Source organism: Candidatus Baltobacteraceae bacterium, assembly GCA_035502855.1.
GTDB lineage: Bacteria > Vulcanimicrobiota > Vulcanimicrobiia > Vulcanimicrobiales > Vulcanimicrobiaceae > Aquilonibacter.
In genome coordinates this window covers 230083-278243 of the sequence record DATJTX010000016.1, presented here as the reverse complement: position 1 = coordinate 278243, position 48161 = coordinate 230083, and the positions used below count along the sequence as shown (strand labels likewise).

48 protein-coding genes are annotated in these 48161 nt (G+C 58.8%); 16 read left to right on the top strand and 32 right to left on the bottom strand.

Going from position 1 to position 48161, the window contains the following annotated elements; all coding sequences use genetic code 11:
• The first annotated feature begins 178 nt into the window (after positions 1-178).
• Positions 179-877: a hypothetical protein gene (locus tag VMF11_04560; protein ID HTU69574.1), complete on the top strand. Its 699-nt coding sequence runs from the start codon at positions 179-181 to the stop codon at positions 875-877.
• 39 nt (positions 878-916) lie between these two features.
• On the opposite strand, the gene VMF11_04555 is transcribed toward VMF11_04560, so the two are convergent.
• Genes VMF11_04555 through VMF11_04535 form a run of 5 tightly spaced genes read right to left on the bottom strand, consistent with a single transcriptional unit; the run spans position 917 to position 5650 of the window.
• Positions 917-1888 (bottom strand): ABC transporter permease, encoded by a 972-nt coding sequence (locus VMF11_04555; GenBank protein ID HTU69573.1) that lies wholly within the window; start codon positions 1886-1888, stop codon positions 917-919.
• Positions 1885-3390, bottom strand: a complete 1506-nt coding sequence (locus tag VMF11_04550; GenBank protein ID HTU69572.1) for a sugar ABC transporter ATP-binding protein — start codon at positions 3388-3390, stop codon at positions 1885-1887. The genes VMF11_04555 and VMF11_04550 overlap by 4 nt, the downstream gene beginning before the upstream one ends.
• Complete coding sequence (locus VMF11_04545) at positions 3387-4313, bottom strand: substrate-binding domain-containing protein (protein ID HTU69571.1); 927 nt, start codon at positions 4311-4313, stop codon at positions 3387-3389. The genes VMF11_04550 and VMF11_04545 overlap by 4 nt, the downstream gene beginning before the upstream one ends.
• Positions 4314-4321: 8 nt before the next feature.
• A complete protein-coding gene (locus VMF11_04540) occupies positions 4322-4957 on the bottom strand; it encodes a hypothetical protein (GenBank protein HTU69570.1) in 636 nt (211 codons plus the stop codon).
• Between the two features lie 54 nt (positions 4958-5011).
• On the bottom strand, positions 5012-5650 hold the full coding sequence (locus tag VMF11_04535; GenBank protein ID HTU69569.1) for a hypothetical protein: 639 nt from the start codon (positions 5648-5650) through the stop codon (positions 5012-5014).
• 34 nt (positions 5651-5684) lie between these two features.
• Here VMF11_04535 and VMF11_04530 point away from each other — a divergent pair, with 34 nt between their 5' ends.
• The gene (locus VMF11_04530) at positions 5685-5999 is read left to right on the top strand and encodes a DUF427 domain-containing protein (protein HTU69568.1); all 315 of its coding nucleotides are present in this window, start codon (positions 5685-5687) and stop codon (positions 5997-5999) included.
• A gap of 6 nt (positions 6000-6005) precedes the next feature.
• Here VMF11_04530 and VMF11_04525 read toward each other — a convergent pair whose 3' ends face one another.
• Positions 6006-6500, bottom strand: coding sequence for a MarR family winged helix-turn-helix transcriptional regulator (locus VMF11_04525; protein HTU69567.1), 495 nt, complete (start codon positions 6498-6500; stop codon positions 6006-6008).
• A gap of 81 nt (positions 6501-6581) precedes the next feature.
• On the opposite strand from VMF11_04525, the gene VMF11_04520 reads away from it, so the two are divergent.
• Positions 6582-7190 carry a malonic semialdehyde reductase gene (locus tag VMF11_04520; GenBank protein HTU69566.1) on the top strand — a complete coding sequence of 203 codons (609 nt, stop codon included), beginning with the start codon at positions 6582-6584 and terminating at the stop codon, positions 7188-7190.
• 15 nt (positions 7191-7205) lie between these two features.
• Here the strand turns inward: VMF11_04520 and VMF11_04515 are convergent, their stop codons facing one another.
• Positions 7206-7475: a hypothetical protein gene (locus VMF11_04515; protein HTU69565.1), complete on the bottom strand. Its 270-nt coding sequence runs from the start codon at positions 7473-7475 to the stop codon at positions 7206-7208.
• A 73-nt stretch (positions 7476-7548) separates the two neighbouring features.
• Between VMF11_04515 and VMF11_04510 the strand changes: the two genes are divergently transcribed.
• On the top strand, positions 7549-8436 hold the full coding sequence (locus tag VMF11_04510; protein HTU69564.1) for a magnesium chelatase domain-containing protein: 888 nt from the start codon (positions 7549-7551) through the stop codon (positions 8434-8436).
• A 153-nt stretch (positions 8437-8589) separates the two neighbouring features.
• Here the strand turns inward: VMF11_04510 and VMF11_04505 are convergent, their stop codons facing one another.
• The 3 genes from VMF11_04505 to VMF11_04495 all read right to left on the bottom strand — a co-directional run bounded on the left by VMF11_04505 (position 8590) and on the right by VMF11_04495 (position 11309).
• A complete protein-coding gene (locus VMF11_04505) occupies positions 8590-9186 on the bottom strand; it encodes a hypothetical protein (protein HTU69563.1) in 597 nt (198 codons plus the stop codon).
• 60 nt (positions 9187-9246) lie between these two features.
• On the bottom strand, positions 9247-10065 hold the full coding sequence (locus VMF11_04500; GenBank protein HTU69562.1) for a hypothetical protein: 819 nt from the start codon (positions 10063-10065) through the stop codon (positions 9247-9249).
• Between the two features lie 509 nt (positions 10066-10574).
• Positions 10575-11309 (bottom strand): phage Gp37/Gp68 family protein, encoded by a 735-nt coding sequence (locus tag VMF11_04495; GenBank protein ID HTU69561.1) that lies wholly within the window; start codon positions 11307-11309, stop codon positions 10575-10577.
• Between the two features lie 148 nt (positions 11310-11457).
• Here VMF11_04495 and tcmP point away from each other — a divergent pair, with 148 nt between their 5' ends.
• The gene (tcmP, locus tag VMF11_04490; protein HTU69560.1) at positions 11458-12324 is read left to right on the top strand and encodes a three-Cys-motif partner protein TcmP; all 867 of its coding nucleotides are present in this window, start codon (positions 11458-11460) and stop codon (positions 12322-12324) included.
• 38 nt (positions 12325-12362) lie between these two features.
• Here tcmP and VMF11_04485 read toward each other — a convergent pair whose 3' ends face one another.
• From VMF11_04485 to VMF11_04475, 3 genes are all read right to left on the bottom strand, one after another.
• Positions 12363-15584, bottom strand: a complete 3222-nt coding sequence (locus VMF11_04485; protein ID HTU69559.1) for a helicase-related protein — start codon at positions 15582-15584, stop codon at positions 12363-12365.
• 3 nt (positions 15585-15587) lie between these two features.
• Entirely contained in the window at positions 15588-19646 is a 4059-nt protein-coding gene (locus VMF11_04480; protein ID HTU69558.1) for a hypothetical protein, read from the bottom strand.
• 150 nt (positions 19647-19796) lie between these two features.
• On the bottom strand, positions 19797-20267 hold the full coding sequence (locus tag VMF11_04475; protein HTU69557.1) for a hypothetical protein: 471 nt from the start codon (positions 20265-20267) through the stop codon (positions 19797-19799).
• Positions 20268-20391: 124 nt separating this feature from the next.
• On the opposite strand from VMF11_04475, the gene VMF11_04470 reads away from it, so the two are divergent.
• A complete protein-coding gene (locus VMF11_04470) occupies positions 20392-21402 on the top strand; it encodes a restriction endonuclease (protein ID HTU69556.1) in 1011 nt (336 codons plus the stop codon).
• 1382 nt (positions 21403-22784) lie between these two features.
• Here VMF11_04470 and VMF11_04465 read toward each other — a convergent pair.
• From VMF11_04465 to VMF11_04450, 4 genes are all read right to left on the bottom strand, one after another.
• A complete protein-coding gene (locus VMF11_04465) occupies positions 22785-23120 on the bottom strand; it encodes a hypothetical protein (GenBank protein HTU69555.1) in 336 nt (111 codons plus the stop codon).
• Between the two features lie 872 nt (positions 23121-23992).
• A complete protein-coding gene (locus VMF11_04460; protein HTU69554.1) occupies positions 23993-24865 on the bottom strand; it encodes a TniB family NTP-binding protein in 873 nt (290 codons plus the stop codon).
• A 3-nt stretch (positions 24866-24868) separates the two neighbouring features.
• Positions 24869-26731, bottom strand: a complete 1863-nt coding sequence (locus VMF11_04455) for a Mu transposase C-terminal domain-containing protein (GenBank protein HTU69553.1) — start codon at positions 26729-26731, stop codon at positions 24869-24871.
• Positions 26715-27290, bottom strand: a complete 576-nt coding sequence (locus VMF11_04450; GenBank protein HTU69552.1) for a TnsA endonuclease N-terminal domain-containing protein — start codon at positions 27288-27290, stop codon at positions 26715-26717. The genes VMF11_04455 and VMF11_04450 overlap by 17 nt, the downstream gene beginning before the upstream one ends.
• 764 nt (positions 27291-28054) lie before the next feature.
• Here VMF11_04450 and VMF11_04445 point away from each other — a divergent pair.
• A complete protein-coding gene (locus VMF11_04445; GenBank protein ID HTU69551.1) occupies positions 28055-28753 on the top strand; it encodes a hypothetical protein in 699 nt (232 codons plus the stop codon).
• A 4-nt stretch (positions 28754-28757) separates the two neighbouring features.
• Positions 28758-29255, top strand: coding sequence for a hypothetical protein (locus tag VMF11_04440; protein HTU69550.1), 498 nt, complete (start codon positions 28758-28760; stop codon positions 29253-29255).
• 59 nt (positions 29256-29314) lie between these two features.
• Here the strand turns inward: VMF11_04440 and VMF11_04435 are convergent, their stop codons facing one another.
• A complete protein-coding gene (locus VMF11_04435) occupies positions 29315-29884 on the bottom strand; it encodes an RES family NAD+ phosphorylase (GenBank protein HTU69549.1) in 570 nt (189 codons plus the stop codon).
• Complete coding sequence (locus tag VMF11_04430) at positions 29881-30381, bottom strand: hypothetical protein (GenBank protein HTU69548.1); 501 nt, start codon at positions 30379-30381, stop codon at positions 29881-29883. Before VMF11_04430 ends, VMF11_04435 begins: the two co-directional genes overlap by 4 nt.
• Positions 30382-30735: 354 nt before the next feature.
• Between VMF11_04430 and VMF11_04425 the strand changes: the two genes are divergently transcribed.
• Positions 30736-31023, top strand: coding sequence for a hypothetical protein (locus VMF11_04425; GenBank protein ID HTU69547.1), 288 nt, complete (start codon positions 30736-30738; stop codon positions 31021-31023).
• Positions 31024-31064: 41 nt separating this feature from the next.
• A complete protein-coding gene (locus VMF11_04420) occupies positions 31065-31946 on the top strand; it encodes a hypothetical protein (GenBank protein HTU69546.1) in 882 nt (293 codons plus the stop codon).
• On the opposite strand, the gene VMF11_04415 is transcribed toward VMF11_04420, so the two are convergent.
• The 3 genes from VMF11_04415 to VMF11_04405 all read right to left on the bottom strand — a co-directional run bounded on the left by VMF11_04415 (position 31943) and on the right by VMF11_04405 (position 36327).
• Positions 31943-32548: a hypothetical protein gene (locus VMF11_04415; GenBank protein HTU69545.1), complete on the bottom strand. Its 606-nt coding sequence runs from the start codon at positions 32546-32548 to the stop codon at positions 31943-31945. The genes VMF11_04420 and VMF11_04415 overlap by 4 nt on opposite strands.
• A gap of 583 nt (positions 32549-33131) precedes the next feature.
• On the bottom strand, positions 33132-33986 hold the full coding sequence (locus VMF11_04410) for a hypothetical protein (protein HTU69544.1): 855 nt from the start codon (positions 33984-33986) through the stop codon (positions 33132-33134).
• Between the two features lie 307 nt (positions 33987-34293).
• A complete protein-coding gene (locus VMF11_04405; GenBank protein HTU69543.1) occupies positions 34294-36327 on the bottom strand; it encodes a DEAD/DEAH box helicase family protein in 2034 nt (677 codons plus the stop codon).
• Between the two features lie 225 nt (positions 36328-36552).
• Here VMF11_04405 and VMF11_04400 point away from each other — a divergent pair, with 225 nt between their 5' ends.
• Positions 36553-37113, top strand: coding sequence for a hypothetical protein (locus VMF11_04400; GenBank protein ID HTU69542.1), 561 nt, complete (start codon positions 36553-36555; stop codon positions 37111-37113).
• A gap of 72 nt (positions 37114-37185) precedes the next feature.
• Here VMF11_04400 and VMF11_04395 read toward each other — a convergent pair whose 3' ends face one another.
• Positions 37186-37404 carry a hypothetical protein gene (locus tag VMF11_04395; protein HTU69541.1) on the bottom strand — a complete coding sequence of 73 codons (219 nt, stop codon included), beginning with the start codon at positions 37402-37404 and terminating at the stop codon, positions 37186-37188.
• A 225-nt stretch (positions 37405-37629) separates the two neighbouring features.
• Between VMF11_04395 and VMF11_04390 the strand changes: the two genes are divergently transcribed.
• A complete protein-coding gene (locus tag VMF11_04390) occupies positions 37630-38322 on the top strand; it encodes an ATP-binding protein (protein HTU69540.1) in 693 nt (230 codons plus the stop codon).
• Positions 38323-38893: 571 nt separating this feature from the next.
• Positions 38894-39274, top strand: coding sequence for a hypothetical protein (locus tag VMF11_04385; GenBank protein HTU69539.1), 381 nt, complete (start codon positions 38894-38896; stop codon positions 39272-39274).
• Here VMF11_04385 and VMF11_04380 read toward each other — a convergent pair whose 3' ends face one another.
• Genes VMF11_04380 through VMF11_04370 form a run of 3 tightly spaced genes read right to left on the bottom strand, consistent with a single transcriptional unit; the run spans position 39275 to position 42912 of the window.
• Positions 39275-41347, bottom strand: a complete 2073-nt coding sequence (locus VMF11_04380; GenBank protein ID HTU69538.1) for a hypothetical protein — start codon at positions 41345-41347, stop codon at positions 39275-39277.
• Between the two features lie 48 nt (positions 41348-41395).
• Positions 41396-41629, bottom strand: a complete 234-nt coding sequence (locus tag VMF11_04375; protein ID HTU69537.1) for a hypothetical protein — start codon at positions 41627-41629, stop codon at positions 41396-41398.
• A 50-nt stretch (positions 41630-41679) separates the two neighbouring features.
• Positions 41680-42912: an MFS transporter gene (locus VMF11_04370; GenBank protein ID HTU69536.1), complete on the bottom strand. Its 1233-nt coding sequence runs from the start codon at positions 42910-42912 to the stop codon at positions 41680-41682.
• Between the two features lie 33 nt (positions 42913-42945).
• On the opposite strand from VMF11_04370, the gene VMF11_04365 reads away from it, so the two are divergent.
• Positions 42946-43302 (top strand): cyclic nucleotide-binding domain-containing protein, encoded by a 357-nt coding sequence (locus VMF11_04365; GenBank protein HTU69535.1) that lies wholly within the window; start codon positions 42946-42948, stop codon positions 43300-43302.
• A gap of 16 nt (positions 43303-43318) precedes the next feature.
• Here the strand turns inward: VMF11_04365 and hemQ are convergent, their stop codons facing one another.
• Genes hemQ through nrdR form a run of 4 tightly spaced genes read right to left on the bottom strand, consistent with a single transcriptional unit; the run spans position 43319 to position 46067 of the window.
• Positions 43319-44167: a hydrogen peroxide-dependent heme synthase gene (gene hemQ, locus VMF11_04360; protein HTU69534.1), complete on the bottom strand. Its 849-nt coding sequence runs from the start codon at positions 44165-44167 to the stop codon at positions 43319-43321.
• A 9-nt stretch (positions 44168-44176) separates the two neighbouring features.
• Positions 44177-45154, bottom strand: coding sequence for a ketopantoate reductase C-terminal domain-containing protein (locus VMF11_04355; protein ID HTU69533.1), 978 nt, complete (start codon positions 45152-45154; stop codon positions 44177-44179).
• Positions 45151-45609 carry a dUTP diphosphatase gene (gene dut, locus VMF11_04350; GenBank protein HTU69532.1) on the bottom strand — a complete coding sequence of 153 codons (459 nt, stop codon included), beginning with the start codon at positions 45607-45609 and terminating at the stop codon, positions 45151-45153. Before dut ends, VMF11_04355 begins: the two co-directional genes overlap by 4 nt.
• A gap of 8 nt (positions 45610-45617) precedes the next feature.
• A complete protein-coding gene (gene nrdR / locus VMF11_04345) occupies positions 45618-46067 on the bottom strand; it encodes a transcriptional regulator NrdR (protein HTU69531.1) in 450 nt (149 codons plus the stop codon).
• Between the two features lie 163 nt (positions 46068-46230).
• Between nrdR and VMF11_04340 the strand changes: the two genes are divergently transcribed.
• A complete protein-coding gene (locus tag VMF11_04340; GenBank protein HTU69530.1) occupies positions 46231-46377 on the top strand; it encodes a hypothetical protein in 147 nt (48 codons plus the stop codon).
• On the opposite strand, the gene VMF11_04335 is transcribed toward VMF11_04340, so the two are convergent.
• Positions 46374-46658 (bottom strand): hypothetical protein, encoded by a 285-nt coding sequence (locus VMF11_04335; protein HTU69529.1) that lies wholly within the window; start codon positions 46656-46658, stop codon positions 46374-46376. The two genes, VMF11_04340 and VMF11_04335, sit on opposite strands and share 4 nt — an antisense overlap.
• Here VMF11_04335 and VMF11_04330 point away from each other — a divergent pair, their 5' ends adjacent.
• Positions 46659-47168, top strand: coding sequence for a hypothetical protein (locus tag VMF11_04330; protein HTU69528.1), 510 nt, complete (start codon positions 46659-46661; stop codon positions 47166-47168).
• Positions 47169-47184: 16 nt separating this feature from the next.
• Here VMF11_04330 and VMF11_04325 read toward each other — a convergent pair whose 3' ends face one another.
• A complete protein-coding gene (locus VMF11_04325) occupies positions 47185-48117 on the bottom strand; it encodes an IS1595 family transposase (protein ID HTU69527.1) in 933 nt (310 codons plus the stop codon).
• Between the last annotated feature and the right edge of the window lie 44 nt (positions 48118-48161).

Genomic DNA, 48161 nt, shown 5'->3' with positions numbered 1-48161 from the left:
GCCATACTAGGCTTGGTCATCGTGGTTTCCTTTCGTGTCGATTGTTTTCTGCAAAAACAACCTTCGCCGAAAGCCACGGTGGCCGCTCTCATTTATGCGGCCAGGATAGTCCTCTCATACACCACGGCCTGGGACACGATCAGCTTTTGGCTCAAGCTCGAGCGGGATCGACGCGGGGTTGCAATACAACAGCGACTCCAGCATTCAACCGTTCCTCGCCACGAACTACACTTCCAACCCGCAATGGAGTGTCGAGGGTGAACACTACTCATGCGGCAGTATGTTCATGATCGAATACGGAGCCGAACCGACTCCGAGCCAGTTGATGTTCATGGGCGTTGGGATCTCCTCGCTCGATCCAACCGGCTCGACGCCGCCACCTAACGACGTTGCGGAAGATGCCGTTGATCTCTTTTTCGATAGGCCGTCGGACTTCTACGACTCCGGGACGGACTCGAGCGGACTACCGACGGTCTGCGCGCTGTGTGTGACAAAGGGAGTGAGCAGCATCGCTCAAAAGGGAGGGGACGACCCCGTTGACCTTTCGTGCTTTGGTGGATGCCAGGGTTACGGAGACGAGAGCATCCACTGGGGTCCGGTTGCCATGGGAGAATTCACCTCATGCACAGACAATCCGCAAACCTTCGTCGGGTGTCAAATGACAATCGCCACAAACAACTCTTGGTATGGCGGCACACAGGATTATGACGCCGGCAACGGCACCGCGGTCAGCTATTCACCAGGCGCGACCTCCTCATTTGCTGGTTTCTACCTAGTCGATCCGCGGACGCCGCAACCGACGCCAACTCGGACGCCGCCAACCCTACAGTGCACGAAACCACCATGCCCGCAGGTTCTTGGGACTCCTTTGCATTAACGCAGATCCCGAAGCTCCGGAGGTTGAAACGCCCAAGCTCTAGTTTCTCGCTAAATAGCGCTTGCGCAATTCGTCCAGCACCACGGCGAGCAGGATCACGACACCCAACACGACTTTTTGCAGGTACGAGTCGACGTGGGTCAGGTTCATGACGTTGTACAGCAGCCCGATCAAGAGCGCGCCGAAGAACGTGCCCAGGATCGAACCTTGACCGCCCATCAGGCTCGTGCCGCCGACCACCACCGCCGCGATAGCTTCGAGCAATTCGTCGTGCGTGCCGGTGTCGGGCGAACCCGAAGAGAAGCGCGCCATGTACATGAAGCCGACGATCGCCGCGCACATCCCGCTGATCACGTATACCAACGTCTTCACGCGTCCGGTCGCGACCCCGGCCAGGCGCGCGGCCTCTTCGTTGCCGCCGATCGCGAACACGTAACGTCCGAAACGCGTGCCCATCAGCAGCACGGAGGCGATCGCGACGACGACGACCATCCAGATCACCTGAACCGGCAGTCCGAAGACGGCGCCGGTTCCGATGTTCGAGAAGATTGCGTTGTTGACCGCGACCGGCTGTCCGCCCGAGAAGATGTACGAAAGCCCGAGCGTGACTTCGAGCATCGCGAAGGTGGTGATGAACGGCGGCAGATTGAGCTTGACGACGGGAAGCGCGTTTACCCAGCCCGCCAAGGCCCCGACGGCGAGACCGGCGAGCAGCGTGACCACGACCAGGCCCACCCCGGTGAAGCCGACGTGGTTGGCGACCTGCGCCATCACCACGCCGGACACCGCAACCAGCGAACCGATCGAGAGATCGATGCCCGCCGTGATGATGACAAACGTTTGGCCGACGCCGAGGATACAGTTGTACGAGATCTGCTCGAGCACGGTGAAGATATTCTGGCGCGTCAAGAACTCGCCGTGGGCAAGCCCATTGACGATCGCCATCGCGATCGCGACGATCACGACCAGCACCGCGTTGCGCAGCCAGACGTTCTTGAGGACCGCGTTCACGCGGCGGCTCCCGCCGCCGCGGCGATGACCGCGTCAGGCGTAACGGCCTCGCGGGAGAACTCGGCGACGATACGCCCCCCGCGTATGACCAGAATCCGGTGCGACATACCGAGCACTTCGGGTAGTTCGCTCGAGACCATGACGATCGCGGCTCCGCCCTCGAGCAGCGTTTTCATCAAGCCGTAGATCTCGGCTTTGGCGCCGATGTCGATGCCGCGGGTCGGCTCGTCGAAAAGAAAGACGCGCGCTTTGCCGAGCAACCACTTCGCCAGCACGACCTTCTGCTGGGTGCCGCCGGAAAGATTGCGTACGAGCTGCTCGGGACTCGGCGTGCGCACGCGCAACTCGTCGATCATTCGGCGGGCGCTCTCCTCCTCGCGCCGGCGCGAGATCAGATGATCGCGGTTCACGAACTGCGCCAAATGGGCGAGCGTCATGTTTTCGCGCACGGTCATGCCGAGAACGAGCCCCTGTCTTTTGCGATCTTCGGTGATGAACGCGATCCCCGCCGCGATCCCGTCGTGCGGCGCGTGGATGCGGATCTGGGTTCCGTCGATCGCGATGACGCCGCTCTCGGGAACGTCGGCACCGGCGATCGCGCGCACGATCTCGGTGCGGCCCGCGCCGATCAAACCGGCTAGCCCGACGATCTCTCCCGCGCGGACCGCAAAGCTCACGCCATTCACCGCCGGCGCGCGCACCAGATCGCGCACGTCGAGGACGACGCTCGTATCCGCGGCGACGGGATCGAGGGCGGGGAAATGCGCATCGAGCGGCCGCCCCACCATTGCTCGGATCACGTCCCCGGGGGGAAACTGCGCGGCCGGCCGCGTTTCGACCACCGCGCCGTCGCGCAGGACGGTGATCCGGTCCGCGACGCGCGGCAGCTCCTCCATGCGGTGTGAAATGTAGATGATGCCCGCGCCGCCCGCTTTCAGCTGTGCGATCAGCGCAAAGAGCGCATCGATCTCGCGCTCGGTCAGCGCGGCCGTGGGTTCGTCCATGACGATGATGCGCGCATGCTTGGAGAGCGCCTTGACGATCTCGATGAGCTGCTGCTGCGCGACCGACAGGTGCGCTGCGGTGCGGTCGAGCGGGAGTTGGATGCCCAGCTCCTCGAGCACGGCCCGCGCACGCTCGCGCGCGCCGCGCTCGTCGAGAAACGCACCACGAACGGGTTCGTTTCCGAGTACGATGTTTTGCAAGGCCGTGAGCTGGGGAACCAAATTGAATTCCTGGTAGATCATGCCGATACCGCGCGATTCCGCATCACGCGGCGAGGCGATCGAGACGTCGGTTCCGTCGATGCTGATCGTGCCGGAGTCGGCCCGTAGTGCACCGGCGAGAATCTTCATCAGCGTCGACTTCCCGGCGCCGTTTTCACCGACCAGAGCCAGCACCTCGCCCGGATAGAGCGAAAGCGAAACATCCCAGAGCGCGCGAACGCCGGGAAAGGATTTCCCGATGCCGTGCATTTCCAGCAGCGGAGCGGTTGCGTTCAACGCGTGTAGGTACCGACCGCCACGTGTACGACCTTCGGCGGGGTCTTGCCGGCGAAGTAATCGTGAATCGTATCGATCGTGAGTTGGCCGATCTTCTGCGGATACTGCACCGCGTCGCCGTACATCGACCCGGCCTTGATCGCGGCACGCGCTTCCGGCGTTGCGTCGTAGCCGACGACGGCGATCTTTCCGGTCAGGCCGGCGGCCTTGATCGCGCTCACCGCGCCCAGCGCGGAGTCGTCGTTGATGCCGAAGACACCCTTCACGTTCGGATTCGATTGCAGGATGTCGCCCATCGAGCTGTCGGCTTTGGCGCGTTCACCGCCGGCGTCGACGTCGGCGACGATGCTCACGCCCGGGCAATACTGCGCGAGTCCGGCACGGAAGCCTTTTACGCGATCTTGCACGCTGGTGACTTCCGGCTCATCCAAGATCGCGACCGCACCGCTCTTTCCCACCGCTTGACAGATCAACTTCGCGGCCTGCATGCCGCCCTGCACGTTGTCGCTGGCCACGTGCGCCACCACGGTCCCGATCTTACTCGTGCTGGCGATATCGGCGGTAAAGACCGGAATGCCGGCTTTGTTTGCCTCGGCAATCGCGCTGCCGATTGCGGTCGAATCGTAGGGCGTGAGCACGATCGCATCGACCTTGCTCGAGATGAAATCCTCGACCTGACTCTGCTGCGTCGCATTGTCGCGATTGGCATCCACCACGTGCAGGGTGTAGCCGTATTTTTTCGCCTCGCTGCGCATGCCGCTTTCCATCTCTTGATAGAACTGCGCTTCGCGGTTTTGAATCGACACGCCGATCGTTTTGCCCCCGGGGGCACTCGACGCGCTCGATTGCGCTGAATTGTTGCTGCAAGCGGCGAGGGCCGCAACCGAGAGTACGGTCGCAAGCAGACGAATCGATTTCAACATGCTCTCCTTCAGGTCGTGTATTGCGGCTGTTGCGCAGGCGGGCATTTGTTCACCGCGCTGGGCTGGTCCTCGCGCGCGGTATCGACAAACCAGCAATCGCCGAGCACCGAACAGTAACACAACCGGACCGTAACTCGAGCGCGCGCTTTACCGATCAGGGCATACGTGTGTGCATTCACCCAATGCGGCTGGGTTTCAATAAACGGGACGAGCTCGTGTGCCATGATCACGCGCTGTTGCACCGTCGAGGCGAGCACGCCATAGCGGCCTTTGGGCATGCCGCAGCAGGCTGCCATCAGCTCGGAGAGGGTGCCGTAATAGTGTCCGTTGTATGCGAGTGCAAACGAACGCACGATCGCCGGGCCCACGCCCTCGTTACGCAACTCGAATGAAAGGCGTCTGCCGCCATTCTCGGTCGCATCACTCGTATCGTACTGAACGTATGGCCAGACGCTGGCTTGGAGAAGCTGGTGCTGCGTGCTTTCCGAGCGCAAGGCGACCCAGAGCGATGCGAAAGAAATGACGATCGCGCAGGCGGCGATCACAAAATCCAGCGCGAGCAACCCCGTGCGATGCGGGCGATCCGGCGTCTCGGGCATCAAACGCGGGTTTTGCGGAAACGAACGCGGGCCCTCGTTGTCCACAATCGGCGACCTTAGCCTTGTGCAATCTGTGGAGAAGGCTCTCGATTTGCTTAGCTAGACAAGCGTAAACGTGACCGTGCGGTCGGCCTCGCGGTGGTTGGTCCAGAACCGGCTTCCATCCCAGGCCAGGCCGCGGGCGCGGAAGGGAACGCGAGCCAAGTCTTCGGCCGCCGCCGTTCGCAGATCGAGGCGGGTGATGAAGTAGTCCTCGGTTTCCTCGTCGTCGGTCCCCAGAAGGATCGCAACGTCGTCGATCACGGCGACGCCGCAGATCTCGTGCGGCGTCGTCCAGCGCTGCGCGACCGTGCCGTTGTCGTTGAGCAGCAGCAGGCGCTTGTTGTACCACTGGCCGAGGAGCACGCGCCCGCCATAGAGGGCCAGGTGCGATCCGGCATCGTCCGGCGCCTCGATGACGAGTTCGTCAAAACCCTCGCCCAAGATGTAGCGGCGCACGCGGCGGTTATCGTCCTCTTCGCCGCAGGTCATCACCAGCGACCCTCCGCCGTAGTTCATGCCCCACGGCATGCCCGGCGGTTCGATCTCGTCGTACTTCCGCCACACGTACCGGCTCATCACGTCGATTCGCCGCGTCGCGCGCGATGCGACCCACGCGTCCGGACCGTGGACGGCGATCGAATGCGGCTCGGGCGACGGCGAAACGAGACGGTCGGTTTCAACGATCGGCTTGAGCATGGGCGCACGAGTTCGCGCCGAACTGCGGTCTTTCATGCGCGTACGAATTTACGAGCGCCGGACGGGTGCGTTGCTGGCCGATGCGGCCGACGCCCAAGTCGCCAAAGTCGAGGGGAACTGGTACGTCGACGCCGCCGCGGTCAACAAGAATCTGCAGCTCTCCTCGCACGACTACACCTGCCCGTACAAAGGCAAGTGCTATTACGCCGACTACGTCGACGGTGCGACGCGCGTGTTCGACGTCGCGTGGGTCTACGGCGATCCGAAACCGGGTTGGGAACACATCAAAGGCAAGTACGGCTTTTACGCCGGCGAGATGCGCAACACGCGCGACGACGTCACGCCCTGACGGGCGTCAGAGACACGATCCGGCGCGATCGAGGTACGCGTTCAGCGGACCCGAGAGGAGCGCGATCAGCGTTGCCTTGACGTTCGCGGCTTTATCATGCGCGATACCGCCGAGAATGCGCCGCTCGTTCGCGCGCACCACCTCCGCCGCTTCGCTGAGCATGGTTTGACCGTTGGCGGTGATCCCGACGATGCGCGCGCGGCGGTCGTCCGGGTCGGGCGTGCGCCGGACGAAATCCCGGCGTTCGAGGTCGTCGATCGCGGCAACCAGCGTCGTTTTATCGAGCCCAACGCTTTGCGCGATCTCGAGCTGAGATTTCGCTGCCCCGGCTTCGACCATGGCCAGCACCGCGAACGTGCGCAGGCTCAAGCCGAGGGGAGCGAGCGCCTCGTTGTGCGCGTTCGTGAAGGCGTGGGCGAGCCGGGCAACCGGCCAGCCGATCCCTTCGCGCAGGACGGCCGGGACCTTCGAACAAGCGCCGGCTTCGTGAATCGTCTGCATACCGGACAATTCTATCACAGACAAGATGATCTTGTTTAGGACTATCTTGACAAGGACGTTCCGATAGCCTACCATCGTCGTATGACGGCTACTATTAATAAGCAGACCCGCGCCCTGGATGCCCGGGCGCTCGACGTTCTCTTCCATGACGCTCGCTCGGCCAACCGCTTCGGGGCCGAACCCGTCCCCGCCGAACTCCTCGAAGCTATCGTGAACTCGGCCGAATTCGGTCCGACCGCGATGAACGCGCTGCCGCTGCGCATCGTCTTCGTGACCTCGCAGGAGGGGAAGGAGCGGCTGCGACCATTGCTCTCTGCGGGCAACGTCGAGAAGATGCTCTCCGCGCCGGTGACCGCGATTCTCGCGCGCGACTTAGAGTTCCACGAACATCTTCCGCGGCTCTTCCCACATGCGCCGCAAGCGTACTTCGATGCAGCGCGGAACAGCGCCGACGAGATGTCGCTGCAAAACGCGACCCTGCAAGCCGGCTACTTTATTATCGCCGCGCGCGCGTACGGACTGGACGCCGGACCGATGGGCGGGTTCGATCATGACGGCGTCGACCGCGAATTTTTCCCCGACGGCACGCGGAAATCGATGCTGCTCGTGACGCTGGGTTACGGCGACGACAGCAAACTCTTCCCGCGCAATCCGCGCCTCGATTTTACCGAGATCGCCTCGTTCGTCTAACGGATGAGTGCGGTATTACGGCGGACAGCTCACGCTCACGCCGGTGCCGGTGTGACCGCCGTCACTCATCGGCGTCATTCGCGTCTTGATCGTCACGCCGCTGGCGATATTCTTCTCTTTGTCCAGGCAGACCAAGGTCGCCGACAAATTGGAACCGGCTTCGACGCCGTAGATACCGCCGGCGACGCGAAGGTGCGCATCCGCGAAGGCGCCGACGGTCGCTGCGCCGGCCGCAACAACGGCCAAAAGCGCAACGAAAATGAACTTCGTGCGAAAGTACTTCATGTTCGGCCCTTACTCGTGCGGCTCCGCGACTCCTGGGAGCGCCGGCACTAGTCGTTTCGGCGCGGCGACGCAGATGAACGGGCATATGCTCTCGCTCGCGTTCTGCGCCGGCATGCTCGGCATCGAAGGTTATGTCGTCCGGATCGAGGCCGATAGTTCGCCGGGTTCGCCGGCGTTCACGATCATCGGCCTGCCCGATCGTGCGCTGGGCGAAGCGCGCGACCGCGTGCGCGCGGCGATCTTCAATTCGGGTTTTGCCTATCCGGCAGGACGGCTGCTGGTCAATCTCTCGCCCGCCGACGTGCGCAAAGAAGGACCGGCGTTCGATCTGGCAATCGCGCTCGCACTGCTCGCCATCGACGAACAGATCGACCGGCTGGCGCTCCAAAATTTCATCGCGCTCGGCGAACTCGCACTCGACGGTACACTGCGTCCGGTCAGCGGCATTTTACCGATGGTCATCGGCGCGCGCAATGCCGGCTTTCGCCGGTTGATCGTGCCGCAGCGCAACGCCGACGAAGCCGCGCTCGTCGACGGGATCGAGCTGTACGCGGCCGACACGCTCCAAAGTGCGGTCGCAATCATCCTCGGCAACGGCGCGCAGTGGCGACGGCATACGCAAGCACCCACGCTCGAACCCGCCGATGAACTCGTTCACGGTGACCTCACCGACGTCCGCGGTCAACTCGCGGCGAAGAGAGCGCTCGAGATCGCCGCTGCCGGCGGACACAATCTGCTCTTCGTCGGACCGCCGGGATGCGGTAAGACGATGCTCGCGCGCCGGTTGCCGTCGATTCTGCCGCCGATGACGCTCGGTGAAGCACTCGACGTCACAAAAATTTACAGCGTCGCCGGTCTGCTCACCAATCGTGCGGGCGTCGTGAATGCGCGCCCGTTTCGTTTTCCTCACCACACCATCAGCCAGGCTGCGCTGGTCGGCGGCGGTGTAGGAACCAATTAATGTTGAGAAAACGCAGCTTATGTTGAGAAATCCACTTAGCGCCGAGAAACTGCGCGGGCTGCAACCATTCCCCGGTTACAAGGAAGTCGGGTAAGGATTTTGAGCGCCGTCCGTCAGAGATCGCAAGAAACCCGCCTGGAACGGGAAAAGCGCCTAGGGCGCGGGAGTATCCTCAAAGAGCCCTTGCGAGAGCTCGGCCGGCCGAAACGCCTTATTCGACTTAAGCCTTTCACGCAGTGGCGTTTGTGTCTGGGCAGGCGCGTTACGGATGTACTCCGCGGCGCGGCGATAGGCGGCTTCATCGGACCCCCGGAGCTCTTCTAGGTACCGCACCGCGTCGTCGCAAGAGAATGGGGCTCGTCTTATCTCATTCCAGTTCGTCTCGAGCGCTGTCCAAATAACGGCATCAAGCTGGGCGGTCTCCTGCAGCCATTCGCAAATCGCGCTGCCATGCAGAGACGGAACCGCCGACCCATCGCCGAGACTCGCGTGGGCAATGCGATCGAGACGTGTGCCCTCGCGTCGACGAAGGTTCTCTCGCGCCTCTGCCACACTGTCGCAGGCACTCAATACCCAGTAAGTCCTGACCTGAGTAGGGCTCGGATGAAGGACGAGCGTAAGGCGGCCGTCCGAGGATATTCGCGCAAACTCGATTTCAAGCGTCGGCCCGCTAGGACGCCAGCGTTCTTTCATCGCCAAGGCGCCTGGACACCAGATCAATGAACCCCAACCGAGGACGGCAATCTTCATGATAAAATCCTCTCCACAATTTTGAGGCGAGCGTTTCGGCTAAAGATCTATTGGCGGTTGCTAATCCTGAAGACTCCGCAGATACAGCGCAAATATGTGAGCTGAAAACTTCGGGCTCCAGCGCATCGTCAAGCGCTGGCTCTTCATAATCGGCTCAAGCAGAGTTAGAAGGGGAACGAGGTGCAGCGGACACTGCGCTCGAGCTTGGCGCAGGCAGTCCTCGATGTGGCCCGACCGTGTGATTTGGTAGACCTCTCGTGCGCGCAGCAAGGACTCTTCAGAAGCACCTCGCAGCGCAGCAACAAGCGTCGAATTTCCAGATCCGTCATCGAGAGCGCCTGAGAGCGAACGCATGATGCTCTCGCCTTCCGATTGTACGACCGGCATTAGCGCTGCGAACAGCGGTCCAATCTCTGACCTTTCAAGCTCGGCGCTGAATTGTTGAGCAAGGTCGAGATCAACAGCACGCCCCTGTTTCGTTGAGTCGACCAATTCCTCAAGAAACGGTTGGAGCGTTTCGCTGCTTGTTTTTGCGATGGCTGCCAGGGTTTCGGACAAGTTCGGAACGTCGGGCGTAATCTCGGAAAGGGCTTTGGGCCGAATCATCAGTGCCGCAAACACTTCCATTGCGTCGACAGATCCGTCGTCCGCTTCTTCTGTTGATCGAACTCGACGATCGTATTTTTTCCCGAACGGCTCCGTCCAACGTCCAGTCGGCGCAATGTCCCGCTTAGCGGTATCTATGACGGGCTGTAACTCGTTGATCAGTGCTTGTCGAGCATCTTCTATCGGTATGTTTCGTCCGCGAAGCCAGAGATCAAGAATCCAGCCGCTCTTGTGCTTCACTCCCATGAGCTTGAGAGTGATGACGTGCAACAAGTCGCGATAATCAGCGGGACGAAAGCGTCTGGCGACTCCCCGGCCGCATTTCTTTGGTCCTGCCGCTTTGGGACCGCCTATGATCCCTTTCTTGATTAAGTCCCCGACGAAGGCGACGCTTATCGCATTCGGAGGCCAAGGCACAGACGGAATCCACCAGCGTTTGCGAGCGACGCGTAAATGATCCTCGATGGATTCTCGCAGCGGAGGCACATATGACGCCATCTCTGCCTACTCACTAGCCCGGATTTTTCTGTAATGGTGCACTTGCCGCTTCCACCAAATTCTCCTAAGGCCCCTATAGGGGCAGCTCTACAGCAAGAGAGAGAATCATGAATAATCGAAACATCAGGCGCTGGATAAATCTCGTTCTGGCTATCATCGGCGTGGTAATCGCGATCAACGGGTTTAGAGATTAGTCGCCAACGGGTCGAGGGCCAAAACCCTCGACCCGTCTTCCCACCTTCATTCGGCGCGGCGGCAATTAACGTCCGATCGCGATCGCTCAACTATACCGACACTGCTCGGATGCGATTCTCGGGCATCTCGTCCCAGGTCTTGCCGTCAAGAAGCCGGCCGGTCCCGGCCTTGTGCCACTGCTTGAAGAAGAACGCTATTTTCTGCTTCTTACACCGATCCCGAACTTCTCGTACCCAGGTTTCCTCCATTGGTCGGTAGCGCGGGCCGGATTCGCCACCGACTATGACCCATGACATTTCGTCTAAAGCGACGCGATCAATAGGACCGAGCATCGGTTCGACGGAGAGGAAACGTACCTGAGCGTTGACTTCGCGAAGCATATCGGCTCGCCAGGCGTAATCGTTGTTCTCGATGCTGACGCCGAGCCAGATGTGCATGGGAATCGCACGTTTCCCGTATCGCTTTCTCGCATATCGGCGAAGGCGTTCTGGACGTTTTGTGAGCACCTGATAAACGTGGTGATCAACGAGTTCCATCCGGTCGAAGACCTGATCGATGTACTCGTCTGGAACGAACCGATGAAACAAGTCGCTCATCGAGTTAACGAAGATGAACCGTGATTTTTTCCAACTACGCGGCCGATCCAGCATGTTCGGGCGCAGGGTCAGGTCGAAGCCGTTTGCGTAATAATGGCCTGGAACGTCGCGGAACCGCTCGGCGAATTTCAAAGCGTAGCAGTTATCGCACCCGGGAGATACGCGCTCGCAGCCGGACACGGGATTCCAGGTCGCCTGGGTCCATTCGATAGTGCTGGTCGTTGCCATGAGTCCACCCTCTCAGACGTAACCCGAACAGATGTTTGTTGGGGCGGATGGCTTACCTTCTCAGGCGGCAGCCCGTGTGCTAGAGTTCGCGGTACATAGGGCCGATCCGCGTATTCGCAGGTCGGCTTGGAAAGTGGGTTTTTTTCGGGTGGACGAGAGCGAAATCAATGAGTCGCTACTCGATGAAGTTGGCGCATGGACGATTTTGAAACACGATATCGTACAGTACTACGCGACGACCTATTCATCGATTTTGGAGAATCATCGCAAGAAAAAACCTAACTTCAATCTGACCTACTACTACATTGACGGCTTCGCGAACGCCGGCTACGTTAAAGAGAAGGCGACGGGAGAAATTCTCGAAGGCAGCGCCCTTCGCGTGCTAAATCAGGTGCAGCCGCCGTTCGCGAAATACTTCTTCGTGGAGCTGGCTAATAAGCGCTTTGCGGCATTGAAGAAGGCCTGCGGCGCCCGTGCGAACGTAATGCTCTATAACGGCGATGCCAACCAGGTCTTACCCAAGCAAGTCTTCCCGGAGGTACAGTTCAAGCGCTTCGAGCGAGCGTTTTGTCTGCTGGACCCATACAACGAGGCCACGCTCTCGTGGGACACCGTTCGGGCCGCTGCCACAACTGGAACGATAGACGTACTTATTCATTTCCCGATCTACTCCATGAACATCAACGTACTGCGCAAGGCCGGCGACTATAGTGAAGAGCAGCGCGCGAGGTTGAGATTCTACTGGGGTGACGATTCTTGGGAAGATGCCGCTTATCGTAACGATACGACGCTGTTCGGCTGGAAGACGAAGCGTACAAATGAAGAGATCGTCGCTGCGTACTGCAAGCGGCTGGTCGACGTCGGAGGTTTCCTCGGCGCTTCGAAACCGATTCCCATGAAGAATGGCAAAGGAAATGTCGTCTACTATCTTGTCTTCGCTTCAAGCAACGACACCGGGGTTAGGGCGGTAAGGAGCGTGGCAAATCACTTCATCAAGCAACTGAAAGCCGCATAGACATTTGATAGTCACCATTGGGAGCATGCGTCGTTGCGCTAATCGTTGCTCGCTTGCGTCGCACCCGCCGCGGCGTAGTCTTTGCGAAGAACGATCTGGTAGCAGATGAGCTTAATGTCTTTATCCCGAATGTCCGGCGTCTCCTCATACGGCTGCGGCTTTAAGCCACGCGTTCCAATAAAGGCGATAATCTCGTCTACTTTACGTTGATCATCGAAGGTCTCGTCTTTGAGAATTACGCGAAGGGCTCTCTCTACGTCCTTCGGCCAAATACTTGCCAAGATTTCCGCGGCATCGGGAGCAAATTTGTGTGGCGATCGTTGCAGTAGATCGATGGCGTCGCGCTGAGCCTTCGGAAGCGACACCTGGCGTTTTGCCGGGTCTCGCTGATCCTGAAACATTTGATGGACGCTCTCTCGCACTCTATTCCAGGCCTCGTATACCTTCGAACGAATTTCGGCTGGATACGTGCGCTCCGCTTTGAACGAGCAGCGCGCCGTCTTCAACGCCTCGAGTAGGTCAGTGTCGACGATATTCAAGTCGGCCAGAGGAACGGTGCGGAAGAGGTTCTTGCGACCGGCTCTTATCAGGAAGACGATGGAAGGCGTGCACCCTTCGTTGTGACCGGAACCTATGCCCCAAGGGAGATTCTCTAGACTCCCTCCGGCCTCGCTGAGCAATGCAGCACGAAGTTCCTGGCGGAACTGTTCTCCAGAGTACGCATCGTCTCTATCGAGGTCGGCGAGAGCTTCTTCGTCGCCGGCAGCGATATCTCGAAGCTGTTTCGACTTCTCGGCGGCTACCTGATCGGGATCGGTGAATATCTTTTCGCGACCGTACATACCGGGGATAACCGTTCCCTCGACACCGACGCCAGCATTCGCATGGGCGATCTTGCGCGCCAAACGTTCCTCAAGACGCAGGAACGCATCAAGCTGGGCGTCGGGCATGAAGCAGTGCATGTCAACGATGTCATGGGGGGAACCGATGCGGTCGACGCGCCCGTTGCGCTGAGCGACGCGCATGGGGTTCCACGGCAGATCGAAATTGACGACCCGTCCGCACTGCTGAAGGTTTTGGCCCTCGGCGAGGACATCTGTGGTGACGAGGAGATCGTAGAGATCCTCGGCTTCACTGCCGTCGACGCTCATGCTTTTGGGTGCGAAGCCGAGGGCGATAGCACCACGCTCGTCGACGTCCGTCTCCTGGTTCCCAAGGACGTAGGCGGCACGCTCGACAAGCGCCGCAATTTCCGGCTCATCCGGCGCGATCGCCTCCAAGCGATCCTTGATGTAGCGGACGGTATCGACGTATGACGTAAAGACGAGCGTCTTGCGCTTATCGCCATTCGCCTGCTTCGCCGCGCCGCGTAGGATTTCGACGAGGTTCGCGAGCTTCGGGTCGTCACTTGGACTTATTACGGAGACTTTTGCCAACAGATCGCGGAGCGTTTTGACGTCAGATCGGAGATCCTTCGTTAACGTTTCCCCATCGAAATTTCCGATTTCGCCGACTTCACCGTCATCCAGAAGGCTCTCGAGTTCATCTGCATCCTGCATCTCCTCGACGGTCAACGCGCTGAGGGGAACAATGCCAGAGGTCTCGATAAGGCTGAGACACTGTTCGTGCGCAGCAATCATCTTTTCAAGTGTCTTCATGAAAGCGTAGACCGAGGATTCGAAGCGTTTGAGCATCTGCGATCTGAGGAGACCGGAGAGGAACTCCTGACGCGCCACTTCGGAATCCGGCTCCAACGCGTAAGAGCTTGAACGATACCGGGCCATGGTGAGGCGATGCTCGATCGCATCGGTTACTTCTTCGAAGAGTCCCGGCACGACGGCGTCGATATCATATTTCTCAGCATGGGCGACAACACGCGGAAAAACGATAATCTTGTCGCCAATTTTTGCGTTGGGGAAGTGGGTCTTGATGAACTGACGTGTTCGACGCACCGAGATAGCATCGAGGACGGCAAACATATGGCCAGGATCGATATCGTCCGGGTCAGCATTCGTAACCTGTTTTACGTGGTCGCGCAGATTTGGGATGCCGACGCCCGAAAAGGCGTTGTCCGTCTTAGCGAAAAGCATGACCTCGTGATAGAGATCCCACAAGCTATTATTCACTGGTGTAGCGGTGAGCATCAGAAGCTTTGCTTCGGGAGACTTCGCAAGGAAGGATAGCATCGCCGCATATGCGCCGGTATCCGGGTTTCGCAGAGCGTGGGCTTCGTCTGCGATGATGAGCCGATATTGTTGAGGCGGGAGAGCGAATTTGGACGTTGGGCCGCCGGTAAGGTGCGCGTCTAGCGCGAGTTCGGCATAACTAATGACCTCGCCCGGAAGGTTCTGCTTGACGAGAAAGCCATTCCACATTTTGCGCAATGCCGCTGGGCACACCACGAGGATGCGCAGGCCACGCTCGATAGCGAAGGTTCTGATGACATCGCCGGCAATCAGCGTCTTGCCGAGACCAACGCCGTCCGCGAGTATTACGCCGCCCCATTCGTCGAGGATGCGGACTGCGCGCTGACTGCCGATCTGCTGGAATTCCGCTAGCTCTAGAGAGCCAAACCTTAGGCGAACCTCGTCTTCTTCGAGTTCTGGACTGTACTGCGCGTAGAGCATTCGCAGGTAAATTGTGTGCGGATCGTATTCCTCCAGTCGCTTGTTGAAGACGTACGCCAGATCGTACCGCTCGGAATCATTCCAAAGAGCTTCAAACCAATCAGAGACCTTCTTGACTCTATCGGGGTCGTATTGCCCAAGGTCGAGTTCAAGATTGTAGTTGAGGCCAGCGCGCGTGAAGTTTGCACTGCCAGCGATGACGCCTTCTTCCGTTCCGAAGATGTATGCCTTGCCGTGGAGGAAGCGCTTGCGGAAAATACGTACTTCCGTCGTCGTTTTCTGGAGAAACGCCTTGAGTCGCTCAATTTCGCTGGTGGTTGCCTCTCCGAAAGGCTCCTCGTCACGAGCAGCCTCAATGGCTTCTTCTACGCGCGCAACCGCGCGCTTCGGGTTGTCCCGATCGACTTCGAGTTTGTCTGGGACGGTTTCGGCCTCCGGTTCCGCTCCAATCAGGATTCGCACGGCGGGGACCCGTTCAAGCACATCGGCGATACTAAGGAATCCGCCGAGATTAAAATACCCCGTGGCGATGTCCAAGCGTTGCTCGTACCGTTGATGCGCGGCCGCGCCTTCAATCGCCTGAGCGACGCTAATAGCCTGATTGTCCGCAAATGTCTCGCGTGATCCGCCCACGTACTATTTATACTCCTTGGAAATCTCTACGAAGTTACGGCGGATGGCCTCGCGTCTTTCATTGGAAACCGCTTCGACCGAAAAATCCGCGAAGATCGTGTTAAGATCGTCGCCCGTCAAGTCGTAGAGAGATGCGACGAGTGCGTCCATCTCCGAGAGCAACGCGTCTCTCGTAGACGCACCTGGGTCGGTCACTTTAATTCCGCACGCCCTTGCGAAGTCGGCGAAACGATCATCACACGCAGAGAGTGTCGCGGCAATGGTCATCACCCGTTTCGCTCTTGCGTCTGAAAGGCCGAGCCGCGGCACGGGAAGCGCGTTGAGGATGAAAAAGTTGAGGCTTCGCTCCACTCGGCGGCGCGCCGTCCAATCGAATGCCAGAGAACACATGATACCTAGACGCAGCGCGATTTCGGGATAGCCTCCGCCGTGGCAAAGCAGCACGGGCGCCTTGTTCGTGGCGAAACGTTTCGGTGGAACCAAGCACGCAATAATTGTACGGTTGTTGAGACGATTGGTGATGTCCCTGAAAAGAATGTGGCAGTTGTTCGGCGGAAGTGTGCTTGGATCGTCTAGTACCGCCTGTGGGAAGCTTTTCCATACATCGGAGTTCAGACGCTTCTCTTGAAGGTTAGCAAGTCCGATCTTGGAGTCGATCGTGAACGGAGGCGAGCCTTGCTCAGGAGTCCACAAGTCGAAGTTGTCGCCCTTGTACACCGGCCAACCTCGCCCATCTTCCTTCAGTAGACCGCTTTTTCGGTCGTTGGTGGCATGGAATTCTGTCCAGGGCCTAAACGTGGCTCCGTCGATCGGTGCGCGAAACGACTGGCCGTTCGAAATCATCTTCTTAAAGAGCGCGGCAAATGCCGCGTTCGGGAGAAGCGGCAGTTCTAGCCCTTTCGAAATGGATCGCAGCTCATCTATTGTCCAGGTGACGCGGTTGCGGTCCATCTTGTCCCACTCGGTCAGGTTGGCCACGGGTCCACTAGTACTGACGAGCTCGTCCCCTTTCCGTCTTGCAAGGGCGATCACGTTGTACTGCGGATGCACGTCGGCAAAGAGCCATCTGCCAGCGTTGACCGCAAAATCGACGATGACCTCATGCGCTGCAAACGCGGCGACTCGGTAAGGCGCAGTACCGTCCGTGGTGACCAAAGAGTGGGGGTAGACCATGCCTATCGCGCCATCATTCCGAACAACCTTGAGCGCGCGTTCTGCGAAAGACCTGTAGACATCCGTGTCTCCGCTTTGGGTTAGCTGGTAGTTCGATGCGAGCACTTTGCGAAGATCTTCGTTACGTTGAACCTCAAGGTCGTACGCTTCAGCGACGTCAGGCCGACGCTTTGTGAAAGCCTTGATTAGCTTCGCGCGCTCGGATTGCGAATTAATGTCCTTTATTCCCGGCAGATACGGAGCGAAGAACCCGAGCTGTTCCGTAGTAACTTCCTCCCACGGTGGGTTACCAAGAATGACATCAAATCCAGGATTCTTGCGGAGAAATACTTCTGGAAACGCAAGTTGCCAATGAAATGCACCGAGTCCCCTCGCAACCTTCTGAGCGGCAATGATCTGTTTCTTCGCGGGCCCTTTCAGCGCCCCAGTTAGGACTTGCTCTAGGCCATACGCCTCTTCGAGCATAGCTTTACCCTGCTCACGAATTGCCTTCGTCTCTGCGTCTGGATCAACGGCGAAAACACGGCAGGAATACGCGTCGAAGGTCGCCTCTAGCCCAGCCGTCGCATCTTCCATTTTTTCCTGAGCCGCTTCTGATTTCTTAACCTCTTCGATAGAAAGATCGCTGATCGTTGCTAAGCGTTTCGAATGTTCAAGGGCATCGTCTAACGCTGTCTTGACAGCGCTGTCAAAAAGTTTTCCCTGAAGTTTCCCCTCAATTTCCTGACCGACGATGCCAACGAGAGCGTTGCCGTGCCGAAGGTTATGTCCAAGATACGAAAGCGGAAGACCGGGGACGAAGGCGTGAAGCCAGAGGCCAAGTTGCGCCAGTTCCACGGCCATTGGGTTGAGGTCGACGCCGTAGATACACGAGCGCATGACGTTTCTCCGCAAAAGGACAAAATCGCCGATGCCCTCGCCGAGGCCATCGATGCCATATTGCTTGCCGATAGCTGTCACTTGTGCCCGTGCCTTTTCAATCGGCTTCGCGGAGATTCGCGGGTTGTCTTTGAGGAAGCGAGTGAGTCGGTCCGCGATGGTGTCAAGCGCATCGACAAGGAAGTGGCCGGAACCCATGGCCGGATCTACAGCACGGAAATCCAGCATCGCATCCCACTGTTGTTCCACAGGCAGTTTCGCGACTTGAATCAGGTGTTCTTCGAGCGTCGGGACGAGCGAGTTGTTGATAAGACGGCGCACGACAAACGAGGGGGTGTAATACGACCCAGATGTCTTACGTCCGCCCTTTGGCGACGTGAGGTATGGCTCGCCTTCGAGGACATCGGGCTCGTCCTTTTTCTTAGCCGGCACGTACATATCGTCGCTATCGAGGACGAGGTCTTGTTCGGCGATGTGAACGCTGAACGAGAGCAGACCTTCGTAAAGTGTTCCGAGATGCCGGATACCAAGATCACCGAAATCAATTTTCCCGCTGCTACCGTCTTCTGAATCGAAGGCAAGCTTCACGAGTAGCGGCGCGAGCGCCGCGTTTGGGATTTTTACCGAATGGAGAAACGCAGCATCTTTATGGTTGGGAAGATCTGGTTCGAAGAGTCCGCCATTGTATGCCGGCACGTTCCATTCGATGTTGCCTTGGCGTATCGCATCAAAGACGCGGAAGAGGTCGTCCCAAATCGTCGTTGCCTTCGGATCGAACGGTTTGCCTTCGCCCTGCATCGCTTCCATGCGAAGTAGCGTTTCCGTCAGCGATACGCGCCGATACTCAGGGTTACCCAACGGAAGTAAATTTCGGTCTTCGGCATAGAGCACAAAGAGTAGGCGATACAAAAGACGCAGCGTCGCGTTGAAGAGAATCTCCGCATCCGCTGGCTTGCGGCCACGCGCTTCGAACAGCGCGAGAACGAGGTCACCGACGACCTCTTCGTAGATACGCTCTTGAAAGCGATCGCGCAAGCCGACGGCGTAGCGTTCTGAAGCCTCAGCAATCTGATCGATGAGCCCGTCGATCCTATTTGAGTCCGCCGAGAACAAAAGGGGCAGCAATGCACTCCACTCGCTGCCGAGGATGTCGAGGTCTAACTCTATGTAGGTGCCGGCCGTCGCAAGGTCGGTGAGGCCCTGCCTTGTTTTAGTGAAGTAAAGGCGGAGCAGCCCGCCGGAAACGACGACGGCGCGATCCGCGCCTCTGTTCCGAGCATCGATAAGCGCGTGCGTCGACGGAGCATCACCGGGCCCGGCAGCAGAACGGTCGAGCGGCGTATTCTCGGGTAGTACGAGCGCATGAACGCGAGTCTTGCCGTCCTGAAGTACCTCGAATGCTGATGGCTGGTCTGTCGGGAGATAGCCTAACGCGCGTAGTAGTTTCCCGCCGCGTTCGCCCCGGATCTTGGCGCTGGCATTGTCGAGTTCAATCCATTGCTGCTGGTGGTCGCGACGAAAGCCGTCGAGGACGTAGTGCGTTGAGAGAAGGTTCCGATTGCGAAAGCCGGCAACACCGCCGCTACCTTGAGCCCGCTCGAGCAATGCAACGACGGAGAGCACTGCATCGCGGCTTGGTGAGGTGAGGGCTCGGCTGATGACTGCGCGAGCGGCGGCCGGGTCCATCTGAACGATTGCTACGGTCGCAGGTTCGCCCGTGGGCTCGGTCATCAGGACGTAATTCGGACCCTGCCAAAAGACGATGAGCGGAACGCTGCGCCGACCGCGGCGTTTGCTCCATGCTGCGCGAACGGCCTGTACGGTCGGTTCTGCTTCGCTGACGAGTTCGCAAACCTCGAAGCGTAGGTTACCAGGCTGGCCTTGCCAGAGTCCCCGAAGGATCTCTTTGGGCCCGACCTTTTCTTCGATTCTCGGATCGGGAGGGCCGAGAGCATCGGAGATGGGGACAACGACGATTTTGGGCGGGGCTACCGGTCCTCGTCCGTTCACGGCCTTGGGTATCTCCAAAAAGATAAGCTATCTGGCCGCCTCGTCAAAAGTGGCCGTTCCTGAATCGGTTTTTCGCGGATCAGTCCAGGTGTCATTCGAGCCAAAAGACCCATCGTCAGACGGAACGATAGAGCGCGGAGTTGAGGTGCACTAGTCCTCCTCGTCGTCTTCGGCTGGAGTCGGCAGATCGAGTTCAGAAAGAAGTTTCTCTTCCGAAAGCTTCTTGCGCTCGGCAACAGGGATGAGAGACTTAGCGGTAACGGAGGCGGCACCGTCGAGAGCCGCAGCCCACATTGCTCCGAACCCGCCGCGATTCAGTTCGACCAGAATGACGCCGACGTCCATGGCAGCAAGTTGCACTTCGAAGACGAAGGCGCTACGGAGCTTCTTTCGCTCGGCGAGCTTGCGCATCGTGGACTCGCCGAACCGAATCCGCGTTTTTTGGCTGCGCTTCAGCAGCAAAGCGATGAAAAGCGCCGTGTGGCGGGCAGAGCGATACAGGCGAACCCTCCAATTTAATCCCAAAACAGGATTTCTTATCAACCAAATATAATCCCGAATCGGGATTTCGTCAAGGCTGCCGTTCACCACTAAAAACTGCACCTGGCCGCCCTTCACCATCCAGGTTCGTTACCCCAGCGCGTATGATTTCGTCACCGAAGGCACTCCGTGAGTCAACGACAGGTTCAACAAGAAGAGTGGATCGTTCAAGAGAAAAACCTGACGGCTGAACCGAGGAGGTCGCATGTCTGTTTGGCTCGTCCGCGCCGGCCGCTATGGCGAACGCGAGGATTTCGCTCTAGAGAAAAATGTCTCGACTATCGGTTGGTCGGCGATGCCAGATCTGGCCCCGATGAGCAGCCGCGGTGAGGTCCGGACGGAGTTGGAACTGCGCTATTCTGCAGAATCCGCTGGCACGATCTCCAATTGGACCGGTCAACTGTGGCGTTTCGCCAAGGAGATTGCAGAAGGCGACGTCATCGCTATGCCGCTCAAGAACCGCCCATTCGTGCAGTTCGGAACAGTCACCGGACCATACAAGTACGAGCCGAAATTTCCGGAAGATGCGCACCATTCGCACACCGTGAAATGGGTTCGCGAAGTGGCGCGCGCATCGATTGATCAAGATTTGCTCTTTTCACTCGGTTCGACGATGACCGTTGCTAAGATCGAGCGCAACGACGCCGAGCGCCGATTCCGCCAAATGATGGAGGGCTCGCCCGCGCCTTCCCCTTCGCCGCGATCAGCCGACGAAGCGCCGCAGTCGTTCGAGCGCACGGACGTCGAGGAAATCGGCTTGGATGCGATTCGCACCCACATCAAAACGAAATTCGCGGGCCACCGTCTTGCTCGCCTCGTCGAAGGTGTGCTCATCGCTCAAGGCTACGCGACGAAGCTGTCTCCGCCGGGAAGCGACGGCGGCGTCGACGTGCTCGCCGGTCGCGGACCGTTAGGAACCGACTCTCCGCGCTTGTGTGTTCAGGTGAAGTCGGGCGACACGCCGGTAGACGTGAAGATACTGCGCGAACTCAAAGGCACGGTGGATAACTTCAAGGCGGACATCGGTCTGTTGGTGTCATTCGCTGGCTTCCGGTCGTCCATTCCGCTCGAAGCGAATCACGACCATTTCAAGATTCGGCTTTGGAATGACGTGGACTTGATGAAGGCAATTACGGAGAACTATGATCGTCTTCCGGAAGATCTGAAAGCGGATTTGCCGCTGAGACGCGTTTGGACGCTGGCGGTGGAAGAATAAGGCGGAGGGCAATCACTATTCGCTAACGCGACGGCGCGATAACCCTCATGCCCGCGATTGTCTCACTTGTTCCTTGTGGCAGGATAGGGGCAAATCTATGCGGCGCGCGACGCCTCAAGCGCCGCCCAACGGTGAGCGAGGACTTGCGTAAGGCGCACTAGAGAACTCTTCTCCATAACGAGGTTGCGCAGATCCCTGTACTTTGCAGTAGCTCTCTTGCGCAATAGGAACCTTCGCACGATTTGCACCGCGCTAGAATCTTTACCACTTTGGACGTAGCGCATCATTGCCTTGATCTCTTCCACTGATGGATCGTACCGTGGCCTTGCAGAGTAAATGCCAAACTCCCGGGCGCACCAGTATGGAACGTCCTGCAGTGTAAGATATCGGTGTAGTAGCCCCTCTGCAGGCATGCGCGCCGCGCGACAGTATCGCACAAACTCGCGCGGCCAATCCCTAAGCAGTGGGACAAGAAGGCGCAGTAATCCCGCCCTATGGGTGTTCTTTAAGAATTCAAAGCGCTCGCCCACACGCCAGCCCATCTCGTCGTTCGGCAAGCCATTCGCGTTGCGAATAACTTCTCGTAAACTTGCGCCGTGATTTCCCGAAGCAAGAACCCGAAGCAAGTGTCGGACACCCATAAAAAACAGTAGCGAGTGAACCTGACAACGGCCGAGATCGGCGTAGCCACGCGCCAGCGCTCTCTCCACCATCATCTGTGCCTCAGCTAGGGGCGCATCAACGCTTGAATGGTCGCTGCCCGCAGCATAGGCGCACCCGCACGACGCGCACCATAAAGGGAGGGTCGACCCTACGCGAACTTCGCTCGTCCCTGCTCGAAGGTACGTTATCGGGGCGCCACATCCCGTGCACTCATCCACGAGATAGCGCTTGTGCTTCGTGCATAGCACGTTCAGCGCAAGACGCCAACTTCTTCGGTAGAACGGTTCGGGCACGATGCATTCCGGGCAGTATTGTAGGCGACATCCGTCGGCCTTTCTAAACAGCCGGAGAGGCAAGATATAGGACGGCAAGGTTCCTAGAAATGCTCTAGATTCGAATAACACTCCCTCGTAAGATGCCAACGTCAAGCTTTCGATTTCTTCCCGATGAACGCCGGTTCGAGCAGATAGAGCAGCATTGAGCTGCTGGGACGGACTGCAATCGTAATCCGTCATCCACCCCGACGCTTCCGAAATGGACGCAATGAACAGCGTGGGTGTCATTCCATTTGCATATGAGACTCGCGCGATCCAGGACGTCAGAAGTTCGTCAGGTTTGGGACCCGGGTGGCAAGGGAGCAACCGATGCACGCTTCCTCCTTATACTTCGCGCGAGTGGGATATACGCCGTGCTGTCAGCAACGCAGCACACACGATCGTTTACGTTGCATCGTCCTCTAAAAGCGAAGGATTGAGATCCAACATGTGGTGCAATCTGCGCTTGCGAAATACGTCGGTCTTCCCGAGAATTTTAGACACGCTAGTCTTCGTCACGACGAGCTCACGTTTACGCATGTATTGAATAGCTGCGCCGATTTCCGCAATCGTCGGGCTGTAGGCACCTGAACCAAAGCATTCATCAACGACGCTAGCAAGCCAATAAGGAACGTAGTCGAGGCCCTTGAGGATGTCGCTGGCTGCGAGGCCGGCCGTCTGGCAGCATCTGACGAAGGCACGCGGCCAGTCGGCTAGCAATTCACCAACTGATGCCATCAAGACCACCCTGTTCTCAACAGGGAGTCTTTCGATGGCATTAATTCTCCCACTGAACACTGGCGTGAAGGCATCGATGCTGCGCCACGTGGAAACCGTGTTTCGGAGGAGAGTGCAGAGTCGCCCGGTCGCTAGAATTTGTAGCAGCTGTCTAAGCCCGGCGAAAAATAGAGTCGACCGGATCGAGGTGGTTCCAACCGTAACGCACCCGAGATCCACTGCAGTTAGGCAACGCTGCTGTGTTTCCAGCGCGGCGCTCGTTAACGCCAAATCAAATGACGCCCCAACACAGGTCCTTAAATCCGTGTGACAACGATAACACTTCGTCAGACTCGCGTCAGCGATGCTCGCCTCGCGGTCACCAAGATCGCCTCGGTGGAAATTCACTGGAGCACCGCAGGGGCATCTATCCAGAAGTGGCCTCATATGGACGGGGCATACGATCGCCCAAGCGAGGCGCCAGGGCTTTTTGTAGTATGGCACTTTTTCCACGAGACAATCCGGGCAGAATTGAATCCCGCAACGGACACGGGTCCTGTGGTATATCCCGAGGGGAAGAATCCAAGGCGTGATTCCAGTCGGGTTATGACGCTCAAACACTATTCCTTCGTACGACTTTAGCGTCGTCTCCCACACACGATCGGCGGCGACTCCGGTGCGCGCGGCGACAGCTTCCTGAAGTTCGCTCGAGGCGGAGTTATCAATGTCACGATTCCACACTGCCGCCCCGGGCCATAGCATGTTCGAAAAGACGTGCAACTTAAGGTGATTCTGAGCGGCCAGACGGACAATCCAGGAAGAGAAAAGCTCTTGCTCCCGAGGGGCGGTGTGCCCCGGCAACAAAGCTCGGAAGCCTACGCCTAACGAAGGGTGTTTCACTCGGCATCCTCACCGCTCGTCGTGACTCTGTCCAAAATCTCGGGAGTGATGCGCTCGGTGCCATCCTCAATTGCCATTACTGCGGCTTCGCTAAGCGTCCGGGCCAAGCGACCAATTGTGCCGCTCGATCGACGATGCAATGTCCGGGCGACGTCTTGATCGCTTAATCGGGACGCCTTTCGGAGCGGTAACCGACGTTCAAAGGTGACAAGCAGTCGTCGCCACTCTTGATTCAACGTCCAAAGTGCTATTTCGTCACGCTCAAATCGACGATCAATCTGTGGATCCAAGCGCAGTAGCGTTAGCGCTTCTCTTGTTCCGACAAGAACGATCGAGATCTTAACCTGATTGCTGAGGCTCTTGATAGAGCTAGCCAGAATCCGTCGAAGATGAGGCCCGGCATTCAAGACGTGCTGAGACTCGTCGAATATTAGTAGCTTCGCTTCAACGAGCCCCAACGTATCCTCCACTCGCCTTCGACGCGCATCGACTCGTTCGCGCGACGGCTCAGCGCCCATCGAAACCAGGATCTGATTATAGAACCCGCCTAGATCCGGATCCGCAGGCACCTCGCAGTACACGACTGGAATCCTGGAACGTTCTTGCTCGGCGTTTTCGGACGCGGGATGCAATGAAAGGAATTCTTCAATGAGTCTGGTCTTGCCACTGCCTGAGTGACCAACAACTATAAGGTTGGGCATATAGCTCTTTTGCGGGTGGGACACCAAATACTCAAGTTTCCCGTGTATGCGTTGCGTGTGGGCGGTCGAAATCCAGAATCCCATACGCACGAGATCAATGCGAAGATCGTTTGACCACATCGCTTGTTCTGCGGTCGACGTGGCAAGGTGACTGAGATCTTCGCTCAACGGTCAACTGTAACGATCTTCGAGTGGCTCGACTTCTGACTGCCAATCCACGAATTCCGTTTCTTCTACGACCGTCGTCTCAAGCGGCTTGTGATGCATCCGTCTGGTTCGGATCCGACGTGCCTTCTTGGTTTCCTCAACACCGGCGCGGCGGCGTTGCTCCAACCGTTCATGTGATTCAAAGACAGCGCGCTGGTCAAAATCGTCTTTCCCTTCCTTAATCGCTCGCGCGTGAAACGCCCTCCATTCCCATAAGCTCATATTCGCTCGTAACGGATCGCGCAGTTTTAAAGCGTAGATCTCGTTTGTATCAGGCGCAACGAAATAAAGATCATTGATTCTGCGCGGGTCCTGGAGGAACGTGAAGAGCTTCCCCTTTCCGCTGCGGCATTTTTCCCCAGTGTATGGACCCAAAGCTTCTCCTACGTACACGAGATTCTCGAGTGCAACGCCATATGGTTGAATCGTGCGTTCTACGACCGGCATAAGATCAAACCGCAGTCGATTCTCATCATATTGCCGAGGCGCCAGACCCACTCCGCGGAGGTTTGTACTACCGAGAATTGCCTTCTGGTACGCGGATAGAGGCGTGCGGCCCAGTGTTCTATGGAGTTTTTGGTGATAGGTACCTGTGATCCACTCGGTGACAATGGCATTGAGCTCGCGGACGGTGAGCGCTGCCATTTCTTCTGAATTGTAGTCGCCACGCTTCTGCACGTTTGAGAACGACGAACCCGGAAGCGTGTGCAGCATTTCGTTCAGCGTGCGGATCATGCGCTCCACGTGCCCACCAAAGTGAGGAGAACCTACTGGTCGATGATCGATTATGACGTCGTGCAGTTTGCAAAATCGATGAATCATCTTCCCCAGGAATTCTCTCCCATTATCAAAGTGGAGCGCCGCCGGCTTCCCCCAGCACGGCCAGATTGTCGGCACGTCGCACTCTTTGAGCCACTCATCTTTCGGGAGCATCGCATGAAGCAAACACAATCCCGTTGAGAGTGCCCCAACAGGATCCAGCGAGATGTAGAACCCCAGGATCATCCGGCTATAGACGTCACATGCAATGGTTATGAATGCGCGCCCGACGCATTTTCGCGTCTCCTCGTCTACGACCATGATATCCAGCTTGGTATGGTCAATCTGAACCAACGACCACGGCCCGAAATGTTGATTAAAGGTGCCGTGGTGCGGGGTAAGCGTATGCGCGATTTTCCTGTTCCCTCTCGCAACCTCGACGGCGCGTAGGCCGTGTTGGTGCCTCAGCCTCTTGAGATGAGTTCTAACAGTGTTCATGCTTGGTAACGGCAAGTTGTCACGCCAACATGTGGCCCTGACATCTTCACAGATCCGACTTATCTTGAGGTTTTGGTTGGTGAGGTATTTGCCATGAAACGCGGCCGCAATAACGTCGATGACACGCGGATCGAGCCGAGCTTTCCGTGGTTGGCCAACGCCCCTGTCACATAACGACCGGGCGTCGCGGGTCTCCTCAAATCGCTGGATAAGCCGGTAAAGCGTAGCGACGCTAAGGCCGGAAGTTGCCACGGCTTCTCTAAGGTTCGGAAGATACGGTCGACCGGCCTCAATCGCGGCTTGTATAGCCTTAAACCGCTCGTGCGCCTTCGTAAGTTGTTTCGCGTCAATCGTCGTCGGATGGATATAGTCGAGCTGCAGCGCACTCATCTGTGATGTTGCGTTGTCGGCACGTATACTGACAGCCAAGTTGGGCAATCCCTGCGATTCGCCCGGCTCGGGATCGACGCGGACGGGAGGAGCTTCGGGTTGACCTTTTACGAAACGCGATCGAAGGCCGGTGAGCGCGTCGCGTATGCCGTCCCCAACGGCGCTAACGTTGAGAGCCATCCGCGAGCCACACCGGAGATGAATTGCTGAGTGGAACGCCATCAAGGTCAGTCGCAATGACGCCGTTTGCCAGCATGTGCCAAATCGTGAAAAGCAGGACCGCGCGGCGTTCAAGATCGGGACTTAAGTACTCTAGCAGACGATCAGGCGACGCTGTCCCTAGTAATTCCAACGCTTCGCGGATGCAGGCGATTTCTTCGGGCTCCACGGCGCTTGACCGGTACGGCCAGAGTTGTGTGATGTTGTCGAGCCGCAACGTGCGAATCTCGACTTCAGTGAGGATCTTGAACGTTCTGTCGATCGAGCGTGCGTAGCGACAGCCGGCCCTAAGACGGGGATGAAGATCTGGCCACTGTTCCGCGAGGTCGTCCCGATACTTGACCTCAATGTATGATTGCCGGCGTCCTGCTTCGGGAAAATATGTGACCAGAAAATCGGGTGTGTAAGAGCCATCGCCGAATTCAATGCGAGTTGGCTGCTCCACAATACCGGAAACGAGCGGATCAAATTCAAGGAGGATAATAAGGTCGCGTTCTAGCGTTGACTCAAACGCGACCAATCCTGGTTTCTTCTGAGCGGGAACGTGCCCGGTAACGCTGCGACGGTTCGGGCCAAATTTTCTGATAGCCGCGGTCCTAGTGTCTTGATTCGCGGCTCTTTTCTTAGCTCTGCGGCGTTCCGGCAAGACATTGCCCTCCGCGCCCTCAGGTGATATCCTAAGGGCAGGTTATCGAGTTCCGCGCCTTTGCTTTGACGGTGAAAACGCGGTTTCGGCCTCAACGAAAGCCTCGCGATGTCAGTCGCGATGGCTTTCTTGCATCTGTTGCGTATCGATCGCGGCGGGGCCGATCGCCACTGACGCTTACTCCCTTATATCGTGATCGCAATCCCTTTCCCCGATAGCGGCCTGATGGTGGATGTAACAAAAAAGACCCGCTTCTGCGGGACTTTTAAGACAAGGTCAGGTTGGAACAGGCTCGGCATCTCGGTTCATCATTCGCTCAAATGGCCGCTTCAGTATGAACCATCGCCCGCTCAACTTCATGCCAGGGAGGTTTCCGGCTCTTACCGCTCGCCGAACCACGGGAACAGTAGTACCTAGTCGCTCCGCGACTTCCTCGAGTGTGATTGTGTCCCGTGCCTCTGACATGCCTCGTGCTACCTCATGCTTGTGGCGCAGCCTTCACTACAATATGCGAGGTTGCTCCCTGACGCAATGGATGGTTTCAACCGGCCTACGGCCATCCATCGGTAGGGCAAACCTTGGCGAAATCGCCAGAATCGGACGATGGTGGTTCAGCAATATTGTTGAATTGTCGCGCCATGAAGAGCGATGTCTCTGCCGTCGGATCTGTGGTCGCTGATTTCATCGAGAACGTTCTTGCTGTGCTTGGCGCCGGCGGCCTCTACAAGCTCGCCACAGCTTTTGCGGAGATTCACCGTACCAAAGGTCCAAACGCTAGCGAAAGAAACAAACGCGCCCAAGCGCAGATCTGCGAGTACAGAAGAGACCGGCGCCCACCAGATGCAAGTGTCGCCTGGGATCTCTTCGAGGCTTGCGCACGCGCGGGTACTAACTACTCGAGCGGCTTTCTGGGAATAGTCTACTGCGGGCATCCGGGTGATGTTCTTGGCGTTCTGTGGTGCATGCGAATGGTCGACCACAAGGATGCGTTCTACCTAGATCGTTTGCAGGAATTGACGCTCAACGCTCCTCTCGCAACAGGCAACCCGCTGTACACCGGCGACACGTGGCCTGATATCGATTTGCCCGATGCCGCGTTGTCGTCTGATTCTCTGGTTGTCGCTAGAGCGCGGGAGACATGCATACTAGATGCAGCCATTCGAGACGAGTTCGCCGCCGCATGGCAACTGTGGAAAGCACTACCGCATAACGCCACAGAACTCAGCCGCCGCTATCGTGGGTTCCCGACGCATACCTTCCTCGTCGTTAGCGACAGTAACATTAGGCTCGCGGATCGGTTCTTGACGATCTTGCAAGACACATTTTGGTTCACCTGAGTGTTTGCGCGACGATTTTGAACACATTCCATCTTTGGATTTCTCGTCGCCAGGCTGCCCGCAAATTCACGCCAAGGGGGTAAACCAGTTGGATTCAAAGCGCTTTATGGCAAAAGGGCAAACTTTTAATCCAGCGCCCACCGCGACGGACGCCGAGATCGATTGTGAAGCCCACCAGCTGCCGATCGAGATAATCGTCAAGCGGCTCGTTGAAATCGCCGGCATCGTTGTAACCGGCTCCGTTGGAGGCGTGAAAGACGAACGCGCGGTGCGCTGTTGGATTGCGAAAGATCGGCACCCCGAGCGTGAGTTGCAGCTGCGCTTTGCCTATCGAATCGCGAAGATGATCGCCGGAGCGTGCGGTCCGCACGTCGTGCAGGCTTGGTTCAAAGGATCGAACACATCGCTCTCGGATCGAGCACCGGCGTTGTTGCTCAGGGACGATTTCTCCGACGAGACGCAGCAAGCAATACTTAGCGCTGTCCGTCGTTTGCGACAATAGGAGGTCGAACCCGATGCTCGCCGGGTGTCATATGCGAGAGATTCGCTTCTAGGCGAACTCTAAGGCGGAAACGGGTCTGGGTACCACTGATCGAATGCGCGCGGCTTGCCAAGGACCGTGACGACGACGGTGTCCGCCGGCACACCTGCGACAGTGGCTCCATCAACGAATGTATCAAACAAGGCGAGTTCCTCGCCAACACATGTGGTTGGTGTGCACTCCGCGGCTGATCGACACGCGACACCATCGATTCCTGCGGCGTATGCGCTGGCTCCAATCGGTTGGCATTGATTATGTGGAACGCCGTACGGATAATTTGCTGCTAGACCAATGGCGCGCAAGCCGTCGTCGGTTACGGCGTCAAGCACATTGGCATTTGTCACATCCACGTCAACGAGGCGGGGCCGCGCGCTCGGCCGTAAGTCGAAGAGTTGAATGGCGCGACCTGCATGTTGGTGTCGCGCATTAGCCGCAGCAACGGCGATCGTTGCATTAAGATAGAGCGCGCCAAACGCTGATCGTGGATTCCAGCGCCCGCCATGTAATTTTGAGAAACCGGTGTTAAGTGCAGATGACCACGCGGGACCAATGACGCGGTAATAGGTGCCCGCGCGCGTGATCGTCTTCACTGGGCGTAGGAAAAGAGCCGAATTAGATACCCGTTCACCGCATCTGGTCCGTGACGTTTGATTGTATCCAGGATGGTGCGATCCGGCAGCCAGTCATCGTTCGTGCGTACGATTTCCGGTATGCGCTCCGGCTTGATGATACGGTGAAGCAGCAGCGCGAGGTCGACTATGCGCGCAACGCTCGCTCGCCGTGCGGACGGAATGCCGGTCTTGCGCCAGCCGGCGATCGATTCTCGGCGGACCGGGAAGAGATCCGCGAGTTCTGCTTCGGAAAGTCCGAAGATCGTCTTGATAGCGTCGAGGGCGCCATTATCGTTCTCGAGTACGCTTGGCCCGACCGGCGCGTCGTCGGGAAGGGAAATGTACTGTGTGCCTAGCGCGTGAACGCTAAAAAGTCCGGCCTTACGAAGGACGCCCGCGATAAATTCATGAGGATAGAGTAGCCGCTCGAGTAATCGAAAGCGGGGAGTTCGCCCGCCCCCCTTTTTCTCGTCCATTCTCCTATCCTACCACCACATTGTAGGAGCCTACCAGGTGCCTACGGTGAGCGCCACTTTCCGTCCTACTTGAGCGACTTTTTGACGCCAAAAATACGAACAGGCGTTCGGGCTCGCTTGCCGAACCCGCCGACTGTGGCCAAGAATAGTGACTCCCAGGCCGTGGAGGCCGTCAAAAGGCTGATAACGGAGAAGCTAACAACGCGGGAGCGTGCGAGACTGCAGGCTTGGCTTCTCGCAAGGTTCGACGTGCGCGGCTACGACCGAGACAAATTGCCGCGCTAGTTCCGCCGCGGCAGCAACGCAAGAGGCACGCAATTTGGCGGCCTTCTGTAGTTTTAGGAGGAGTGCTCCGTGCCAATTGATGTAAGCCGTCTCCCGACGTTCTATCACAGCTGGGTAGGCAATGCATTGCGTAACCGTCGCTACGACACTGAGCTAATCGACGATCTAACTCACGCGCGGGTGAATTTCGACGATATGGCTCGCTTTTATCATCGATCGATTGAAAAATGGGACGTTCCGGGTCGCCGCGAGGGGCGAGAGGAGCAGCTCGATAGTATGCGCCTGGGCGAGGCTTATTGTGAAAACGTCGTGACTACCATTGATGAAGTGGTCTCAACGCTGAAAGGCTTTAAGTAGGCTGCGCAATGATCAAAGCGCTGGTCCCTCTGCGTTAAGACATGTCTAGCGGCAATATCGGCTTAGGAACGCTCGCGCTTTTCCGCGACGCATCAAGCACACATCTCGTGATTCGAGACATCCAAAACGCTTTCGAAGGGGCCGGGTTCCCGCACACGCTAGAGTCAGAGGCTACTTCACGAAAGCCAGTCTTTAACAGTTACATAAACTCACTCGATTTAGCTGACGAGTCTGTTCAAAGACGGCTGCGTCGTGCGCTAGCTCAGCTCTTAGATGTGATCGCCGTGCGCAGCGCGCAGGCGAGTATTCCGCTTATCAACGCGCTCAAGCGAGACGGGTTGACGTGGCACGACGGGGCACTAGACGCGCAGGCCCCTGCGCCCGGCGCCACGACGACGGCGCCCACCTACAATGCTGCACCTTCATCATCGAGCCCAACGATCGTCGCAAACGAGATCGAAGAGCTTCTGCGAGCGGTTCCCAGGGCACTTCGTGAGCTACAACCGGAGCATCGTCACGACCACCGCACGGACACGATGCCGATGGAGGACGAGTTTGACCTTCAGGATCTGCTGCGTTCATATCTCATCATGCGTTATCCGGTGCTGAGCGACGAAGAGTGGACTCCAAAGCTCGGTGATCGAGCGGGCAGGGTTGACTTTGCGCTCCGAGGCGAAAAGGTCTTTTTAGAAGTCAAGTTTGTGAGGGATCGAAATCACTGGGACACCAAAGTCGAGCCAAGTATCTATAAGAAGATCGAAGTCTATTCGCGCGACGCAGATTGCGATGTGCTACTTATCTTCATATATGACCCGACGCTATGCTTACGAGAGGCAGCGAAGCTTGAGCGCGATTTTTCCGGCGAACGCGGTGACGTCAGAAAGCGATGGATACTGCGGACAGTAATAGCGCCGAGCCTTTAAGGACGTCGTTTTTTAGTCCCTGACAGCGCGCTTGGTAGTTGTGACCGTTTAGGCTGGGCTTGCGCGCTGACGGGCCGTGCTCCGGGAATGAGTTCACGCATCATTCGGAAGAACTCGTACATAGGTGCCGGCCCCTCGGTTCGGAGCACGTCGAGAACGCTGCGATTACCGAGCCCGCGCATCGGACCGCGAACGATCGCGGGTAGAGACTGTTTCTTGAAGAGTAGAGCGAGTTCTTCGGCGACCTGAGCAACACGACTGACGTCGGCCACCCGGTTATTAGGAACAGTACCTTCGAACCACTTATCGATCGCTTGACGCGTGACGCCGAATATGGATCCAAGTTCCGGGGAGGATAGCTGAAACGCATTCCTGATAATTAGCAGTTCGCGCGAAGCTTGGGCACGGAAAGCTCGCGTATCCGCTTTCGCAAGCGCTTGTACCGACAACCGCACGGGTTTCATTGGTTTGTGGCTCGTAATGGGCTTTACGGGCGCATCGACAGGCAGCGGCACACTCCTATCGCCGGCGAGCTTTCGTCCGCCTTTATCCGCCAGCGCTTTTCTCGCGGTTGCCTTTTTGTTCTTCTCGCGCGTTTCCATCGCCATGGCCCATTCTATACTCGTGGCGCAGCGGCGGCAACCACTTTGCACCTAACGCGGAGCGAAGAGGCTGCTGTCAATCACAACGACCAGGAGTGTGCTTCGGTTGAAGTCTGCTATTTATGTCTCGACTGTTGAATGCTCCACCGCGCCGCCTAATCTAATTCCACCGAATGAGGGCCCGCTTTAGAATCGGCCGACGGTGTTCCCATGAACCGTCGCCGATGTCACCGATCGTTGTCGACTCGTCGGAATGCAAGACTGGCCAAAGGACGATCAGATATTTTTCGAAATCACGCATATAGTGGACAGTACCCGGCCTAGGGCCGCTGCGGGACTTTCCTTTCCTAGATCTTGCTGTGAGTCTAGGCGGCTGTCCCCTCGCGACTCGCGGCTAATCTGTGGTTCCACGCTTCCTGCCACGGGAGGGAACTGATGGCGAGAAACCGCCGAAAGACAAAGGAAGCGCGAACCGCCCTTAAACTGTTTACCTTCATCGCCGGAAAGCTTGGAGCAAGCGAAGCGGATCAGGCAATGCCTCTAGGCGTGAGCCGCGGCAGCGTCCTTAGCTCGCGCTGTATCGCTAAGCTCGACCGGAGGCGCGCAACAGCGTCATTATTGTTCCGTGGCAGCGCAAAAAGAGATAGTCAATCTCTAGCGATGTATCGATCGGCGTCCTTCCGATTTCGCTATGACGTATCATGAACGAGTTCCCGATCTGGGTCAGAGTCTTTGCTTCCTCCTCCATCAGTTCGCGAAACGACGCTTGTGAAGACGTTCGGGCGACCAACGCGGATACGGACACCTTCTTATCCGGATCCTCTAACGTCTTTAGACGTTCCCAAGCATCCCAAAGCTTTTCAAGAGCCTCCTTTCGCACTTCAGGACGAGGATCAATGAATTTCGTACGCGCCGCCGCCAGAAGGTCATCCAGCGACGCATCGCCGGTGCTAAACGGCATATTAAGTACAGCAGCCTGTTCGGCGGGAAAAAGTCGCGTGACGCGCCCACTCCCGTTAAGCTCAAAGGCGAGGCCATGGCGACGAAAGACTTCGTTCACTGCATCGCGCAACTCGCGCTGGCCTTCCGACCTGTCAAATATGAGGTGTGAGTGTCCAAAATAGTCGTGATAGTCTCGTTCTCTCGGTTTGCTTAACCGGGAGAAGCTGAATTCGATTAGGTCGAATAACTGATCCTGACTTTCGCTCGGTGCGTCAGTCCAGCGGATGTTGCGACCGTTTGCATCCCGCTCTAGGAGACCGACATCTGTGCCTACGACGCCCCGGCCGTCTGGGCACGTGACAGGGTAGTATTCAGCGAAGAAGTTGCGTCCGACGAACGTGTCAATAATCGCGCGGAGACCTACATCTGCTTCCGAGGTGCTTGAATCAATTGTCCGGGGCCGCAAACCGTGCTCCCGCTCGGTGAAGTATTCCATTTCCTCTCGGTCCAATCTCGCGCCGGATCTCCAGCGGCGCTTTGCAAGGCGAAGCTACGCTTGAGTGACTCGCTTGAGTTCTCCGACAAGTGAGTCAAGATCAGCTTGAGTCTTTTGCAAGATGCTCTCGAAGCAGGTGCAGCAATACCGACGTTTATTGGAGAATGCGCCTCCAAGCTGAGGAATTAGAAAGCACTTGGTGCCGTTTGGCATTGAAACATTGCAGCGTCTGCACTCGCACACCCTCTGTACTTCATAGACCGTCGGTGCGCCAAGACTGGCGCCAATTAGCGATGGGACGCGTCCCTTAGGCTTTGCGGTTTTCATATTCGGTTTTCGCTTTTCTGACGCGGCGCGCTATGGTCTGCACTACATCATTGACCTGGCCAAGAACCGCGTCAATTTCCTCTAAAGAACACAGGGAGCGGTCTTTACCGAGGCGCTTGTTGATCTCTTTATTCACCATCGCGATCGCCGCAACAAGATTGTTTCGACCACTTATCCCCAAGGCTGTGTATTGATACGGAAGTTCACGACCAGCAATATCAAGCTCGACGTGGTTTAGGACAATCTTAGCGAGACGAGCTCCTTGTTCATACAAACGCTTGCGAGCTTGTTCGAGAGCGCGTTGCGGCAAGACGGGAAAGCCTGACGAAGGCGGCCGCTTTTGCTTACCACCGGGCTTTGACTTCTTTACGAGTTCTTCGGCTTCACTCGGGTCAAGCCCAAGTAACTCCAAACGCTCCCGCAGCTCCGCGACAATTTCCTGGTCCTCAAGCGGAGCGAAGTCTTCCTCCCAGAGCCCTTCGACAATTTCGCCACGTACAACGATGGGGCTCTCATCCGCGGACAATCGCGCATCCCCCTCGCGCACTGAAATGGGGACCTCAGGATCAGCGCCTTCTATGAGTTTCGCCCAAAAAGCCTCATCGTCGCGCTCAAACTGCTTGAACTCACTCAAACGCCGATCAAGGTTCATACCCAGGTGCGTAACGATATGTCCGACATTATCTGGGTGCGTCGGATTGTTCTGCACGATCACGCGCATGATCCGGCCCACGAACTGTACGTAGGGAGAAAGAGACCGGAAAGGACGGAAGATCGCCGCAACACTCAGATGAGGATGATCAAAACCCTCTCCCAGCATCTGCACCTGTACTATGCAATCTAGTGTGCCATTCTTGAGCGAGGCGAGGACGCGCTGTTGCTCATCGTAATCTTGCTTGCTATGAATGATGTCCGCAGTATAGCCGCGCTCTTCGTACATGGAGCGCAGGTCTCGTGCATGGTTTATCGAGCAGGCCACCGCAATGAGCTGATGCCGTGTCCCGGTCTGCCGCAGTTCCTCCAGCCTCTCCAGGCTTGAATCCACGATGTGCTGATTGCAAAGCGGTGCAAGAGCAACTCCTTTGCTGAACCAATCCTCTTCCTTGAGCTGCAGCACCTCATCGAGTGAATACTTACGCCCGCGCGAATCGCTGAAGCTGAGTTCGATCTCCGACGGAGCGACATAACTCGCCTTTAGGCGTTTGATATAGCCCTTTAGCGTAGCGCTTCGAAACGAGTATCGATAGACGAGTTCTCCATCTATCTCCCGACGATCACTCCGGAAGGGTGTCGCAGTAAGATGAATGACCTTAGCCGCAGGGAATCTCTCAAGTACTTTTTTCCAACTCTCTGCAGCACTGTGATGGGCTTCGTCAACGATGATCATGTCGAAGAACCCATCGGGAAACTGGTTCAACCACTTGTCAACGTTCGTGGCCAGCTGCTGAATATTGCTGACGACGATATGAGACTTGGTCGCTACGGACACGTTTCCGCTGTCAAGCGTACATACGAACGGACCAGCCACCATTTGCGCGCCGGTTAGTACGCCAGCCTTGCGCCAGAAGCATTTTTGACGGTTGGTGATGTCCATCGCTTCCAGCAAAACCGTTTTGATCGTGAGATTCGGCGCGATTACCAACACTCGCCCCTGGGCCAGCCCCAACGGCAACAGCGAAGAGATGCCGGTCTTCCCGCATCCAACCGGAATCTGCAGTATCGCCCGATTACGGCCGGCGCGAAAAAATTCGGCGGTGCGAAGGTAAGCCTCTCGCTGCGGCTCGCGCAACGATTCATTTCCCTCTACGTTGAAGTCGGCCGCGGCAAAAAAAGACTCAACGGGCTGATTCGAACGCGCCCATGCATCGAGTTGCTCCTTCTCGAACATCCACTTTCGGCCGACCCGGTTTGCGGGAACCCGGCCCTCTCGAGCGAGCGTATACAGAACCGTCTTCCCCATCCGAAGATGTGCGGCGGCCTCCTCGATCGAGAGCCAACCTTGGCTATTTATCATATGCTGTCAAATGATAACACATGATAAAATCCGAGAGAAGACCCGCTTGCGCACGGGGGTGAGCTCGCGGCTTGCCGGCCTCGAACGCTTGGGGCAACGTCGCTCTCCTAGGAAAAAAGAGTTCCAATGCCCGCCTGCCTTGCTTTCGCGCGGGCGCGCCCGCGCTACTATAGTCGCTAAACGGCGTCGAGCCCCGTCTTCGGGACAGGCGCTGGAGGAGACCAGATGAAACAGACGGTCGCCTTCTTGCCCGACGAGGACTCGCTCGGCCTGGGAAGATCGATCCGCGGCTACCCCGTCCTTACGTATCGCGAGGTCGGCCTGTCCCGTGGGGCCAGCGACATCAAGGTCGAGGAGCATGGCCGCAGGCATAACGCGATCGTCTTGTCACGGAATCGGCGGGACTTCCGCCGCGTGATGCGCGACATCGCGCGCGTCTCCACGTCTGGAGAATGCCAGGCGATGCGCTGTAAGGAAGGCGGAGGTCTAGTCACGGTCGATCCGCGTCTTAAGTCGTTTAATTTCGCTCGCGTGAGCAAATCGCTCGTTCTTGGCGGCCAAAGGATCGACTGGGACGACGTCTTCGTCCTCAATCTACGCGTGCACATTGGCGCCGATGAGCGCGTCACTGTCACGCTCCTTCCGCGCTGCGAGCGCTGCCTACGTCTGCACAGCTTTGAGTGCGAACGTTGCGACCAAATCGGAATCGTCACGCTGTACGAACGCCAATTTGGCGTTGTGATCGCGCCCCCGTGGGCTGATTTCGCGCGCTCCGACGAACGGTGACAATCATCGAAGCGGACTTACGATCACAGACGCGCCAATGCACATCGCCAGCCTCGAACGTCCTCTGACTCGCTATTTTTCAAAGAGCGCCGTTATCTCCACGTTGACATCTTCGAAGTCGGGAGCGATTGTTATCAAGCCCCGATCGATGCCCAGTTGGCGCGGCGGAGCGCCAGTTACCGGTACCAGCTTCGCCACAGCTCGGCCAGCGACGCAGATGATGATCTCGCGCTCGCTGCCTTCCCGCAACTCCCGGACCAACCCCGATAGGTGACTCTTCGCCTCGTGCATGTTCACCATCTTCATCGCCTCAGTCTAACAGGCTTAGCGACGTAGCGCGATTCGATTCGAGCCCGCGCCTTGAAACTGGCGACGCGGAAAGCGGACAATTCGCGGAGATCAATGGCAAACGAAGGGCCCCACCATTTTTGGCTTCGTAGGATTTTCTCATCGCTAACTGCGCCGGTTCTCACACTAAGTTGAGTCGTGGCGCTCGGGGTTTCTCAGTAGTAACTGGTGCCTACAGGCGGACCGCTCGCCAAACCCGGGGAAATCTCGCTCGCGCATCATGGCGTGCTCTTTCTCGACGAACTACCCGAGTTCGGTCGCGGCGCAATCGAGGTGATGCGTCAGCCGCTCGAAGAGGGAACGGTGACGATCGCACGCGCGGCCGGCACGTTCACCTATCCCGCGCGCTTTCAGTTGGTTGCCTCGATGAATCCGTGTCCGTGCGGGTATCGCGGATTGCGTGGTGCCGAATGCCGCTGCGATGACGCGAGCGTCGCCAAATACGTGAGCAAGCTTTCGGGACCGTTGCTGGATCGCATCGACTTGCAGATCGAGATCGCACGCGTACCCTTCGACGACATGGTGCGCCGCGACGGCGCCGAACGCTCGGCGGTGATTCGCGAACGCGTGGTTGCGGCGCGGGCGATTGCCCGCGGGCGTTTCGCCGGCACGCCGATCGGCGCCAACGCCGAGATCCTGCCCAGCATGATGCGCACGTACTGCCCGCTCGACGACGCCGCGATGCGCGTGCTCGCCAAAGCCAGCGCGAAGCGACAGTTCTCGGCGCGCGCGCTCGATCGCATCGCGCGCGTCGCGCGCACGATCGCCGATCTCGGCCACTGCACGGATATCCGCGCCGAGCACATCGCCGAGGCGATCCAATATCGCAGCTTAGAAAGGCTAGACGGGCGGGCCGCCTGACTCAGCCGATCTCCTCAGGTGGCGCTACATGCGTTCGAGACGGCCACGCTAACCCAACGCTGGTGCTCCGGGTCCCAGCGGTACTCGCGCTCGAGTCCTTTGCTAGCGATTCACACGCGCGCTCGTGCAGACGGGCATTAAACTGGCGAAGGTCCCTACCAAGTGCTGCCGTCTGCAAATTCAACGGCGTGGATGTAGCACTCGTAAATGGAGCCGAGACGCTGATCGAGGTCCGATGGACTAGAGCGTTAGACGGGGGAAATCTATTCGTGGCGCTCGGTATTGCATTGGCGCCGGGAGTATAATGAATTTCGACCGCACCCAATGCTGGCTAACAGAACGCCAAAAGAGTTTGCGGCGACTGGCGAAAATGCGAACCGAAGCCGATTTTCCACGGATCGCGCCGGTCTACCAAACCGGGTGAGGGTCAACGCCGCCTGATGTCCAAATCGCAATCCTCCGCGAAAGCGGGGCAACTCCACGCCTGCGATCGCATCGTCGCGATCGAGCTCGTCGGCGATCCGGTTGTGCTCGATCAGGTAACCGTCGTGTGAAGGACGAATTCGCTCGCATGCAACGTTCGTTCTTTCTCGCCGGGGTCAGTTTTGCCGTCGCGGCAGCTCTGGGTGCGTGCACGCCAGGCTACGTGGTTCCGCCGAACTACGGCACGACGCCGGTCATCACGCTGCCCGGCGGCACGACCGGTAACGCGCTCTCACTCGACGCGGCGAACCAAACCGCGGTCGTCACGGTCAGCGAGACCGGATACGGCGGCACGTTCAGCGCGCAATCGAGCGCCGCGAGCGTCGCAACCGTCACGCCTGCCTCGGGAACGAGCTTTACCATCACCGCGATCGCGGCCGGCACGGCGACGATTACATTTACCGACGCCTACGGGGATCTTGTGACGCTCACGGTGACGGTCACGATCACCGGCGGGGTCGTCACCTAACTACAGCTGCAACACGCCGATGCTGCCGCTCTCGTTCTCGGTGAACCAGATATTGCCGTCGGGTCCGACGGTGATGCCGAGCGGATCCCCGCTTGGATTCGGCACGACGTACTCGGTAATGGTTCCCGCGGTCGTGATGCGCCCGACCGCGTCGTTGCCGCAGTCGGCGAACCAGAGCGCGCCGTCGGGACCGGGCGTAATGTAGGCTAGGTGCGGTGCGCCGGTCCCGATCGAACTCAATGGGCCGTATTCGGTGAGACTTCCGCTCGTGGTCATGCGGCCGATCATATCCCCCTCGGTAAACCACATTGCGCCGTCCGAACCCGCAGTCATGTACACCGGCGGTTCGGTCGTGGTCGGTGGAAACTCCGACACCATGCCGCCGGAGATGCGCCCGATGACGGAGTTGAGGGAGTCGTCGAACCACACCGCACCGTCGGGCCCGAGCGCGACGCCGTACGGGATGCCGGTGTCGGGAACCGGCACCTCGGTCAACGCACCACTTGTCGCATTGATGCTGCCGACGACCTCGCCGGCATTTTCGCTGAACCAGGTATTCCCGTCCAAACCGGCTGCGAACGCGAGCGTCCCGCCGTTCGTCGTGGAATAGGTCGTAATCGCGGCCGACGTCGTCACCTTGCCGGCGAGGCGGTGCGAGTAGTCTCCGAACCACACGTTGCCGTCGGGGCCGAGCGTCGCGCCGACGGGTGAGTGAAAACCGTCGGCGCTCAGCGAGTGGCTCGTATAATCCGTGCCGTCCGGTTTGATCGAGCTGACAGCAATGCCGTCGTTTTCCGTAAACCATAGGTTGCCGTCGGCGCCAGTGGCGATTCCCCACGGCCCCGTCGTCGAGCCGATCGAATACTCGGTGACCGCCGGCGAGGCCGCCGGTGCGGGGCGCAGCGTATTCGTGACGGTCAACGTGAACGTCAGCGTTCCGTCGCTGATTGCGAGGCTGCAGCCGCCGTTCGAGATTTGCGTACCGCCGACGACGAGCATGGTCGCGCTCGTGCCGGTGCCGACGATCGTGCCGGCGCTCAAGACACTGTTGCAACCGTCCGGCGTCGCGATGTAGGTCGTACCTGCCGCCGCGTTTGGTTCGGAGATCGCGAGCACGTGCTGTCCTTCGGGATAGGTATTGAGCTGCGCGGGCGCGGGCGAATAGAACACCGTCGGATTGCTCACGAAGAGCGTCGGCGCGATCGTCAGATTCTCTTGCGTTGCGCCGCCTTGACCGTTCACCGCAGCCGCGCTCAGCGTCACCGAGGCCGAATACCCCGCACCGCCGCCGCCGTCATACACCGCTTGCACCGTATCGGTCGCTTTGGTCAGCGTCACCGTCGCCGAAGGCGTGCCGCCGTCGAGTTCCAACTGCGTGTGTCCGCTGCCGCTGCCGCCGGACTCGCCGACGGTTGCGGTGATCGGATTCGCGTACGGCGCATTTGACGTGCCGGCGGTGATCGGATTGTCGCCGAAATCGGTCGGCGCAATCACCATCGAGACCGCATGCGTGCGTCCGTCGCCGGGTTCATCGATGCTCTGCGTGCTTCCGCCGAAACCCGCGACGATCGCTTCGATCGGCGCGTTCACCGAGTTCGTGGTTCCGCCGCTAATCGATTGGGTGACGCCTGCAATGCCGAGTTCGTGCGCGCTCGAAGGGATCGTGCCGTTCACCGGCGCCGCGTCGTAGAGGATGAAGACGAAATCGTCATCGCCGGCGGGCGCCGTCACCGCGATCGTGCACGTCCGTCCGCCCGCCGTCGCGGTGCAGGCGCTGCTCGATGCCGAGATGTCGGTCGCCGCCGTACCGAGCGGCGTCGTATGGTTGGTATCGGAATGCGCATAGGTCGTCACCAGCGCTCCGTTAGCACTCGGCGAGACGAAGGCGCGGCGCTTCACGCTTCCGGCGGGCGCCGCGTTCGGAATGACGATTTTGAAGGTAACGTTGCCGGTTCGTTTGTTCGGCGTGCTGCCGCCCGTAGGCGGAAGCGGCGTACCGCCGCCAGAGCCGCCGCAGCCTGCGGCGGCGAACGTCAAAATACCCGCTAGGGCGAAGGCGACGCAGCGGACCATGCGCGGGCTTTCAACCTCCCGCGCAGGGTCCCTCGCTCAAGACGCGAGCTAGGGATGCCCGTCGTTCGTGTTCGTGGTGGTCGTCGTCGTGGACGAGTTTTGGTTGCCGCCTTGACTATTGGGTTGCGTGACCGTGGTTTGCCGCGTGGTCGAGGTTATCGACCAGGGATGCCAGGCAAAGAGGCCGATCAATATGGCAACCGCCAGGATCACCACGATCCCGAATGCCGCCGCGTTGCTGCCGCCGTCGTCGTGTACGATAACCGGTCCTCGATCGCTCATGCGCAAAAGTTTTCCCTGCGCTTCCCAGGCTTAATCACCAACCAAGCGCTTCACCCGGCGGAGCGGCGGGGGCGGACGGTACCGGTCGGCATCGGCCATGGCGCCGAAACCACGCCGGCCACGGTCATGATCAACGTCGCCGTGCCGCCGACCGCAAAAGCGAGCGCGGTGCCGCCGCGCTCGCACAACCACCCAGCGAGCAGCGAGCCGATCGGGCCGCTGGCGAGAAAGACGTAATTGTAGAGGCCGCCGACGCGGCCTTGCAAGAAACCCGGCGTTGCCAACTGGACGAACGCGTTCGTGGTGGCCGTATACATCGTGTAGGCGATGCCGGTCACCAGCAGCGCCAGCGACACCGCCAAGAACGTATGCTGCGCAGCGAGGATGCACTGCCCGGCCCCGAAAGCCGCGCAGGCCACCAGCAGGCGCGCGCGCGACGCGCGCGCGCGCGACGCCGCAATGAGCGCGCCGATCAACGCGCCCAGTCCGAAGACCGCCGCGATCCAGCCGTAGGTTTGGGGTCCGCCGTGCATCGTCTGTTGCGCGAGTACCGGCAGGAGCACGTTGAAATTGATCGCCAAGAACGAGACGGCGAACATCATCGCGAGCACGATTGCGACCGTTTTGGTGTGCCGCGCGTAGCGCAGGCCGATCCGGATCGAATCGAGCAGCGCGCCGCTGCGCCGCACGTCGGCCTGCGGATGAAACTCGCCGACGCGCATCGCCGCGATCGCCCAAATCACGGGAACGAAGCTGATCGCGTTGAGGAGAAAACACATGCCTAGGCCCGTGCTCTCGATCAGCACGCCGGCCAACGCCGGACCGATGATGCGCGTCGCGTTGTTCAAACTCGAATTCAGCGCGATCGCGTTGCCGAGTTCCGAGCGTCCGACCAGCTGCACCATCAGTGCTTGCCGGCTAGGGTTGTTGAAAACCAGGATCGTGCCGCGCACCAGCGCGACCGAATCGATGAACCATACCGTGGCGAAGTGGAAAAACACCGCCAGCGCCAAGAGCAGCGCGCAGATCGCCATTGCCACCTGACCGACGAGAAGGGTCACGCGCCGGTCGTGGCGGTCGGCGAGAGCACCGCCGATCAGCCCGAAGACGGCGTAGGGTCCGTAGAAAAAGAAGCCGAGCACGCCGACCGCTTCGGCTGAATGTGTGAGCTGGAGAATCAGCCACGCCTGCGCCGCAGTTTGCAGCCAGGTTCCGATCTGGGAAACAAATTGACCCGCGAAATAGAGCCGATAATTGCGGTGACGGCGAAGACTCGCTAGCACTTGCTTTGATTTGCGCCATCAGCGGAGGTTTTCATGCCCGATCTTTCCGTTTTCACCCGGGATCCGGACGTGGCCGAGTTCCCAGCTGGCCACCGCTTCTTTTCAGCCGGTGAGACCGGCGAGACGATGTACGTCGTCATCAGCGGCGAGGTCGAGATCAGCCTGCGCGGAAAAGTCCTCGAGCACGTTCATCCCGGAGGGATCTTCGGAGAGATGACGCTCGTCGATCATCACGAACGAAGCGCCGACGTCACCGCCCTTACCGAGGTAAAAGCTGCCGTGATCGATCGCAAGCGCTTTCTCGATCTGATCTGCAAGAATCCGTACTTTGCGATCGAGGTCATGAAGGTCATGACGGAGCGGCTGCGCGCATTCGACGCGCGGCTCTGAGCGTGGACGCGTCTGCTTAGGCGGACGGATCGAGAGCGGGCACGGCGTCGCCGTCGAGGAAAACGCGCAGCTCACCCGATGAAAATTGCACGCCGCTCCAAAACGCGCCGAACTCACCGTAACGCGCGCTCGCCTCGTCGAACCGCATCTCGTAGATCAGCTTCTTGAAGACCAGCGGATCGTCGGCGTAGAGATCGACGCCCCACTCGAAATCGTCGAAGCCGACCGAACCCGAGATCACCTGCGTCACCACGCCGTGATAGCTTCGCCCGACTTTCCCGTGCTCGGTCATCAGTTTCGCACGTTCCGCGAACGAGAGCATGAACCAGTTGTCCATGCCCTCTCGCTTCTTGTTCATCGGATAGAAACAGGCGTAACGGCGCCGCGGAATCTTCGCCCACAGCCGCGGCCCGACGTACGGACTCTCGGCCTGCTTGCGCACCAGTTCGTCGAAGGCGGCGATCCATTCCGGCGACTGCGGGTTGAGCCCGCGCGATTGCAATTCGGCGTGAATCTTTCCGGTCGCATCGTACATTCCGAGCTCGAGCACCGAAACGTACGAGCCGAGCGGCTGGAGATATTCGCGCGCCTCGAGCTTGTCGACCAGCGTCTGGGCGTACGCCAGTCCGTCGTACGTGCGCGCGTAGTGCGTCAGCATCAGATCGCCCTTGTGTCCGATGATCTGCGCCAGTCCCACGTCGCCGTCTTTCCCGGACTGCAGATGTTCGAAGAGATCGCTCGCATGCGAAGCATATTTTGCCCGGCGCTTCTCGGGCAAACCATCCCACGAACGGCGGTCGAACGCGAACATGCGGTGGAGGATCCACCAGCCCTCGAGCGATTCGGGTACGTTCGGATCTCGCATCGTTTTTTGCTATGCTCCCCGCCGCAGGGCTTTGACGCGCCGCATCTCCGCCTCGACCTCGGCCACGAGCGCCTCGGGGCGCTCGCGGTACTTCGCCCACAGCTGCGGCATGTGCGCGATGTCGTCGAGGACGCGGGTGTAGACGCTGTTGACCGGCGTCGGAATTCCGTGGGCGTGGCCGCCCGCCGCCACCGCCCCGTTGAGAACGTCGACCTCGGTATTCGGTCTGCCGGCCCGAAGATCGAGCAGGAGCGAGGGCGGCTTGGTGCCGCGCCCGCGCGCGATCCGCCGCTGCATGAGCGTGCGGGCAACGGGGCTCGGGAGATTTGCCGAGGCGAGCAGCGCGCGCACCGGATAGCGCGGGAGATCGACCGCCGCGATCCTCATCGCCGACATCACCGCGCGCACTTCCCGGATCATGCGAATCTCGAGCGTGAAGATCTTTTCATAGTGCACCATGCGCGCCGGCAGCACATTCAGAATCGCGCAGCTCGCGTTGGCGACGACGTTGAGCGCGAGTTTGCTCCATTTCAGGGCGCGCCAATCCTCGATCACACACACGCGCAAACCGCTGCTCGCAAAGGTCGCGACGAGCCAGTTGTAGGCGCTCTCTCCCACCGGAGCAAATGCGAGGCCGCCGTCGTGAGTCGCGTTGGCGCGACCGTCCCGGTCGCGATCGACCGGAACCGTGAGAGCGGCGGCGACCACGTTCTTCGCGCCGAATGCCTGCACCAGCTTCTCTTCGTTTCCCACGCCGTTTTGCGGCGAGACGAAGACGCACTTCTCCGGATACGCGATCGCCTTGCGCAGCGTTTCGATCGCGCCGTCGGTATCGTACGATTTCGTCGCGACGATCGCCACGTCGGCATCGTAGGGCGTCACCGCTTCGAGCGGACGCGGCGCATACGCGACCTCGACGCCGATCGAGATCAGCTGGTCGCCCAAGAACGTTCCGACCGCGCCGCGCCCGACGATGTAGACCTTCATGGAGTCACACCGGTGCTGCCGAACCCGCCGGCGCCGCGCGCGCTTTCGGGTAATTCGTCGACGAGCTGAAACTGCGCGCGCGAAACCGGCGCGACGACCAGCTGCGCGATGCGGTCGCCGCGGCGAATCGTTACCGGCACCGAGCCGAGGTTCGCGAGTATCACGCCGATCGGCCCGCGATAATCAGCGTCGATCGTTCCCGGCGTATTCAAGCAGGTCACGCCGTCTTTGAGCGCGAGGCCGCTGCGCGGCCGAATCTGGGCTTCGAATCCGAAGGGAAGCGCGATCGAGAGGCCGGTGGGAACGAGTGCGCGCGCGCCGGGTTCGAGCGTGAGATCGCAATCGACCGCGGCACATAAATCCGCGCCTGCCGCGTGCTCGCTCATGTACGCGGGGAGCGGCAAACCATCCGCTTCGGGAAGCCGTTTCAGCGCAACCCGCACGAGCGTATCCATAGGTGGGGTCATTTAGAAAGCAGTTGCGATAACTCTTCCCGGAAACTCTCGATGTCCCGAAACGAACGATAGACGCTGGCGAAGCGGATGTAGGCGACCGGATCGAGCGCCCGCAGTGCCTCCATCAGCTTCTCGCCGACCATCGTCGAGCTGACCTCGCTCTCGCCGCGTGCGAACAGATCGCGCTCGAGATCGGCTGCGACCGCTTCCATCTGGCTCTCGGAGATCGGCCGCTTCTCGCACGCCTTGCGCAGACCGCTCAGTATTTTCTCGCGGCTGTACTGTTCGCGCCGGCCGTCCTTCTTGACCACGAAGAGACGCGGCGCTTCCATGCGCTCGTAGGTGGTAAAACGATGCTTGCAGCGCGGGTCCAAGCACTCGCGCCGTCGCCGAACCACGGTTTCGTCGTCGCGTGAGTCGACGACACGCGTCTCGCTCTTGCGACAGGTCGGGCAAATCAGATCGTCACCTATATGTAGTGGGTGTCTGTATTATACGGTACTACCCCTAGTAAACGCAAAAAGGCCGGTTATTATATACTTGCGAAAAATTAGGGAGGGATGGAACAGAATCGACCATTCCCCCTGGACGCCGAACCGACCCCCGGCGTAGTATCGGCCCATGCCCCGCAAACGCAAGACCGACTTCGCGCTGATGCCCGAGGAGGACCTCAAGAAGGTCGTCCAGGGCTTGCTTCAGGTCAGCAAGGACGACTTGGACCGGGCCGAGGCCGAGCGCCCGAAGCGCAAGCGCGCGAAGAAGTCCTAGAACAGGCCCAGAATCCGCTCGACCCCTTCGGCAAAGGCATCGAGTGCCTTAATAACATCCCATCGTTCGCCGATCGCTACATATCCGGCGAGGTCGGTCTCGAAATCTACATCCGGGTTCGGCCCCGTGGGGATGACCTCAACGTGCGCGAGTTCGTCGCCCAGGTTTGTCGGAAATCCACTGAAAGCGACGTTAATGAATCCCGTCGCGGGCCTACAATCACGGAATACGCGCGTATCCTCGGGAGCGAAGCTCTTAAGGCTCGGCGCAATGTATGTCAAGTGGATTCTCCGGTGCTTATCGACGTTATCGACACCATCGAACCCACAGAAGCCCTCAAAGGGATGACGATATCCCCTGGCTCGCGATTTCGGACCAAGGTTGAATGGCTGGAAGTCTTTGAGCTTATCGGCGTCGGCGGGGTCCGCCCATTGATGAACGACACTGCCCTGCCACTTCTTCTTATCGGTGACGATTGGGAAGTGGATCATTTGCAGGGTGTTTCGATCCGTGGGCTCGACACCGTTGTAATGGCGCACGGCCAATTGCCAGCACAAGTGGTCGAGGGCGCAGCGAAGGTTATGCGCTGCGTCTCCTACGATGAGACCCCAGTGATCCGGGATATCTATGACGCGGTCAATGCGAACAACTACGCGCCCCTGTTCAGGCTCGTACTCGCGCCGAAGTGTGATAGGGCTACCATCGGCGTAAACTTTCTCAATCTCGACCCTAAGCGCGTCTATGTGCGCTTTTCCGCGTTCGAGCTTTGCGAGCGCGCTGGAGAGGTCTAATGTGTACGCCAAAGGACTATTTTGCGGTAAGCGCCTTGTAGGTCAATCGCTTGCCGTCTGCGCCTTGCGCTAGTTTCACGAAACGCGGCCCGTCCGTGCTCTCGCGCTCGTTGAAGCGGAAAACTTCTTCTTCGACGTAACGCTGCAAATGCTGCACACGCGGCGCGATATACGTACCTTTGACCATCCGCTTGAACACCGACCAGAAGCCTTCGATGTTGTTCGTATGGATATGGCCGCGCACGTATTCGAGCGCGTGGTTGATGACCTGATGATCGTAGCCGTCCAGATCGCGAAGGCGGTAGTATGCGCCGTGCTGGTCGGTGTAGACGGTTTCGCCTGCGAACACGTTATCGCGAATCTTCTGCCGCAGCGTGAAGCCTAGCGCGCTCGGCACAACCCAGGCGCGGACTTTGCCCTTACGCTGCACGATGCCCATGACGATCGCTTTGCCAGCCTGCGGTCCCGTCTTTTTGCGGCCCGCAGAACGCCCGCGATTGCCCTTCTTGCCGCCGACGTAGGTTTCGTCCGCTTCAACCGGCCCGAAGAACTTGCCGAACGCATCGTCGCGCATTCCCTCACGGATACGGTGCAGCATGAACCACGCGGTTTTCTGCGTGACCTTCAATGCCCGCGCAAGCTCGCACGACGAAATGCCGTTTCGGTTGCTCGCGATCAGCCAAATGGCCGGGAGCCACTTGTCGAAGCCGATGGGCGATTCCTCAAAGATCGTCCCGACCTTGGCCGAGAATTGCCCGCGGCAATCGCGGCAGTACCAGCGCCGGTGCTTCGGCATGTAGTCCACGTTCACGGAGCCGCAAGCACGCGGACAGGCCACGCCGTTCGGCCAGCGTAGGGCGACGAAGTAGTCGTGCGCGACCTGCGGGTCCTGGAACCGCCGGACGGCTTCCAAGAGGGTTTCGGGGACCGGCTGAGCTTGGGCTTCCACGCCCTTATTTTACTCTACCGACTAGTTTTTGGCAAGTATATAAT

Bases quoted from the DNA above. Each gene is read 5' to 3' on its own strand.
- VMF11_04545 (HTU69571.1), bottom strand. From the start codon at position 4,313: ATGTTGAAATCGATTCGTCTGCTTGCGACCGTACTCTCGGTTGCGGCC.
- VMF11_04535 (HTU69569.1), bottom strand. From the start codon at position 5,650: ATGCTCAAGCCGATCGTTGAAACCGACCGTCTCGTTTCGCCGTCGCCC.
- VMF11_04530 (HTU69568.1), top strand. From the start codon at position 5,685: ATGCGCGTACGAATTTACGAGCGCCGGACGGGTGCGTTGCTGGCCGAT.
- VMF11_04525 (HTU69567.1), bottom strand. From the start codon at position 6,500: ATGCAGACGATTCACGAAGCCGGCGCTTGTTCGAAGGTCCCGGCCGTC.
- VMF11_04520 (HTU69566.1), top strand. From the start codon at position 6,582: ATGACGGCTACTATTAATAAGCAGACCCGCGCCCTGGATGCCCGGGCG.
- VMF11_04515 (HTU69565.1), bottom strand. From the start codon at position 7,475: ATGAAGTACTTTCGCACGAAGTTCATTTTCGTTGCGCTTTTGGCCGTT.
- VMF11_04510 (HTU69564.1), top strand. From the start codon at position 7,549: ATGAACGGGCATATGCTCTCGCTCGCGTTCTGCGCCGGCATGCTCGGC.
- VMF11_04505 (HTU69563.1), bottom strand. From the start codon at position 9,186: ATGAAGATTGCCGTCCTCGGTTGGGGTTCATTGATCTGGTGTCCAGGC.
- VMF11_04495 (HTU69561.1), bottom strand. From the start codon at position 11,309: ATGGCAACGACCAGCACTATCGAATGGACCCAGGCGACCTGGAATCCC.
- VMF11_04475 (HTU69557.1), bottom strand. From the start codon at position 20,267: ATGGTGAAGGGCGGCCAGGTGCAGTTTTTAGTGGTGAACGGCAGCCTT.
- VMF11_04470 (HTU69556.1), top strand. From the start codon at position 20,392: ATGTCTGTTTGGCTCGTCCGCGCCGGCCGCTATGGCGAACGCGAGGAT.
- VMF11_04455 (HTU69553.1), bottom strand. From the start codon at position 26,731: ATGGCTCTCAACGTTAGCGCCGTTGGGGACGGCATACGCGACGCGCTC.
- VMF11_04445 (HTU69551.1), top strand. From the start codon at position 28,055: ATGAAGAGCGATGTCTCTGCCGTCGGATCTGTGGTCGCTGATTTCATC.
- VMF11_04430 (HTU69548.1), bottom strand. From the start codon at position 30,381: ATGGACGAGAAAAAGGGGGGCGGGCGAACTCCCCGCTTTCGATTACTC.
- VMF11_04420 (HTU69546.1), top strand. From the start codon at position 31,065: ATGTCTAGCGGCAATATCGGCTTAGGAACGCTCGCGCTTTTCCGCGAC.
- VMF11_04415 (HTU69545.1), bottom strand. From the start codon at position 32,548: ATGGAAACGCGCGAGAAGAACAAAAAGGCAACCGCGAGAAAAGCGCTG.
- VMF11_04410 (HTU69544.1), bottom strand. From the start codon at position 33,986: ATGGAATACTTCACCGAGCGGGAGCACGGTTTGCGGCCCCGGACAATT.
- VMF11_04405 (HTU69543.1), bottom strand. From the start codon at position 36,327: ATGATAAATAGCCAAGGTTGGCTCTCGATCGAGGAGGCCGCCGCACAT.
- VMF11_04400 (HTU69542.1), top strand. From the start codon at position 36,553: ATGAAACAGACGGTCGCCTTCTTGCCCGACGAGGACTCGCTCGGCCTG.
- VMF11_04395 (HTU69541.1), bottom strand. From the start codon at position 37,404: ATGCACGAGGCGAAGAGTCACCTATCGGGGTTGGTCCGGGAGTTGCGG.
- VMF11_04385 (HTU69539.1), top strand. From the start codon at position 38,894: ATGCAACGTTCGTTCTTTCTCGCCGGGGTCAGTTTTGCCGTCGCGGCA.
- VMF11_04380 (HTU69538.1), bottom strand. From the start codon at position 41,347: ATGGTCCGCTGCGTCGCCTTCGCCCTAGCGGGTATTTTGACGTTCGCC.
- VMF11_04375 (HTU69537.1), bottom strand. From the start codon at position 41,629: ATGAGCGATCGAGGACCGGTTATCGTACACGACGACGGCGGCAGCAAC.
- VMF11_04365 (HTU69535.1), top strand. From the start codon at position 42,946: ATGCCCGATCTTTCCGTTTTCACCCGGGATCCGGACGTGGCCGAGTTC.
- hemQ (HTU69534.1), bottom strand. From the start codon at position 44,167: ATGCGAGATCCGAACGTACCCGAATCGCTCGAGGGCTGGTGGATCCTC.
- VMF11_04355 (HTU69533.1), bottom strand. From the start codon at position 45,154: ATGAAGGTCTACATCGTCGGGCGCGGCGCGGTCGGAACGTTCTTGGGC.
- dut (HTU69532.1), bottom strand. From the start codon at position 45,609: ATGGATACGCTCGTGCGGGTTGCGCTGAAACGGCTTCCCGAAGCGGAT.
- VMF11_04340 (HTU69530.1), top strand. From the start codon at position 46,231: ATGCCCCGCAAACGCAAGACCGACTTCGCGCTGATGCCCGAGGAGGAC.